The organism is Ensifer sp. KUDG1, from assembly GCF_050434285.1.
In the GTDB taxonomy this organism is placed as follows: Bacteria; Pseudomonadota; Alphaproteobacteria; order Rhizobiales; family Rhizobiaceae; genus Ensifer.
Window position 1 is genome coordinate 56297 of the sequence record NZ_JBNDIG010000003.1, and the last position, 55043, is coordinate 111339.

Annotated in this window: 54 protein-coding genes, 1 tRNA gene and 1 pseudogene (1 of these 56 cut by a window edge); 30 read left to right on the forward strand and 26 right to left on the reverse strand. The window is 63.5% G+C overall.

Going from position 1 to position 55043, the window contains the following annotated elements; genetic code table 11:
• On the reverse strand, window positions 1-494 hold the 5' portion of the coding sequence (locus M2267_RS10900; RefSeq protein WP_429114601.1) for a hypothetical protein. 175 nt of this gene lie to the left of the window's left edge; 494 of the gene's 669 nt are visible here — the first part of the coding sequence; it begins with the start codon at window positions 492-494; its stop codon lies beyond the left edge, outside the window.
• A gap of 307 nt (window positions 495-801) precedes the next feature.
• On the opposite strand from M2267_RS10900, the gene ftsE reads away from it, so the two are divergent.
• The 4 genes from ftsE to M2267_RS10920 all read left to right on the forward strand — a co-directional run bounded on the left by ftsE (window position 802) and on the right by M2267_RS10920 (window position 4197).
• Window positions 802-1461, forward strand: coding sequence for a cell division ATP-binding protein FtsE (gene ftsE, locus M2267_RS10905; protein WP_043623069.1), 660 nt, complete (start codon window positions 802-804; stop codon window positions 1459-1461).
• A 7-nt stretch (window positions 1462-1468) separates the two neighbouring features.
• Window positions 1469-2476 (forward strand): cell division protein FtsX, encoded by a 1008-nt coding sequence (locus M2267_RS10910; protein ID WP_429114603.1) that lies wholly within the window; start codon window positions 1469-1471, stop codon window positions 2474-2476.
• A 97-nt stretch (window positions 2477-2573) separates the two neighbouring features.
• A complete protein-coding gene (locus tag M2267_RS10915; protein ID WP_429114605.1) occupies window positions 2574-3272 on the forward strand; it encodes a YdcF family protein in 699 nt (232 codons plus the stop codon).
• A 133-nt stretch (window positions 3273-3405) separates the two neighbouring features.
• The gene (locus M2267_RS10920; protein ID WP_429114606.1) at window positions 3406-4197 is read left to right on the forward strand and encodes a lysophospholipid acyltransferase family protein; all 792 of its coding nucleotides are present in this window, start codon (window positions 3406-3408) and stop codon (window positions 4195-4197) included.
• 4 nt (window positions 4198-4201) lie between these two features.
• Here the strand turns inward: M2267_RS10920 and M2267_RS10925 are convergent, their stop codons facing one another.
• A complete protein-coding gene (locus M2267_RS10925) occupies window positions 4202-4753 on the reverse strand; it encodes a gamma-glutamylcyclotransferase (protein ID WP_429114608.1) in 552 nt (183 codons plus the stop codon).
• A gap of 201 nt (window positions 4754-4954) precedes the next feature.
• Here M2267_RS10925 and M2267_RS10930 point away from each other — a divergent pair, with 201 nt between their 5' ends.
• The gene (locus M2267_RS10930) at window positions 4955-5965 is read left to right on the forward strand and encodes a DUF2125 domain-containing protein (RefSeq protein WP_043623079.1); all 1011 of its coding nucleotides are present in this window, start codon (window positions 4955-4957) and stop codon (window positions 5963-5965) included.
• Window positions 5966-6028: 63 nt separating this feature from the next.
• Here the strand turns inward: M2267_RS10930 and M2267_RS10935 are convergent, their stop codons facing one another.
• From M2267_RS10935 to M2267_RS10945, 3 genes are all read right to left on the reverse strand, one after another.
• On the reverse strand, window positions 6029-6952 hold the full coding sequence (locus M2267_RS10935) for a prephenate/arogenate dehydrogenase family protein (RefSeq protein ID WP_043623081.1): 924 nt from the start codon (window positions 6950-6952) through the stop codon (window positions 6029-6031).
• A complete protein-coding gene (hisC, locus tag M2267_RS10940; RefSeq protein ID WP_043623083.1) occupies window positions 6952-8058 on the reverse strand; it encodes a histidinol-phosphate transaminase in 1107 nt (368 codons plus the stop codon). The genes M2267_RS10935 and hisC overlap by 1 nt, the downstream gene beginning before the upstream one ends.
• 144 nt (window positions 8059-8202) lie before the next feature.
• Complete coding sequence (locus M2267_RS10945) at window positions 8203-8967, reverse strand: class I SAM-dependent methyltransferase (RefSeq protein WP_192450648.1); 765 nt, start codon at window positions 8965-8967, stop codon at window positions 8203-8205.
• A gap of 81 nt (window positions 8968-9048) precedes the next feature.
• Here M2267_RS10945 and gloB point away from each other — a divergent pair, with 81 nt between their 5' ends.
• Together gloB and M2267_RS10955 are read left to right on the forward strand one after the other, a co-directional pair.
• Window positions 9049-9819, forward strand: a complete 771-nt coding sequence (gene gloB / locus M2267_RS10950; RefSeq protein WP_429114611.1) for a hydroxyacylglutathione hydrolase — start codon at window positions 9049-9051, stop codon at window positions 9817-9819.
• A complete protein-coding gene (locus M2267_RS10955; RefSeq protein WP_429114613.1) occupies window positions 9819-10256 on the forward strand; it encodes a cupin domain-containing protein in 438 nt (145 codons plus the stop codon). The genes gloB and M2267_RS10955 overlap by 1 nt, the downstream gene beginning before the upstream one ends.
• Window positions 10257-10268: 12 nt before the next feature.
• On the opposite strand, the gene yddG is transcribed toward M2267_RS10955, so the two are convergent.
• On the reverse strand, window positions 10269-11159 hold the full coding sequence (gene yddG / locus M2267_RS10960; RefSeq protein ID WP_429114615.1) for an aromatic amino acid exporter YddG: 891 nt from the start codon (window positions 11157-11159) through the stop codon (window positions 10269-10271).
• 96 nt (window positions 11160-11255) lie between these two features.
• Complete coding sequence (locus M2267_RS10965) at window positions 11256-12032, reverse strand: DUF3108 domain-containing protein (protein WP_429114616.1); 777 nt, start codon at window positions 12030-12032, stop codon at window positions 11256-11258.
• 391 nt (window positions 12033-12423) lie between these two features.
• Between M2267_RS10965 and rpmB the strand changes: the two genes are divergently transcribed.
• Both rpmB and M2267_RS10975 read left to right on the forward strand, forming a co-directional pair.
• Window positions 12424-12714, forward strand: a complete 291-nt coding sequence (rpmB, locus tag M2267_RS10970) for a 50S ribosomal protein L28 (RefSeq protein WP_034806568.1) — start codon at window positions 12424-12426, stop codon at window positions 12712-12714.
• 171 nt (window positions 12715-12885) lie between these two features.
• The gene (locus tag M2267_RS10975) at window positions 12886-13527 is read left to right on the forward strand and encodes a queuosine precursor transporter (RefSeq protein ID WP_043623100.1); all 642 of its coding nucleotides are present in this window, start codon (window positions 12886-12888) and stop codon (window positions 13525-13527) included.
• A 103-nt stretch (window positions 13528-13630) separates the two neighbouring features.
• On the opposite strand, the gene M2267_RS10980 is transcribed toward M2267_RS10975, so the two are convergent.
• The 5 genes from M2267_RS10980 to M2267_RS11000 form a co-directional block, all read right to left on the reverse strand.
• Window positions 13631-14083, reverse strand: a complete 453-nt coding sequence (locus M2267_RS10980) for a GNAT family N-acetyltransferase (protein WP_043623103.1) — start codon at window positions 14081-14083, stop codon at window positions 13631-13633.
• A 258-nt stretch (window positions 14084-14341) separates the two neighbouring features.
• The gene (locus M2267_RS10985) at window positions 14342-15346 is read right to left on the reverse strand and encodes an esterase-like activity of phytase family protein (protein WP_043623153.1); all 1005 of its coding nucleotides are present in this window, start codon (window positions 15344-15346) and stop codon (window positions 14342-14344) included.
• A 184-nt stretch (window positions 15347-15530) separates the two neighbouring features.
• A complete protein-coding gene (gene cobT, locus M2267_RS10990; protein WP_043623106.1) occupies window positions 15531-17426 on the reverse strand; it encodes a cobaltochelatase subunit CobT in 1896 nt (631 codons plus the stop codon).
• 105 nt (window positions 17427-17531) lie between these two features.
• Complete coding sequence (gene cobS, locus M2267_RS10995; RefSeq protein WP_043623109.1) at window positions 17532-18527, reverse strand: cobaltochelatase subunit CobS; 996 nt, start codon at window positions 18525-18527, stop codon at window positions 17532-17534.
• 74 nt (window positions 18528-18601) lie between these two features.
• Window positions 18602-19237 carry a J domain-containing protein gene (locus tag M2267_RS11000; RefSeq protein ID WP_043623112.1) on the reverse strand — a complete coding sequence of 212 codons (636 nt, stop codon included), beginning with the start codon at window positions 19235-19237 and terminating at the stop codon, window positions 18602-18604.
• A 148-nt stretch (window positions 19238-19385) separates the two neighbouring features.
• Here M2267_RS11000 and M2267_RS11005 point away from each other — a divergent pair, with 148 nt between their 5' ends.
• On the forward strand, window positions 19386-19667 hold the full coding sequence (locus tag M2267_RS11005) for a BolA family protein (RefSeq protein ID WP_043623114.1): 282 nt from the start codon (window positions 19386-19388) through the stop codon (window positions 19665-19667).
• Window positions 19668-19682: 15 nt separating this feature from the next.
• Here the strand turns inward: M2267_RS11005 and M2267_RS11010 are convergent, their stop codons facing one another.
• The 3 genes from M2267_RS11010 to M2267_RS11020 are packed head-to-tail and all read right to left on the reverse strand — an operon-like array spanning window position 19683 to window position 22703.
• Window positions 19683-20990 carry an HlyC/CorC family transporter gene (locus tag M2267_RS11010; protein ID WP_429114621.1) on the reverse strand — a complete coding sequence of 436 codons (1308 nt, stop codon included), beginning with the start codon at window positions 20988-20990 and terminating at the stop codon, window positions 19683-19685.
• Window positions 20987-22120 carry a 3-dehydroquinate synthase gene (gene aroB, locus M2267_RS11015; RefSeq protein ID WP_429114623.1) on the reverse strand — a complete coding sequence of 378 codons (1134 nt, stop codon included), beginning with the start codon at window positions 22118-22120 and terminating at the stop codon, window positions 20987-20989. Before aroB ends, M2267_RS11010 begins: the two co-directional genes overlap by 4 nt.
• Window positions 22113-22703: a shikimate kinase gene (locus M2267_RS11020; protein WP_043623123.1), complete on the reverse strand. Its 591-nt coding sequence runs from the start codon at window positions 22701-22703 to the stop codon at window positions 22113-22115. Before M2267_RS11020 ends, aroB begins: the two co-directional genes overlap by 8 nt.
• Before the next feature lie 234 nt (window positions 22704-22937).
• On the opposite strand from M2267_RS11020, the gene M2267_RS11025 reads away from it, so the two are divergent.
• From M2267_RS11025 to M2267_RS11045, 5 genes are all read left to right on the forward strand, one after another.
• Window positions 22938-23087 (forward strand): hypothetical protein, encoded by a 150-nt coding sequence (locus M2267_RS11025; protein ID WP_034806731.1) that lies wholly within the window; start codon window positions 22938-22940, stop codon window positions 23085-23087.
• Entirely contained in the window at window positions 23084-24040 is a 957-nt protein-coding gene (gene xerD / locus M2267_RS11030) for a site-specific tyrosine recombinase XerD (protein WP_429114625.1), read from the forward strand. The genes M2267_RS11025 and xerD overlap by 4 nt, the downstream gene beginning before the upstream one ends.
• Before the next feature lie 64 nt (window positions 24041-24104).
• A complete protein-coding gene (locus M2267_RS11035; RefSeq protein WP_034806530.1) occupies window positions 24105-25058 on the forward strand; it encodes an acetyl-CoA carboxylase carboxyltransferase subunit alpha in 954 nt (317 codons plus the stop codon).
• A gap of 280 nt (window positions 25059-25338) precedes the next feature.
• Window positions 25339-26781, forward strand: coding sequence for a L,D-transpeptidase family protein (locus M2267_RS11040; RefSeq protein ID WP_402325281.1), 1443 nt, complete (start codon window positions 25339-25341; stop codon window positions 26779-26781).
• Window positions 26781-27017, forward strand: coding sequence for a sulfurtransferase TusA family protein (locus M2267_RS11045; RefSeq protein ID WP_429114627.1), 237 nt, complete (start codon window positions 26781-26783; stop codon window positions 27015-27017). The genes M2267_RS11040 and M2267_RS11045 overlap by 1 nt, the downstream gene beginning before the upstream one ends.
• Window positions 27018-27160: 143 nt before the next feature.
• Here the strand turns inward: M2267_RS11045 and M2267_RS11050 are convergent, their stop codons facing one another.
• Window positions 27161-28321, reverse strand: a complete 1161-nt coding sequence (locus M2267_RS11050) for a CobW family GTP-binding protein (RefSeq protein ID WP_429114629.1) — start codon at window positions 28319-28321, stop codon at window positions 27161-27163.
• 12 nt (window positions 28322-28333) lie between these two features.
• Entirely contained in the window at window positions 28334-29404 is a 1071-nt protein-coding gene (locus tag M2267_RS11055; RefSeq protein WP_043617470.1) for a D-alanyl-D-alanine carboxypeptidase family protein, read from the reverse strand.
• A gap of 201 nt (window positions 29405-29605) precedes the next feature.
• Between M2267_RS11055 and M2267_RS11060 the strand changes: the two genes are divergently transcribed.
• Together M2267_RS11060 and M2267_RS11065 are read left to right on the forward strand one after the other, a co-directional pair.
• The gene (locus tag M2267_RS11060) at window positions 29606-30769 is read left to right on the forward strand and encodes a M20 aminoacylase family protein (protein ID WP_043617464.1); all 1164 of its coding nucleotides are present in this window, start codon (window positions 29606-29608) and stop codon (window positions 30767-30769) included.
• A gap of 19 nt (window positions 30770-30788) precedes the next feature.
• Complete coding sequence (locus M2267_RS11065) at window positions 30789-31253, forward strand: Lrp/AsnC ligand binding domain-containing protein (protein ID WP_043617461.1); 465 nt, start codon at window positions 30789-30791, stop codon at window positions 31251-31253.
• A 65-nt stretch (window positions 31254-31318) separates the two neighbouring features.
• Here the strand turns inward: M2267_RS11065 and M2267_RS11070 are convergent, their stop codons facing one another.
• On the reverse strand, window positions 31319-32371 hold the full coding sequence (locus tag M2267_RS11070) for an NAD(P)-dependent alcohol dehydrogenase (RefSeq protein WP_429114632.1): 1053 nt from the start codon (window positions 32369-32371) through the stop codon (window positions 31319-31321).
• A gap of 217 nt (window positions 32372-32588) precedes the next feature.
• Here M2267_RS11070 and M2267_RS11075 point away from each other — a divergent pair, with 217 nt between their 5' ends.
• On the forward strand, window positions 32589-33527 hold the full coding sequence (locus tag M2267_RS11075) for an AraC family transcriptional regulator (RefSeq protein WP_429114634.1): 939 nt from the start codon (window positions 32589-32591) through the stop codon (window positions 33525-33527).
• Window positions 33528-33556: 29 nt separating this feature from the next.
• On the opposite strand, the gene M2267_RS11080 is transcribed toward M2267_RS11075, so the two are convergent.
• Window positions 33557-33991 (reverse strand): Lrp/AsnC family transcriptional regulator, encoded by a 435-nt coding sequence (locus M2267_RS11080; RefSeq protein ID WP_043617453.1) that lies wholly within the window; start codon window positions 33989-33991, stop codon window positions 33557-33559.
• Between the two features lie 126 nt (window positions 33992-34117).
• Here M2267_RS11080 and M2267_RS11085 point away from each other — a divergent pair, with 126 nt between their 5' ends.
• Both M2267_RS11085 and M2267_RS11090 read left to right on the forward strand, forming a co-directional pair.
• The gene (locus M2267_RS11085) at window positions 34118-37174 is read left to right on the forward strand and encodes an aminotransferase class III-fold pyridoxal phosphate-dependent enzyme (RefSeq protein WP_429114636.1); all 3057 of its coding nucleotides are present in this window, start codon (window positions 34118-34120) and stop codon (window positions 37172-37174) included.
• Window positions 37175-37280: 106 nt separating this feature from the next.
• On the forward strand, window positions 37281-38303 hold the full coding sequence (locus M2267_RS11090; RefSeq protein ID WP_205237891.1) for an amino acid ABC transporter substrate-binding protein: 1023 nt from the start codon (window positions 37281-37283) through the stop codon (window positions 38301-38303).
• 99 nt (window positions 38304-38402) lie between these two features.
• Here the strand turns inward: M2267_RS11090 and M2267_RS11095 are convergent, their stop codons facing one another.
• Window positions 38403-41327, reverse strand: coding sequence for an aminotransferase (locus tag M2267_RS11095; protein ID WP_429114638.1), 2925 nt, complete (start codon window positions 41325-41327; stop codon window positions 38403-38405).
• Between the two features lie 115 nt (window positions 41328-41442).
• Window positions 41443-42186 (reverse strand): histidine utilization repressor, encoded by a 744-nt coding sequence (gene hutC / locus M2267_RS11100; protein ID WP_429114640.1) that lies wholly within the window; start codon window positions 42184-42186, stop codon window positions 41443-41445.
• A gap of 136 nt (window positions 42187-42322) precedes the next feature.
• Between hutC and hutF the strand changes: the two genes are divergently transcribed.
• From hutF to M2267_RS11130, 6 genes are all read left to right on the forward strand, one after another.
• Complete coding sequence (gene hutF / locus M2267_RS11105; protein WP_429114642.1) at window positions 42323-43699, forward strand: formimidoylglutamate deiminase; 1377 nt, start codon at window positions 42323-42325, stop codon at window positions 43697-43699.
• 36 nt (window positions 43700-43735) lie between these two features.
• Entirely contained in the window at window positions 43736-44770 is a 1035-nt protein-coding gene (locus M2267_RS11110; RefSeq protein ID WP_429114644.1) for an ABC transporter substrate-binding protein, read from the forward strand.
• A gap of 136 nt (window positions 44771-44906) precedes the next feature.
• Window positions 44907-45764: an ABC transporter permease gene (locus M2267_RS11115; protein ID WP_034806492.1), complete on the forward strand. Its 858-nt coding sequence runs from the start codon at window positions 44907-44909 to the stop codon at window positions 45762-45764.
• Complete coding sequence (locus tag M2267_RS11120) at window positions 45757-46584, forward strand: quaternary amine ABC transporter ATP-binding protein (RefSeq protein ID WP_429114646.1); 828 nt, start codon at window positions 45757-45759, stop codon at window positions 46582-46584. The genes M2267_RS11115 and M2267_RS11120 overlap by 8 nt, the downstream gene beginning before the upstream one ends.
• The gene (locus M2267_RS11125) at window positions 46577-48058 is read left to right on the forward strand and encodes an HAL/PAL/TAL family ammonia-lyase (protein WP_429114647.1); all 1482 of its coding nucleotides are present in this window, start codon (window positions 46577-46579) and stop codon (window positions 48056-48058) included. Before M2267_RS11120 ends, M2267_RS11125 begins: the two co-directional genes overlap by 8 nt.
• A complete protein-coding gene (locus tag M2267_RS11130) occupies window positions 48055-48636 on the forward strand; it encodes a HutD/Ves family protein (protein ID WP_429114648.1) in 582 nt (193 codons plus the stop codon). The genes M2267_RS11125 and M2267_RS11130 overlap by 4 nt, the downstream gene beginning before the upstream one ends.
• 21 nt (window positions 48637-48657) lie before the next feature.
• Here M2267_RS11130 and M2267_RS11135 read toward each other — a convergent pair whose 3' ends face one another.
• Window positions 48658-49098, reverse strand: coding sequence for an acetyltransferase (locus M2267_RS11135; protein WP_429114649.1), 441 nt, complete (start codon window positions 49096-49098; stop codon window positions 48658-48660).
• Window positions 49099-49414: 316 nt separating this feature from the next.
• Here M2267_RS11135 and M2267_RS11140 point away from each other — a divergent pair, with 316 nt between their 5' ends.
• Together M2267_RS11140 and M2267_RS11145 are read left to right on the forward strand one after the other, a co-directional pair.
• Window positions 49415-49573 (forward strand): hypothetical protein, encoded by a 159-nt coding sequence (locus M2267_RS11140; protein WP_156133954.1) that lies wholly within the window; start codon window positions 49415-49417, stop codon window positions 49571-49573.
• Between the two features lie 220 nt (window positions 49574-49793).
• The gene (locus M2267_RS11145) at window positions 49794-50159 is read left to right on the forward strand and encodes a hypothetical protein (RefSeq protein ID WP_429114650.1); all 366 of its coding nucleotides are present in this window, start codon (window positions 49794-49796) and stop codon (window positions 50157-50159) included.
• Between the two features lie 93 nt (window positions 50160-50252).
• Here M2267_RS11145 and M2267_RS11150 read toward each other — a convergent pair whose 3' ends face one another.
• The gene (locus M2267_RS11150; RefSeq protein WP_429114651.1) at window positions 50253-51020 is read right to left on the reverse strand and encodes a hypothetical protein; all 768 of its coding nucleotides are present in this window, start codon (window positions 51018-51020) and stop codon (window positions 50253-50255) included.
• A 95-nt stretch (window positions 51021-51115) separates the two neighbouring features.
• Between M2267_RS11150 and M2267_RS11155 the strand changes: the two are divergent.
• A pseudogene (locus tag M2267_RS11155) lies at window positions 51116-51450 on the forward strand (phage protein GemA/Gp16 family protein); the annotation flags it as partial.
• Window positions 51451-51722: 272 nt separating this feature from the next.
• Here M2267_RS11155 and M2267_RS11160 read toward each other — a convergent pair.
• From M2267_RS11160 to M2267_RS11170, 3 genes are all read right to left on the reverse strand, one after another.
• Window positions 51723-51799: transfer RNA gene (locus M2267_RS11160), tRNA-Met, on the reverse strand.
• 135 nt (window positions 51800-51934) lie between these two features.
• On the reverse strand, window positions 51935-53188 hold the full coding sequence (gene mnmA, locus M2267_RS11165) for a tRNA 2-thiouridine(34) synthase MnmA (RefSeq protein WP_429114652.1): 1254 nt from the start codon (window positions 53186-53188) through the stop codon (window positions 51935-51937).
• A gap of 178 nt (window positions 53189-53366) precedes the next feature.
• Entirely contained in the window at window positions 53367-54116 is a 750-nt protein-coding gene (locus tag M2267_RS11170; protein ID WP_034806462.1) for a helix-turn-helix transcriptional regulator, read from the reverse strand.
• Between the two features lie 478 nt (window positions 54117-54594).
• Here M2267_RS11170 and M2267_RS11175 point away from each other — a divergent pair, with 478 nt between their 5' ends.
• Window positions 54595-54870 carry a DUF1153 domain-containing protein gene (locus M2267_RS11175; RefSeq protein WP_003527546.1) on the forward strand — a complete coding sequence of 92 codons (276 nt, stop codon included), beginning with the start codon at window positions 54595-54597 and terminating at the stop codon, window positions 54868-54870.
• Window positions 54871-55043: the final 173 nt, after the last annotated feature.

The following is a 55043-nucleotide window of genomic DNA, read 5'->3' on the forward strand; positions in this document are numbered from 1 at the left end:
ACCTGCGGCAAACGCTGCTCGACATCGGAGCGATTGTCGATCGAGCCATAGACGGACAGCACGCGCATGCCACCGGAATAGTCGAGCCCGCTCTTGATGCCGGAAATCGCCAGCGGCTGGACGTCGGCCTGCCCGTCGCCGGCAAAGCCGACGATCGCCAGGAAGGACGCGAGCGCAACCCCCGCGACCATCCCGGCAAAGCGGCGTGCCGGCATATCGCGAAGCCGCGTTTCGGCAAGACGAAGCAATCGGCCGCCGAGCGACGGCTCCTGCTCCACGACCGTCAGCGTCGGCCGCCGCCGGCTGCCGGTCTGCGCATTGTCGTTGAACACCGGATAGGGCGTGCGACGCGACGAGGCGGAGATCACCTCGAATTCCGCATCGACGACGTCGGCGCGCCGCGGCGCTGTAGCCCCGTCGCGTCCGCCGCGCTCCGGCGGCAGGAAGTCGGTATAGGCGCTGCTGCTGGCGGACTTGGTCCGGAATGCCTGCATGATCATTTCCTCCTGTCCCGCAAGAGAACACAGCCGCAGGCGGCCGGCTTGTCTGCGAAACCCTCGGGCAATGGCGAGCCCCTTGCTGTGCAAGAACTAGGCATTGCATCAAATCTTTCCGACACGTAAACCGGAATGGTTAATGTTTCGGAAAGACGTCGCGAAAGCGGCGCGTTTTCATGAAAAATTAACCGTCACTTAACCATGATTCCGCTGGCGGTTTTGCCTTTCCTGGCTGGTCGTCCTATGCGCGGAGGACCGGAACCGGCCATCGGTTGCAGGGCCGTAAGAGAGACTGGGCTGCCGCTTGATTCACTTTGAGAACGTCGGACTGCGCTATGGCATGGGACCGGAAATCCTCCGGGACCTGACCTTCGACATTCCACGCCGTTCGTTCCAGTTCCTGACGGGCCCGTCGGGTGCCGGCAAGACGACACTGCTGCGGCTTCTTTTCCTCTCGCTGCAGCCGACACGCGGCCTGATCCGGATGTTCGACCGCAACATTTCGTCGATCCCGCGCGAGGAATTCCCGATGCTGCGCCGGCGCGTCGGCATCGTCTTCCAGGATTTCCGCCTGCTCGAACATCTCACGACCTACGAGAACGTTGCGTTGCCTTTGCGCGTGCGTGGCAAGGAAGAAGCGAGCTACCGGGCCGACGTGATAGAACTCTTGAAATGGGTGGGCCTTGGCGAACGCATCAACGTGCTGCCGCCGGTGCTTTCCGGTGGCGAAAAACAGCGCGCGGCCATCGCCCGGGCACTGATCGACCGGCCGGAGATCCTGCTTGCCGACGAGCCGACCGGCAACGTCGATCCGCCGATGGCAAGGCGCCTGCTCAATCTCTTCCTTGAGCTCAACCGGCTCGGCACGGCGGTCGTCATCGCCACCCACGATCTGTCGCTGATGGACCAGGTGGAGGCGCGGCGCATGATCCTTTCGCAAGGGCGGCTCGACATCTATGAGTGACAGCCGCATGGAACGCCAGAAGGACGTGCCCGAACAGGCACCGGAGGCGCAACAGCGCCGGACCGAAATGCGCGTGCGCCCGACCGGCCCGATCGTGCCGTCGAGCAATGTATCCGGCAATGCGCTGATGTGCGTCATCGCCATCATGTCGTTCCTCGCCTGCCTCACGCTCGGCGGCGTCAGCATGGTGCGAGCCACGGCCCAGAGCTGGCAATCGCAGATCTCCCGCGAGATCACCATCCAGATCAAGCCCGACGACAGCCTCGACATGGAAAAGGCGCTCGCGGATGCGCGCGACCTGGCGCTGACCTTCAGCGGCACGACGGACGGCAAGATCGTCGACCGTGCCGCAACCGCCCGCCTGCTCGAACCCTGGCTCGGCGAAGGCCTCGATCTCGACGAGTTGCCCGTTCCTCGCCTCGTCATCATCACCATCGACGAAAACAACCCGCCCGACTTTGCGGCCATGCGCAAGGCGCTGACCGAAATCATCCCGCAGGCCTTCCTCGACGACCACCGCACCTGGGTCGACCGGCTGGTCGCAATGGCCAACACCACGGCGATGATCGGCACCGGCGTCTTGACGCTGGTCTTCTCCGCCATGGTGCTGACGGTGGTCTTCGCCACGCGCGGCGCGCTGTCAGGCAACCGCCACATCGTCGAGGTGTTGCATTTCGTCGGTGCCGAAGCCGGCTTCGTCGCGTCGGAATTCCAGAAACATTTTTTGAGGATCAGCCTCAAGGGCGCCGGCGCCGGCGGCCTGCTCGCGGCACTTTTCTTTGCGCTGGCGGGGTTCTGGCAGTCGCGGACCCTGGCGACCCCCGAGACGGATCAGGCCACCGCCCTCTTCGGAACCTTCACCATCGGCTACGGCGGCTATCTCGGCATCGCCGCGATCATCGTCGTCATCGCCATCCTGACGACGGTTACGGCGCGGCTGACGGTGACCCGCACGATCTACGAAATCGACCTCATCCGTTCGGACCCCGGCCGTACCGACCTCTACCAAAGCTGAGCCGCCTGATGTTTCGCCGCCACTCGATCTATTCCTTGCCGCAATCTGCGGCTATGTGAAGAGAATCATGATGGCGCGAGAACTACGCGGGAACGGAATGGCCGGAGGAGACAAATGGCACGGGAAAGCCGACGATCGCCGGCGGTCCCGCAGTCTCCTGCGCAAAATCCTCCGCCGAACTTTCTTCGTCCTGCTCCTGCCGCTGGCAATCCTGATCGCCGCCTTCCTGAATTTTGCCGACACGGTGGCGTCGCTGCAGCCGCCCGGCCATCCCAAGGCCGATGCGATCGTGGTCCTGACCGGCGGCTTCCAGCGGATCGACCAGGCGGTCGATCTTTTGAAAGGCGGCGCCGGCAAGCGCCTGCTGATCTCCGGGGTTCACCCGACGACGACAGGCAGCCAGATCCGCCGCAACACCCAGAGTTCGGCCGACCTTTTCAAGTGCTGCGTCGACATCGGCCATGAGGCGATCGACACCATCGGCAATGCGACCGAAGCGGCGCAGTGGATCCGCGATCGTGGCTACGCGACCGTGCTTGTCGTCACCAACAATTATCACATGCCGCGAAGCCTGCTGGAGCTTCGCCGCGCCCGGCCGGAAACGGAGTTCATCCCCTACCCGGTCGTCAACTCCGATCTGAAGACGACAAACTGGCTACGCAATCCGATGGTGCTGAAGTCGATCCTTCTGGAATTCGGCAAGTATACGGTGGCGTCGATACGCGACCTCGCCGGCGCCCGCCCGACCAACGGCCTGCGCACCGATGCCTCGCGCGCGACACCCGCCGAAGAATAGGCTGGCAGGAACGCCCTTCCCCGCTGCAAAGTGAAACAGAGCAGTTTTCCTTCAGCACTTAATCGTGTAGGCAGCGATCAACCGGCTCAAAGACGCCGGTCCCCTTGAGACCTCGCCTACGAGAGCGTGCCTGATGATCGTCTTGCGTTCGATCCTTTTCAACGTGGTGTTCTACGCCAATCTGATCGTGCAGATGATCGTGCTGACCCCGATCTACTTCCTGCTGCCGCGCAAGAAGGCGTGGTTTGTGCCGAAGAACTGGGTTCGCAGCAACCACTGGCTCCTGGAAAAGATGGTCGGCACGACCTTCGAAATCGAAGGCCTGGAGAACATTCCGAACGGGCCCTACATCTTCGCGCCCAAGCACCAGTCCTTCTGGGACGCCTACGCGCTGCTGCCGTGGCTGAACGACCCCTTCTACATCCTGAAGCGCGAACTGACCTGGATCCCGCTCTTCGGCTGGTACATCCTCAAGCAGCGCATGGTGCCGGTGAACCGCGCGGCGCGCGGCAAGGCGATGACCAGCGTCATGGACCGCACCAAGCAGGAAATGGCGACGGGCCGCGAGCTCATCATCTACCCGGAAGGCACCCGTCGTCCGCCGGGCGCGCCTCCGGAATACAAATACGGCATCGCCCGCCTCTATCGCGATCTGAACGTGCCGGTCGTACCGGTCGCCATGCATCCGGGCCTGTTCTGGCCGCGCCGCAAGTTCCTGCGCTTCCCCGGCCACTTCAAGGTCCGCATCCTGCCGCCGGTCGAGGCCGGCATGGACCCTGACGCTTTCCTCAAGAAGCTTGTCGAGGTAACGGAAAGGGCCAGTGACGAACTGCTGGTGGAAACGGTGAAGGCCAATCCGCACGTACCGCTGCCACCGACCGCCGAGCAGCGGATGAAGGAACTGAAGGCCGAAGGCCGGGCCTGATCCTTCAGGGCCCTGCCGGATGCGGCGCCTGCCGCAGCAATCCGACCACCTCTTCCAGCCAATGATCGCGGATGCCCAGTTCCTTGAGATGGGCGAGCGTGTTGAACACGTATTCGCTGTTCGGCCCGGATTTTCCGGTCGAGACCGAGACGATGCCGGCCGCCTCCGCAGTCGTCAGCGCGCCCGCATACTGGACATGGCCGCGATCGATGACATAGGCGAGCGCAGGCACACGGCGGCCGTCGGCAAGCAGCACCGGCATGGTGCGCTCCTTGTAGACGTGGGTCACCAGTTCGCGCTCGCGCAGATAGTCGACGACACCGGCCTGCTGTCCGCGTTGGACGCGAAACGCCGTCCCGATGCAGGAGCCGCCACGGTCGAGCCCGAGCACCAGTCCTGGCCGCTGCTCGGTGCCGCGGTGAACCCAGGACCGCACGCAGAGCGAGCGGCGAAATCCAAAGGCGCGCGCCGTCAGCTTCTCCTCGAACGCAAAGCCCGGGTTCCACATCAGCGAGCCGTAGCCAAAGACCCAAAATTCGTCCATATCCACTGTCATTCAACCCGCGCTGCTGTTCTCACTGCCGAATCACGATCGGTCGCGTGGGACGGTGAGCCATTTCGGTTTCTACGGCACAGCATCCCGGCACGAAAGAGACAAGCTCGTCCTCCTGCGGCCGAAGGAAAGAATAGTTTTGCGGATCGACGGCGCCACCCGAAAGGCAGCCTCCATCCTGTTTTGAGTGAGGTACCCGCGCCCATGTCGGCCACCGCAGTCTCCAACCCATCGCCGGTCAGCCGGAAATTCCGCTGGCTCATGGCAGGCATCGTGCTTGTCACCGGCGTTTATTCGGCCGGCTGGTTCTTTGCCGCCGACCAGATCGAGAAGCGGCTAACGACCCGCCTCGCCGAAGGACAGGCGGCCGGCCTCGGCGGCGAATGCACCAACATGGACGTGCGTGGCTTCCCGTTCCGCATCGGCCTCTTCTGCGACAAGGTGCATCTCGACGACACCCGCAACGGCACCTCTGCTTCCTTCGGAGCACTGAGGACCGCCGCCCAGGTCTACCAGCCCGGCCATGCGGTGATCGAGCTCGACGGCCCGGCCGAGATCCGGGCTTCCCCCGGCCTCAACGTGTTTGCCGACTGGACGCTGCTGCATGCGAGCGTGCGCGCGACCCTGTCCGGTGTCGACCAAACGTCACTCACCTATGACAACCTCACCGGCCGCGTGCGCCTGCCACTTTCGGGCGACGGCCTCGGCTTCGGCGCCAGCCACGGCGAAGTGCACCTGCGCCAGAACGGCGCGGACCTCGACGCCGCCTTGAGCGTCGACAAGCTCGACGTTCGGCCAGAAGAAGGCCCGAGCCTCGCACCGCCGGCGACCGTCGCCGCCGACCTGACCTTCACCGACCGGGCCGGGTGGATGACGGCACCGCCGACGCCTGAGATGTTTCGCGGCAGCAAGGGCGAACTGCGCCAGCTTACCCTCGACCTCGGCTCCGGCATGAACGCCAAGCTTTCCGGGCCGTTCTCGGTCAACGATCAGGGGCTGATTTCCGGCGAGTTCTCGCTGACGATGACCAACATCGAAGCCTGGCGCGCCAATCTGGTCACCCTGATCCCGGATGACGCCAACCTCGTCGACAACACCGCCAACATGCTGAAGGCGCTCGCCAACGGCAAGAACGAGGCGACCGTGAAGCTCAACGTGCGCGACGGCACGGCGTTCCTCGCCTTCATCCCGATCGGCGTCCTGCCGACCCTCTAGGCCACGGGTATAAACCGCACAGGAAGGAAGACCGCTCCACGGTCTTCCCCGGCCTGCTCACGGCTATTTCTGGTCCATCGCATGGCGGCCGAAGTCCGGCATCGCCGTGTCCTGGCCTGCCTGGATGATCGAGCGGCGAATGGCCCGGGTGCGGGTAAAGAGATCGAACAGCTTGTCGCCGTCGCCCCAGCGGATCGCCCGCTGCAGATAGGCAAGATCTTCCGAAAACCGCGCCAGCATCTCCAGGATCGCATCCTTGTTGTGCAGGCAGACGTCGCGCCACATGGTGGGGTCGGATGCCGCCAGGCGCGTGAAATCGCGGAAGCCCGAAGCCGAATATTTGATGACTTCGGATTCGGTGACGGTCTCGAGATCGTCCGCCGTGCCGACGATGTTGTAGGCGATGATATGCGGCAGGTGCGAAACGATCGCCAGCACCTTGTCGTGGTGTTCGGCGTCCATCTCCTCGACCATCGAGCCGAGCGTTTCCCAGAAAAGCCTGAGCCGCGCCACCGCTTCGCCGTCAGCGCCTTCCGGCGGCGTCAGGATGCACCAGCGGCCGCGGAAGAGCCCGACGAAGCCCGCATCCGGGCCGGAATGCTCGGTACCGGCGATCGGGTGCCCCGGCACGAAATGCACATTCTCGGGCAAATGCGGCGCCATCTGCGCGATCACAGAGCCCTTGGTCGAGCCGACGTCGGTAACGATGGCGCCCGGCTTCAGATGCGCTGCGATCTCGGCGGCAACCGCGCCGGACGCGCCGACCGGGACCGAGACGATGACGAGGTCCGCATCGCGAACGGCGTCGGCGGCCGACAGCGTATAGCGATCGCCGAGCCCGAGTTCCTGCGTCCGCTTCAGCGTCGCCTCGCTGCGCGTCGAGACGACGAGCGTGCCGGCAAGCTGCTTCTCGCGGATTTCGCGCGCGATCGACGAACCGATGAGACCAATGCCGATAAGGGCGATCGTTTCAAACTGCTGAGCCATTATTTCCGTCCCATGAATTCGGTCAGCGCCGCGATGACGCCTTCGTTGGCTTCTTCAGAGCCGATGGTCATGCGCAAGGCATTGGGAAAGCCGTAGCTGCGGACCGCCCTCAGGATAAAGCCGCGGTGGGTTAGGAACGCGTCGGCCTCCTCCGCGCGCTTGCCGGGCTCGTCGGGGAAATGGATCAGCACGAAATTCGTGACCGAGGGCGTGATGCGAAGACCGATCGCGGCGAGCGCTTCGGCAACGCGGGCAAGCCAGGTGAGGTTGTGATCAACAGCCGTTGCGACAAAGGCCTGGTCACGGATCGCCGCAGCGCCCGCCGCGATGGAGGGCGCGCTGAGATTGAAGGGGCCCCGGACCCGGTTGACGGCGTCGATCACCTCCGCCGGCGCATACATCCAGCCGATCCTGAGGCCCGCGAGACCATAGATCTTCGAGAAGGTGCGCGTCATCACCACGTTGCGGCTGGCCGAAACCAGCTCAAGCCCGGCGGCGTAGTCGTTGCGGCGCACATATTCGGCATAGGCCGCATCGAGAACCAGGAGCACGCCGTCCGGCAGGCCCGCATGCAGCCGGCGCACCTCGTCGACGGGGATATAGGTGCCGGTCGGATTGGCGGGATTGGCGAGAAAGACCATCTTGGTCCGCTCGGTCACGGCCGCCAGAATGGCATCGACGTCGACGCGCGCATCCCTTTCCTTGACGGTCACGGGCGTGGCGCCCGACGCCAGGATCTCGATCTTGTAGACCAGGAACCCGTGCTCCGTGATGATGCCCTCGTCACCGGGACCAAGATAGGTGCGGCAGACAAGAGCGAGCAATTCGTCGGAACCGTTGCCGCACATGATGTTTGCCGGGTTGAGCCCGTGAACCGCGCCGATCGCTTCACGCAGCGCCTTGGCCTGGCCATCCGGATAACGCTCCAGATTGAAGGCGGCCGCCTGGAAGGCCTCGATCGCCTTCGGGCTGGCACCGAGCGGCGTCTCGTTCGACGACAGCTTATGCACCTTGGCGACACCCGGCGCATGCTCCTTGCCCGGTACATAGGCGTCGATATCGAGGATGCCGGAACGCGGCTCAGGGCTCTTCGAAGCAAGGCTCATCGGGTCAGCTTTCTATGGCCATCAGGGTGCCACAGCGGCCTTTGGTGCGCCTTGGGAGGCGCGGGGCGCTATGGCAGGAAAAGAGGTCAAGCCATTACCGGCGCAAGCGGCTTTTGTCGAGGGTCCGCCGCCTGGACGTAAGCCTTATCGGGTGAGGCGTGGCTGTTCGCGCGTGCTCGGCACGCCCTGTGGCGCCAGCACCGGCACGAAGACGCGGCGGGACGCGCGGGCGGCGACCGGCAGCCCCTGGTAAAGCCGCTTCTGCGCCTCGACGACGATGACGCCGGAAAAGACCGGCCAGAGCCAGCGGCCGAGCCGCTCGAAGCCCCGCCGCAGCCGCAGGATCGCCCGGAGCTTCGACGGCGGGAAGAACAGCGCGTCCGCCGTGGCGCCCGGCGTGAAATTGGTCTCGCGCAACAGCGCCGTCAGCTGCCCACGCGAATAGGGCCGGCCCGAACCGAAGGGCGTATGCTCCATGCGCGCCCAGACGCCGCGCCGGTTGGGCACGACGATCACAAGTCGCCCGCCCGGCGCCAGCACCCGCCAGATCTCCTTCATCGTCTCGCGCGGACTTTCGGCGAATTCCAGCGAATGCACCATCAGCACCCGGTCGATCGACGCGTCCGGCAGCGGCAACTCCTCATCGAACACCAGCGCCGTCGAGGAAAGCTCGGCAACCGGCCAGTTCACCGCACCTTGACCCGCGGGCATGAAGGCGAAGGTGCGCTCCGTGTCCTTGCGGAACCGTTCGAGATAGGGAACGGCATAACCGAGGCCGACCAGCCGCTCGTCCGGCAGGCGCGCCCAGACGGACGAAAGCGCCATGGTGACGGATTGCTCCGCCATCCGGCCAAGCTCGGAGTGATAGAATTCGCGAAGGTCGACAATATCGGTATGCATTCGCAACATGTTAGCTTCGAAGCGGTAGACTTCAAGGTAAGGCTCGCTACATTCGGCAGCATCTCCCCTCTCGTGACCGGAGGACCTGCCATGGCCGCGCTCGAACTCGATCTTTTCCTCTGCCGCACCGACAATTTCGGCGTGCTCATCCACGACCCCGAAAGCGGCCTCACCGCCTCGATCGACGCGCCCGAGGAGGCACCGATCCTGGAGGCGCTGGAACGCCGTGGCTGGACGCTCACCCATATCCTCACGACGCATCATCACGGAGACCACGTCGCGGCCAATGACGCGTTGAAAGCCCGCTTCGGCGCAACCATCGTGGGTCCGTTCAACGAGGCCGCAAAAATTCCGGGCCTCGACAAGACCGTGCGTCATGGCGAACGCTTCGACTTTGCAGGCCGCGCCATCGAGGTGATCGAGACGCCGGGCCATACGGCCGGCCATATCTGTTTCCATTTCCCAGAGGACAAGCTTCTCTTTGCCGCCGACACGCTGTTTGCGCTCGGCTGCGGTCGGCTGTTCGAGGGGACGCCGGCGACCATGTGGCAGTCTCTCAGCCGGCTGATGGCGTTGCCTGACGACACGACCGTCTATTTCGGCCACGAATACACGCTCTCCAATGCCCGCTTCGCGGTCACGGTCGACCCTGAGAATGCCGAACTCAAGGCGCGCGCTGCCGAGATCGAGGAAATCCGCTGCGACGGCGGCTTCACCGCACCGACGACGATCGGCCTGGAAAAACGCACGAACCCGTTCCTGCGCGCTAGCGACCCCGGCATTCGCGCCCATCTCGGCATGCGAGACGCCGACGATGCCGCGGTCTTTGCGGAAATCCGCAAGCGGAAGGATAATTTCTGATGGCTGCGGTGCAGACGGCGGCAGAGGTCATCGCGGCGCTCGGCCTTGCGCGCCATCCGGAGGGCGGCTGGTACATCGAGACCTTCCGCGATACGGCCGGCGGCCCGCGGGGCCATTCGACGGCGATCTATTATCTGCTTGAGCGTGGCGACCGTTCACACTGGCACCGCGTCCGCGACGCCGTCGAGATCTGGCACTACCACGCCGGTGCGCCGCTCGAACTCAGCATCGCGGAGGACGGAAAGCCCGCCGAGACGTTGCGGCTTGGGCCTGATATCCGGGAGGGCGAGCGGCCGCAGGGCGTGGTGCCGGCCAACTGGTGGCAGTCCGCCGCGTCGGTAGGTGATTGGACGCTGGTCGGCTGCACGGTCGCGCCGGGCTTCGATTTTGCCGCCTTCGAGATGGCAACCCCCGGCTGGCAGCCGCCAACCCGATAGCGATCTTCGGGACTACTCCGCCGGCTGGGTGGCCGCGGCATTCTTGCGCAAGATCAGATCCTGGGCGGCGAGCACCGCGCCGCCGGTGACGAACAGGCAGGCGAGCGCAATACGCCAGGACGGCTCGGCAAAGCCGAAGAGGATCAGGATCAGCGTCGAGAGCACCGGTGCCGCATAGCTCGAAACGCCGAGAAGCTGGATGTTGCCGTTCTTCACCCCGAAGTCCCAGGCATAGAAGGCCGCCCCGACCGGCAGGAGGCCGAGGCCGGCGACCGCCAGCCATTCGAAGGTCGTTTCCGGCCAGACCGTCGTTTCGAGCGCCAGGTGGCAGACGAAGGACAGGATCGAGGTCGCAAGGCAAAAACCGGTGACCACATCGGTGGAGACCGCCTCGAAGCGGCGGGTGATCAGCGAATAGCCGGACCAGGTAAAGGCGCAGAGGAAGGCCGCGCCATAGCCGATGAGATAGGCATCGTCGAAGGCGACGCCATTGCGCGCGACGATCAGGATCGTGCCGGCAAGGCCCGCCAGCGCGCCGGCGATATGATACCAGCGCAGCCGCTCACCCGGCAGCAGTGCCGAACCGACGACGATCAAGAGCGGCCAGAGATAGGCGATCAGACCCGCCTCCACCGCCGGTGCATTGCGCAGCGCCGTGAAGTAGAGGAAGTGATAGCCGAACAGGCCGGCAATGCCGGTGATCCAGACCTTCGCCGGCTGCTTGAGCAGCGCCAGGCGCTCCGGTTTGGCCACCAGCACCGCAAGGCCGGGCAGACTGCCGATCAGGAAACAGATTGCCGAAAGCTGGAACGGCGGCATCTTGCCCGATGCGGCCGTGAACAGCGCGAGCAGCGACCACATCAGGATGGCCGAAAAACCGATCAGAGTTGCCTTGAGTTTCATAGTCGTCCCCTGGCGCAATTTCTCTAACGGAAACCTGCGCCGTCAAAATCACGGTGCTTTCTGGTATTTAACCTTTTAGTTGCACGCGATCGCGCGTCAACCACCAAATCGCGTCGCCGAGACCGTGACCGGTCCGAGCTTGGTGGGGATGCGGACATAGACGGGAGCATAGACGTTCACGGTCGGCGCCTTTGCAAACCAGATCTCCATCGTCTGCAGACGCCGCAGATACTCGACGTCTTCACGGCCCTTCTTGTAGCCGGCCTTCGGCACGAAGCGGATGCCGCAGACGATCACCTCGCCTTCGAAGCCTTTCGTCTTGAAAGGCCTGGTGCCCTTCGGCGAAAGCTTGATGTCGAGCCGCGACTCGCCGTCGAAGATCGGCAGCGTGTTGGGGCAGACGCGCGCCTCCGCGGGAATGATCAGGCCCGAAAGCGGGTCGAGCACGTTGCGCATGTCGCGCGAGGTGACCGGCACCCAGTTCTTCGGCAAAGGCGTGCGCTTCGGCGTCATGCTCGCATGCACGACATTGCCGTTACGGTAGGTAACGCTGATCGCCCGGCTCTTGGAACCGCTGCGATAGGACATCGAATACTGCGAGGCGCGCAGGTAATCCTTGTCGACGACGCCGGAAACCTGCGTCTGGCCCGACGTGCGGCTGAGGATATCGAGCAGGCCCGCCGATTTCAGCGTCCCCGATATCGTGTAACGATTCTTCTGAACCTCGGTGTGGAATGAGGCGCGCGCCACCGGCAGACCGGCCAGCGAGATGCTGTAATCCGTCAGATGTTCGACATCGGCGGCCGATGATGCTGTGGAAAACATGACCGCGGAAAGCAGCATTGCCCCGCGAAAACCATTTCGCAACTTCATGCCTGAAGAAATCCATCACTTGAATATTGCCGCAATACCCTGAAATGCAGGGTGTTTACGGCTTTTCTGCGCCCATTTCGCTGCCGCCGGCTACGCGGTCGGTCCGATCACGGAACCAAACCGTCATGTGTCCTCGATTAAGAAATAGCGCATAGCAAAACCGCTTGGAATGGGTCTCGTGAGGCATTATTCTTACCCAGACAGCGCTTCGGATGTGAAGAACTGCCGGGAAAATCCGCGGTTTTCCGAGAATGCAAGAGGTTTGGCTTGACGGACGAGCCGTCTCTGACTATAGAACCGCGACTTTCCAATAATGGCCAATAGGAACGCGGCCTGGGCTCTGGGCCCGCTACCGCATTGTCCGCCGGCGATAAAAGAGAATAGGTGTACTATGTCCCGTAGTTGCGAATTGACCGGCAAGGGCGTCCAGTCGGGCAACAATGTAAGCCACGCCAACAACAAGACCAAGCGCCGGTTCCTCCCGAACCTGTGCAACGTCACGCTGATTTCCGATGCTCTCGGTCAGCGCTACCGCCTGCGCGTTTCCGCAGCAGCTCTCCGCTCGGTTGAACACCGTGGCGGCCTCGACGCCTTCCTGCTGAAGTCGGACGAGAACGAGCTGAGCATGCGCGCTCGCCTGCTGCGTCGCCAGATCGTCAAGAAGGTTGCTGAAGCCGCCTAATCGGCGCCAGCGCACCGTCTTTGACACGCGTTTAAAAGGCTTGCGGGTTCATCCGGCAAGCCTTTTTCTCGTGCGCGCGTTTCTTAACCGATACGCGCTTTTGCCTTCATCGGCCGGGTGCACTACCCTGCTTCCATCCCTCTAGCTGGTGGCATACCCCAGGATAAAAAAATGCTGATCAACCGCACGTTCTTCGTCTATGTCGCGCTGATGACCCTCGTGGTCGTCGCCTCGAACATCCTCGTTCAGTTTCCGCTGCCGGGCTCGATTGCCGGCATGCAGCTCGGCGATCTCCTGACCTGGGGCGCCTTCAGCTACCCCTTCGCCTTCCTGGTGACCGACCTTACCAACCGCCAGTTCGGGCCGCGCATCGCGCGCCGTGTGGTGGTCGCAGGCTTTATCGTCGCCATCCTGCTCTCCTTCGTCGCCGCCACGCCGCGCATCGCGATCGCCTCAGGCTCGGCCTTCCTGTTCGGTCAGCTGCTGGACATCTCGGTATTCAATCGGCTCCGCCGTCAGAGCTGGTGGCATGCGCCGCTGGCAGGTTCGTTGATCGGCTCGGCGCTCGATACCGCAATGTTCTTCTCCTTTGCGTTCGCACCGTTCTTCGTGTTCTTCGGCCCGAACGACAGCTTTGCGCTGGAAACCGCGCCGCTGCTCGGCGTGCTCGCGGCTGAAGCACCGCGCTGGATCTCCTGGGCGATCGGCGACCTGAGCGTGAAGATCCTCTGCGGCCTCGTCATGCTGCTCCCCTATGGCGCGTTGATGAGCATCGTGAAGCCCATGCCAGCTGCGGATAAGCAGGCGGCCTGAAGGCCGCTTGCCGGCAAGCCTCGGCCTGCGCCCAAGCGGTGACCGGGCATCGATTGCTAGGCGCGGGGAAGAGCGGCAGCCGCCCTTCCCCGCGCCGCGCCTGCTAGCGCTGCCTCAGGAGCATCTGGGCGTTTTCGAATGGCAGCCCCTCGTCGTCTTCCGACCGCCGGGACTGTTCTTCAAAGCCGAGCTTCTCATAAAAGGCATAGGCCTGTGCGTTGGCCGTATAGACCTCCAGGCGGAGCTGCCCCTTCAACTGCAGGGCATGCGAAACCAGCAAGCGGCCGATGCCGGCACCCTGGTGTCGCGGCGACACGAACAGCCCGCCGATGAAATCGTCGAGCAGGCTGACGAACCCGGCCGGTTCGCCGCCGCGGGTGGCGACCCATGTCTCTGCGTTCGGCAGATAGACGGTCTCGATCAATACGCGCTGTTCGCGCAACCGCGCTTCGCCGACAAATGCGTGCGCCGTGATCGAGGCCTCGAACCAGATGGCCGACAGTTCTTCCATATCCGCAGCCCGGTAGGCGCGGATCATCACATCCATATTTTTCATGGTTTTTCCGTTCAATAGATATGCGTCAAGAGGGACGCCTGTTGGGCGCCTTGAACAACCGCAAATGCGGGTAAATTTTCAGCCTCTGCGCATAAATCTCCTTCAACGGACAATCGGCCAATAGGCCTTTGCCGGGACGCGGTCAAGCATCGTGCCGGTCCATCCTCGGCTTAGCCACGCGAGACGGCCCGACCCTTCGCCGGTTCTTGACCGGATCTCCGCACGATCGGGCGGAGATCGCGGCTTTCAGGCGTTAGCCTATTGCGTCAGCGCAGTGTTGAGCCGGAATTCCAGCATCAGGTTGCGCTCGAGGATCGAATGGTTGTCGTCGGAGACGACGATGACCCGCACTTCGCCGTCGGGGCGCACGACGACGTCGAGGCCTTCCATGTTGTCGATCTGGTAGCGCATGTCGGCCTCGAAGACGACGTCGCCGTCGACGACCGCACCGGGCTTGATCCTGTCGCCAGGGATGCGGCGGATCTGCATGCCGAGCCCCGAGCCGAAGGAGAAACGCCGCTCCAGGAGAAGCAGGTCGCCGTTCGGCAGGAAGGCGCCGTCGGTCGCCGCATAGGGATCCTTGCGCACGACGCTGAATGCGCCGCGTTGCGGTCCGTCCAGGATACCAGCGAGAAGATTGTCCGCCTTATCGACACTGCGCTCGGCAATGGCGATCATCGCGCCGCCGAGCGGGCTGTCTTTCGGCGAGACGGCAATCGTTTCGATGCCGGCATTGCTGCGCAGCTCGCTGATCGGGAACGGCAATGCCAGGCTTCCGATCGGCTTCGAGCCGGCAAAGCCCGGATCCGGATAGATGTCGATGCGATGGGCCTGTTCGTAGCTGACGATCGCCTGGCCGTCACGAAGGGCAAGCCCTTCCGAATCCACCTTCCATTTCGCAAGGCCCACATCGCCGTTGCGATCCGCCATCGGTGTGGCGGTCAGGTTGGTGATCCCGGAAAGCCTCCCCTGCTCGTCACGGGTCACGGCCCCTTCCAGCCAGTGGCCGGTGTCCATGACGGCGACGAAAGAGCTGCCGTCAGGACGAAAACGGATCGCGGAGACGGCGCCGAACAAAGGATTTGACGAGGTCATCTCCAGGCCACCGAGAAACTCCAGGGCGCCGAACCGGGTGGCGCTGGAGCCGACCTCGAAATTGCTGATCTGACGGCTGCGGATCGGCAAGTCTTCGCTATCGGAAGCGGACCATGCCGGGCAGGCCGAGGCCAAGAGGAAAAGGGCAAGGAGACCGCGGCCAAGCATCAAGAGAAGTACCTTCAGGGGAGCATCGGGAATGAAGCGGCGTGCGAACATGCAACGCCACCAGGCATTGTCGCTTGGTAGACTGTAAAACTATGTCCGTAAATTGACTTCGGCCACCAGCGATGCGTGCAGGCGCCGATTGGCAGCTCGGAGGCGATGTTCCACCGCCCCCAAACGGGAAGGATCACCCGGCGCGGCGAAGACGCGAGGGACCGCGGCGCTGGCTTTCGTCCTCGAAGAGTGCGGCCAGCTGCTCGGTCATCGCGCCGGCGAGCTCATCGGCATCAACGATGGTGACGGCGCGGCGATAGTACCGCGTCACGTCGTGGCCGATACCGATCGCCAGGAGCTCCACCGGCGAGCGCGTTTCGATCTGCTCGATGACCGCGCGCAGGTGCCGCTCCAGATAGTTGCCGGGATTGACCGACAACGTCGAGTCGTCGACCGGCGCACCGTCGGAAATCATCATCAGGATGCGGCGCTGCTCGCGCCGCGCCATCAGCCGCTCATGCGCCCAAATCAGCGCCTCGCCGTCGATGTTTTCCTTGAGCAGGCCTTCCCGCATCATCAGGCCGAGATTGCGGCGTGCCCGGCGCCACGGAGCGTCGGCAGACTTGTAGACGATGTGGCGCAGGTCGTTGAGGCGACCCGGAGCCTGTGGCTTGCCGCCGGCCAGCCACTTCTCGCGTGACTGCCCGCCCTTCCATGCCTTGGTGGTGAAGCCGAGGATCTCGACCTTGACGCCGCAACGCTCGAGCGTGCGCGCCAGGATATCGGCGCAAGTGGCGGCAACCGTGATCGGGCGGCCGCGCATCGAACCGGAATTGTCGATCAGCAGCGTCACCACCGTATCGCGGAAGTTGGTGTCCTTCTCGCGCTTGAAGGAGAGCGGCTGCATCGGGTCGATAATGATGCGCTGAAGCCGTGCGCTGTCGAGGTAGCCCTCTTCGAGATCGAACTCCCAGGAGCGGTTCTGCTGCGCCATCAGGCGGCGCTGCAGCCGGTTGGCGAGCCGACCGACAGCACCCTGCAAGTGGGCAAGCTGCTTGTCGAGGAAGGCGCGCAGCCGGTCGAGTTCGGCTTCGTCGCACAGTTCTTCGGACGCGATGGTCTCGTCGAACTCACGGGTAAAGACGGCGTAGTCGACCTTCTCGTTGAAGTCGGCAAACGGCTGGTTCGGACGCTTGACCTCGCCGGGCGTTTCGCTGTCCTCGTCACCTTCGTCCTGGAGATCGTCGTCGGAGATCTCCGCGCCGTCCATCTCGCCTTCTTCCATCTGCTCTTCGGCAGCCTGGTTCTCGTCGGCGGGTGCGGCATCGTCGCCGGCTTCCTCGTCGCTGGCGTTCTCGTCCTGCTCCTGGCTGCGCGGCTGGTCTTCGTCGGTCTCGCTTTCCTGTTCGTCCGGCTCGTTGTCATCGTCGCCGTATTTCTCGGCGACGTCCATCGAGGTCAGTATGTCGCGAACGACGCGGGCGAAAGCCTGCTGGTCGTTGATCGTCGAGGACAGGTTCTGGATATCGCCGGACGCCTTGCCTTCGATGAACTCGCGCCACAGGTCGAGCACCTTGCCGGCGGACGCCGGCGGCTTCTGGCCGGTCAGCTTCTCGCGCACCAGCAGCGCCACGGCCTCGCCGAGAGGGGCGTCGGCCTGGCGCTCGATCGTCGCGAAATTCGCCTTGGCGTATTTCTCTTCGAGCATGACGTTGAGGTTCTTGGCGACACCCGCCATGCGCAGCGAACCGATCGCCTCGACACGAGCCTGCTCCACAGCATCGAAGATCGCGCGGGCGTCTGCCCCTTGCGGCGACATGGTCGCGTGGATGCGCGCATCATGACAGGCCTTGCGCAGCGCCATGCTGTCGCCGAGGCCACGCGTGACGCTGAGTTCCTGCAGGGTCGGGCGCTTGGAAAGTTCCGGCAGACGGATGCGTTCGCCGGTCATGCCCGGCCGCTCGTTGGCGAAGGCGACTTCCACCTCGGCATCGCCCGCGATCGATCGGATGCAGCCGGAAAGCGCCCGTTTGAACGGTTCCGCAGCATTCTCGCGCGTGGTTGGCTTTGCCTTCGAATTCGAGCTCACGACAGTTCCTTCTTCAGCCAGAGGCGATAACGCCCCAGCGGGGCGTCATCTGGTTTGCCACAGCGTCATGGCCCGCCCTCTCCAAGGAGACGGCAGGCCGTGGGATCAGGCGGTGGCTTCGAGCACGATGTTGGCAGCGCTTTCCTTCAGCTCGATGCCGAAGGCGCGCTGGTAGTGCTCGGCGACCAGCGCCCGCTCCAGCTCGTCGCACTTGTTGAGGAAGGTCACGCGGAAGGCGAAGGCGATGTCGCCGAAGATGTGGGCGTTCTCGGCCCAGGTGATGACCGTACGCGGGCTCATGACGGTCGACAGATCGCCGTTGATGAAGGCAGCGCGCGTAAGGTCGGCGACGCGCACCATCTTGGAGACGGTCTCGCGGCCCTTGTCGGCCGTGAAGCCCTTGACCTTGGCGGCGACGATATCGACTTCCTTGTCGTGCGGCAGGTAGTTCAGCGTGGTGACGATCGACCAGCGGTCCATCTGCGCCTGGTTGATCTGCTGCGTGCCGTGATAGAGGCCGGTCGTGTCGCCGAGGCCGACCGTGTTGGCGGTGGCGAACAGGCGGAAGGCCGGGTGCGGACGGATGACACGGCTCTGGTCGAGCAGCGTCAGGCGGCCGGAGGATTCCAGTACGCGCTGGATGACGAACATGACGTCCGGGCGGCCGGCATCGTATTCGTCGAAGACGAGCGCGACATTGTGCTGGTAGGCCCAGGGAAGAATGCCGTCCTTGAATTCGGTGACCTGCATGCCGTCCTTGACGACGATCGCGTCCTTGCCGACGAGGTCGATACGGCTGACATGGCTGTCGAGGTTGACGCGCACGCACGGCCAGTTGAGGCGGGCGGCGACCTGCTCGATATGGGTCGACTTACCGGTGCCGTGATAGCCCGAGACCATCACGCGTCGGTTGTGGGCGAAGCCTGCGAGAATGGCGAGCGTCGTTTCGCGGTCGAAGAGGTAGTCCGGATCGAGGTCCGGCACATAGGCGTCACCCTTCGAATAGGCAGGAACGCGCAAATCCGTATCAATGCCGAAAACCTCCCGGACGGAAATCGTGGTGTCGGGGAGGTTGGAAATGTCGAGGTCAATCTTGCTCATCATGTCTCCAGAGCGGCCACCGGACGGCACCCGCGCATTCGCCTGCAAAAGTGCTTCTGTAATAATCCGCGTTGTTAGCAGAAGCCAGCCTGTTTTAACAATTGGTAGGCTTGAATAACCGCGCGAAAACGCTCTTCCGACCCTCTATCTCCGCCATTGGCATCAGGGTGATGCTTTTTGACGAGATCCTTGTAGGCAGCCTTGATGTCGGCGGTCGTCGCCGAGGCGGTCAGGCCGAGCGTGTCGAAGGCCTTGGCCTCGAGCGTCTTCAGTTTGCGCTGGCGCGGCTCCGGGCGGCCGGAACGCGCGCGCGCCTCGCTGACAAAGCCGAAGGGATCGCGCATGCGCGCCTGGGCGCCGGCGGAGCCGGACCGCGTCTGCGACTGGGTCGGGCCGTTCTTGGCGTTCTTGTTGACGCCGACGGTCCAGGTGGGCCGATGACCGGTTATCGCTTCCTTCTGGTAGCGGGCGACCTCGCCGTCGGAGAGGCCGGAGAAGAAGTTGTAGCCCTTGTTGTATTCCTTCACGTGCTCGAAGCAGAACATGAAGTACTGCCCCTCGGCGTTGCGGCCGACAGGCGCCCGGTGCACCCCCTTCTGATCGCAGCCGTCCCACTGACAGACGGGAGCCGCCGGCTCCGCCTGCGGCTCGACCTTGCGCCGGGTTCGAATGCGATCGAAGTATTTTGAATCGAGTCTCATGGCGCTCATTATGGGGTTTGGCGGGAGTCACAACAAGAATTGACAAAGCGGAATGTTGCTGGCTTTGTGCGGGCATTTTGCGCCGCCGTGCCAGCGATTGCCGGGTTCTTAGGAACTGCGAGGGGGCGACAAGCAAACAGCAAAATGGGACGGAAGAATGTCGCTCACCGAGACCATCGAAAAGAAGCTGATCGAGGCCTTCCACCCTGAACGGCTCGAGGTCATCAACGAGAGCCATCAGCATGCCGGCCATCAGCCGGGCTTCGATGGCAGCGGCGAGTCCCACATGCGCGTGCGCATCGTTTCAAGCGCCTTTACAGGCATGAGCCGTGTCGCCCGCCACCGCGCCATCAACGATCTCCTGAAGCCTGAACTCGACGCCGGTCTGCACGCGCTCGCGGTCGAGCCAGCCGCCCCCGGCGAGCCGACCCGCTGGTAGAGGCAATCGCGGCGATCAGGTCGGCGGAGCGCCCTCTTCCGCCGGGCGGATGCGCAGCTTGGTGATGCGGTTCTTCACCCGCTTCATCACGATGAAGCGCTTGCCGTGGAAGGTGAAGGCCTGGCGCTCCTCGGGAATGCTCTTGGATTCGTGGATGACCAGACCGGCAACCGTCGTCGCCTCCTCGTCCGGAAGCGACCAGTCGAGCGCGCGGTTGAGATCGCGGATCGGCACCGAGCCGTCGACGACGATCGAGCCATCAGCCTCCTGGCGCACGCCCTGGATATCGAGATCGTGCTCATCGGCGATATCGCCGACGATCTCCTCCAGAATGTCCTCCAGCGTCACCAGGCCCTGAACCTGGCCATATTCGTCGACGACGATCGCCAGATGCAGCTTGCGACGCAGGAACGCGTTGAGTTGATCCTTGAGGTTGGTCGTGTCCGGCACGAACCAGGGCTTCTGCGCAATCTTGACGATATCGAGGTTTTCCGGCTCGACATTGGGTTCGGCCAGCGCCCTCAGCAAATCCTTGGAATGCACGACGCCGATGATGTTGTCGGTCGATCCGCGCCAGAGCGGCAGCCGCGTGAACGGGCTTTCCAGAATATCACGGACGCAGGTCTCCGGCGGCTCGTCGGCGTTTATCGCCCGCATGCTGGTGCGGTGAATCATGATGTCGGAGATTTCGAGCTCGCCGAGGTCGAGAACGCCGCCGAGCCGATCGCGGTCGGCCTTGATCACCGAGCCCTCACGGTGCAGCAGGTCCACCGCGCCACGCAGTTCCTCATGCGCCGAAAGCATCGACATGTCGGCGGCGAGATTGACTCCGAAGAGGTTCAGAATCCGGCGAACGATGCCGTTGACGAGGCTGGAGAGAGGTCCGACGACCGCGACGAAGGGACGAACGAGAGGAGCCACGGCGATCGCGAAACGATCCGGCGAGGCAATCGCCCAACTCTTCGGCAGCACTTCCGAGAAGATGACGAGCAGTACGGTCATCGCGAGCGTGGCGATCGCCACGCCGCTGTCGCCGAGCAGGCCGATCAGCAGGCTCGTCGTCAGCGACGACGCCAGAATGTTGACGAGGTTGTTGCCGATCAAAAGCGTGCCGATCAGCCGGTCGCGCCGTTCGATCAGCCGGTTGACGATGCCGGCCCGCTCCTCGCCGTTGTTTTCAAGCGTATGCATGCGCGAGCGCGAGGCGGCCGTCAGCGCCGTTTCCGAGCCCGAAAAGAAAGCCGACAGCAACAGCAGGCAGAAGACCGACAGGATCGACAGCCAATACTCCGCCAGGAAGTCAATGAAGGCTTCGCCGGTCATTGCGGGTGCTTTTCCCTCAGGAAGTTCAGGACCTCGGACGACGGAACGTCGTCAGCAACGAAGGACTGGCCGACGCCCCTGGTCAGGATGAAGGTGAGCTTGCCGCCCTTGACCTTCTTGTCCTGGGCGATCGCATCCATCAGCCGTTCGGCCGGCGGCAGCGTGCCCGGGATTTCCGCCATGCGCGTCGGCAGGCCGACCGCCCTCAGATGCGCCTCGACACGGGACGCATCGTCGGGGCTTGCAAGGTTCATGCGCGCCGAAAACTGATGCGCCAGCACCATGCCGATCGAAACGCCCTCGCCGTGCACCAGACGGGCGCTGTCGTATTCGGTTGCCGCCTCCAGCGCATGGCCGAAGGTGTGGCCGAGGTTGAGCAGTGCCCGCAAGCCGTTCTCGCGCTCGTCTGCGGCGACGACATCCGCCTTGGCCTGGCAGCTGACCGCGATCGCCTCGATGCGGGCGCTGCCGCCGGCAAAGACCGCCTGCCAATTGTTTTCGAGCCACGCAAAGAAGTCCGGCTTGTCGATCAGCCCGTATTTCGCCACTTCGGCATAGCCGGCGCGGAACTCGCGCTCACTCAGCGTGTCGAGCACGTCGGTATCGGCCAGCACCAGGTCCGGCTGGTGGAACACGCCGATGAGATTCTTGCCATGCGGCGAGTTGATGCCGGTCTTGCCGCCGACGGAGGAATCCACCTGTGCCAGGAGCGAAGTCGGGATCTGGATGAAGCGCGAGCCGCGGCGCACGATGCCGGCGGCAAAGCCGGTGAGGTCGCCTATGACGCCGCCGCCAAGCGCGATCACCGCATCGTTGCGCTCGATCCGGGCGCCGAGAACGGTTTCGCAGACGGGGATCAGATGTTCGAAGCTCTTGGTCTTCTCCCCGGCCGGAAGCACCAGCGACACGGCGTCGATGTCGTGTCCCTTGAAGCTCGCCATCAGCGGTTCGAGATAGAGCGGCGCAACGTTCTCGTCGGTGATAACAGCCATCTTGCGCCCCTTGAGGCGAGCCGCGATCTCGTGGCCGGCGGCGGCGATCAGCCCGGGACCGATCAGGATATCGTAGGAACGGTCACCGAGGTCGACACGGACCTTGCGTTCGGCGGCAGGCATCGCATGGCTATTCATGGGTCTTCTTGTCCTGGTACTCGATGACGGCGTTGAGGACGTCCTCGACCATCGTCTCTTTCTTCACATCGCGCGACAGCACCGTCAGGTCCGCTTCCGCATAGATCGGGTAACGCGCATTCATCAGGTTTTCGAGCGTCTGCCTGGGGTTCTCGGTCTTCAGCAGCGGCCGGGTGTCGCGCTTGTTGACCCGCTCCCAGAGCACGTCGAGTTCGGCATTGAGCCAAACCGTCAGGCCGCCCTTCTTGATCTGGCGGCGCGAACGCTCGTTGATATAGGCGCCGCCACCGGTCGAGACCACGCGCGGCCCGCTGCGTAAGAGCCGCTTCAGCACCCGCGTTTCGAGTGCCCGGAACTCGTCTTCGCCATAGCGGGCGAAGAGATCGCTGATCGTCATGCGCGAGACGCGCTCGATCTCATGGTCGGAATCGACGAAGGGAATGCCGAGCGCCTGGGCCGTCAAGCGACCGATCGCCGATTTGCCGGCGCCCATCAGGCCGATGAACACGAGATTGCGTTTACCGAGTACAAGCTTCGCCCGCTCGGCAAGCGTTGCGGAAACCGGTTCGATCACGTCGTTCATTGGACTTCTTATTCCCCATTCCCTTTCGGTATCGACAAATCAGGGTGTAGCGTCAAGTCGTCGCGCGCGTCCGCTCACGGTTCTTGAACTCGGCGGAAGCGGCGTTCATATAGGTCTGGCACCCGCCACGGCGTCGCGCGCTCATTCCGGGCGCTGAAACGCACTGGCCGTTTGAACGCCTGCATGTATCCTTGCGTCCGCTTCGATCGAAAGGCACATGCAGAGGAGATTGAAATGCCGACCCTCTTCCGGTTCCTGTTCTTCTGCGCCGTTATCGCCGGGATAGTGTACGGCACGATGATCTCTCTCGTCACCTTCGTCGAGCCGACGGAGCGCGACGTCACCGTGAAGATCCCGTCCGAACGGGTGAACAAGACCCAATGAGCGATCTTTCCGCCGCCCACGTCGAGGCTTTCCTCGAAATGATGAGCGCCGAGCGGGGTGCTGCGGTCAACACGCTGCAATCCTACGAGCGTGATCTCGAAGATGCCTCTTCGCACTTGCGCACACTTGGAACCGGGCTGACGGCAGCGACACCGGACGATCTTCGCGGGTATCTCGCCCATCTCGCCGGCCAGGGCTTCAAGGCGTCCTCGCAGGCGCGGCGGCTTTCGGCACTCAGGCAGTTCTACAAGTTCCTCTACGCCGAAGGCATGCGCGGCGACGACCCGACCGGGATCCTCGACGCACCGAAGAAGGGACGCAGCCTGCCGAAGACGCTAAGCGTCGATGACGTCTCGCGGCTGATCGGCCAGGCGGAGACCGAGGCGGCAGCCGGCGGCGCCGACCACCTCGGCAGATTGCGCATGCATGCGCTGATCGAACTGCTCTATGCGACCGGCATGCGCGTCAGCGAACTGGTGTCGCTGCCGGCAAGCGTGCTGGCGCAGAACGGCCGCTTCCTCGTCATCCGCGGCAAGGGCAACAAGGACCGCCTCGTGCCGCTGTCGCAGGCGGCGATCCGGGCCATGCGGGCCTATGGCGAGGCGCTCGCCGACGAGATGGCGCGCGACGAAACTGGCAACTGCGAGAGCCCGTGGCTCTTTCCCTCCTCGGGCAAGCAGGGCTTCCTGCCGCGCCAGGTTTTTGCGCGCGACCTGAAATCGCTTGCGGCCCGCGCCGGCATAAGGGTCGCAACGATCTCTCCGCACGTGCTCAGGCATGCCTTCGCCAGCCACCTGCTCGCCAATGGCGCCGACCTTCGCGCGGTGCAGGAACTGCTGGGGCATTCGGACATTTCCACGACACAAATCTATACGCATGTGCTGGAAGAACGGCTGCACAACCTCGTGCAAAACCATCACCCTCTTGCCAAACAGGCGAAAAAACAGGATTAGGACCGCCGGGCAGGCTGGTTTCGGCCCGCAGACCCTTGTCGCAAAATGATCGGAAACGCATCTCATGCACAACTATCTCGATTTCGAAAAACCCATCTCCGACCTCGAAGGCAAGATTCTCGAATTGAAGAAGCTCGCCGGCGAAGACGAGAGCGTGAACACTTCGGATGAGATCGAACGCCTGGAGACGCGCGTCCGCGACGCGATGGTCGAGATCTATTCCAAGCTGACGCCGTGGCAGAAGACCCAGGTCGCCCGCCACCCCTCGCGTCCGCACTTCCTGGATTATGCAGCAGAACTCTTCACCGAGTTCACGCCACTTGCCGGCGACCGCAACTTCGCCAATGACGACGCCATCCAGGCCGGCCTTGCGCGTTTCCGCGGCATGCCGGTCGCCGTTCTCGGCCAGGAAAAGGGCAACGATACGAAGTCGCGCATCAAGCACAATTTCGGCAGCCCCCGTCCGGAAGGCTACCGCAAGGCGATCCGCGTCATGGAAATGGCCGATCGCTTCGGCCTGCCGCTGATCACGCTGGTCGATACCGCCGGCGCCTATCCTGGCGTTAACGCCGAAGAGCGCGGCCAGGCGGAAGCGATTGCCCGCTCCACCGAGATGTGCCTCAACGTTCGCGTGCCGATCGTCACCGTCGTCATCGGCGAAGGCGGCTCCGGCGGCGCGATTGCGATCGCCACCGGCAACCGCGTCTACATGCTGGAGCATGCGATCTACAGCGTCATCTCGCCGGAAGGCGCTGCCTCGATCCTGTGGCGCGATTCCACCCGCGCCAAGGAAGCGGCCAGCAACATGAAGATCACGTCCGAGGATCTGAAGGCGCTCGGCGTCATCGACGGCATCATCCAGGAGCCCGTCGGCGGCGCACACCGCGACCCGAATGCGGTCATCGGTCGCACCGGAACCGTGATCGCCGACGCGCTCAAGGAACTTTCCGGACGCGATGGCGACCAGTTGCGCACCGATCGCCGGCAGAAATACCTGAATATCGGCCGTAATCTCTAAGCCTCAATCGGCAGTCCTTAGGCGGGAACGGGGCGAAAATCCCACGCCTTTCCCCTCGCCGGTCTCCATGGTCCGCGATTGCGGCAGCGTGTTTCGCAACTGCAAAGCGGAGTGTGGCCAAATCTTGGCCATATTCATGAGGTCATGAACAGCGCATCGGCAGGGCCACCCTGCAGGGTTAAGAATTCGTGAAGTATAATCGCTTAGTGATTCTCTAAAGGGCCCACCCTCGCGGACTGGGCTATCCTAGTCGAGTTTGGGTTTGAACGGGCCTCTGCTGATGCGTTTCTGGAACCTTTTAGCTTCCGCCGCCATTGTCGCCACACTTGCCGGCTGCACCAACGAAGCGCTGGATGCGACGACGTCGGTCGATATCAAGTCCGTCAAGAACAAGACCGAGTACCAGGTCTCTGCGCCGATGGTCAGAAAGATGACCGAACTCGGCATGCAGAAGCAGGCGCCGATCGCGCTGCGCATCTTCAAGGAAGAAGGCACGCTCGAGGTCTGGAAGGCCAACACGGCCAACCGTTTCCAGCTCTTGAAGACCTACAAGATCTGCGCCTGGTCCGGCAAGCTCGGCCCCAAGGTGAAGGAAGGCGACCGGCAGGCGCCGGAAGGTTTCTACCCGCTCTTCCCCCGCCAGATGAACCCCAACTCCAACTATTATCTGGCGATCAACACCGGCTATCCCAACGCCTACGACAAGGCGAACGGTCGCCAGGGCACGCACCTGATGATCCACGGCGCCTGCTCGTCGTCGGGCTGCTACTCGATGACCGACGAGCAGATGATCGAGATTTTCGCGCTCGCCCGCGACAGCTTCAAGGGCGGCCAGGAAAGCGTACAACTGCAAGCCTTCCCCTTCCGCATGACCGCGGAAAACATGGCGCGTCACCGCGACAACCCGAATATCGACTTCTGGAAGATGCTGAAGGTCGGTTACGACCAGTTCGAAGTCACCAAGCGTCCGCCGGAAGTCAACGTCTGCGAAAAGAAGTACGTCTTCAACCAGCAGGCCTCCGGCCCGTTCAATCCGGGTGGACAGTGCCCGGCCATGTCGACGCCGCCGGCCTTGCAGGTCGCCATGTCGACCTTCGAGAAGAGCTATCAGACCGACTACGACAAGGCCATGAAGAAGTATGACGGCATGGTCTGGTACGAGCCGAGCGAGGCCGAGCGCAAGGCGATCGTCGCCAAGCAGCGCGTCGGCCGCGAGCTCGCCTATGCTCCGACCGGCAACTCGCTTGACGCCGGCAAGATGATGAAGGCGAGCGATCTCGAAAAGAAGCTCGCCGATCAGAAGGAAGCGGAAGAAACCAAGGTGGCTGTCGAGCTCCAGAAGAAGGAACTCGAAAAGGCGACCGATGGCGGCAAGCACGTGCCCGTCCCCGCCGCCAATCCCATTCCGCAGCCGGTGATGCAGGCAGCCGTCGAAGAGCCGAAGAAATCCTTCTGGAGCCTGTTCTCGAAGAGCGAACCGGAATTGCAGATGCCGGCTCCCGTCGTCGTGACGCCGGACCAGCAGGCAACCGCCGCGCCGCAGGCGCAGCCGGCTCCGGCAACGACCGCAAAGCAGGCGAAAGCAGCGGCTCCCGCCGCCCAGCAGCAGGCCGCTGCCGTGACCACGGCAACGACGCCTGCAGCCGATGCGACCGCCGAGGCGCCGGTTCTGACGGAAGAGCCGCCGAAGAAGCGCCCGTTCTGGAAGATCTGGGGCAATTGATGCCGGACGAACAAAAGATCGTCTACGACCTGAGGGGGCTTAAATGCCCCCTTCCCGTTTTGAAGACGCGCAAACGCATGACTTCGGTGGCGCCAGGCGCTTTGCTTGAGATTACGACCACCGACCCGCTGGCCGTGATCGACATTCCGCATTTCTGCAACGAGGACGGCCACAAGCTCGAAGAGACCGCACCCGCCGACGGTGGCCACCGGTTCCTCATCCGCAAAGGCGTCTGAGACGCAGCCAGCCGCAACGCGGCTTGGCATGATTTGTATTCGGATTGCCTGCAGCCAGAATCCGGTCCGCACTTTTCCCGGAGCCTACCTCAAGGGCGCAACTCCGGACGGAAAACCGCTTCACACTTTTCCTGGAGCTTGCTTTAGAACCGCATGCCGGGAACGGCGAGCGGATTGTCGGACAACGCTTGGGCGTCTGGCCGGTCGATTCGCGGCTTGCCGGTAAAGGCATCGAAGAGATCGCGAACGAAGTCTTCCGTCAGCCCCTTGGTGATCAGCACCATGCGCGTGCGCCGGTCGTTCGGGTCCGGCCAGGCGGCAAGCCGCTCCGGCGTGTGGAAGACGTTCTGCACGCCGTGCAGCACAAGCGGCCGGTCCGGCCTGTCGGCAACCGCAACGATCGCCTTCATCCTCAAAAGCTTCTCACCATGCGCCGAGCGCAGCAGGTCGATGAACATGTCAAGCGCCATCGGCTCGATCGGCCGGTCGTGCACGATGCTGAAGGAACGGATGTCGCCGCCATGCCGCGTCACATCGTGATGGTGGTGATGACCGTGCCCATGATCATGGTGGTGATCGTGATCATGGTCGTGATGCTCGTGGCCATGGTCATGATGGTGGTCGTGGTGCGCCTCGTCCTGCAGCCAACGGCCGACATCGGCGATCTTCGACGACGGGTCGTAAAGGCCGCAATCGAACAGCTCCGCACGCCCTGCCTCGGCACTGTCGCCATCGATCAGCGGCGCGCGCGGATTGAGCGCGCGGATCCGCGCCGTCAGTGCATCACGCTCGGACGCTTCGGCAAGGCCGGTCTTGCTGATGACGATGCGGTCGGCAACGGCAACCTGCTTCAGCGCTTCCTCATGGTTGGCGATCGTCTGCAGGCCGTTGACGGCGTCGACGACGGTGACGACGCCATCCAGCCGGAAGTTCTGCGCGATGATCGGGTTGCCGATCACCGACTGCAGCACCGGCGCCGGGTCAGCAAGGCCCGTGGTCTCGATGACGACGCGCTTCAGCGGCTTGATCTTGCCGGTCTGCATGCGGTCCATGAGATCTGCAAGCGTATCGACCAGTTCTCCGCGCACGGTGCAGCAGAGGCAGCCGTCGGAAAGCTCGATGACCCCGTCGCTGGAAGCTTCCACCAGCAGGTGGTCGATCGAGACGTCGCCGAACTCGTTGATGATCACGGCCGTATCCGAGAGATCGGGATCCTTCAGCAGCCGGTTGAGCAGCGTCGTCTTGCCCGCACCGAGAAAGCCGGTGAGGATCGAGACCGGCACCGCCGACAAGGGACTAACCATCATGCACTCCGATCAGAAGGTCGGCCGCGGCACCGGGATCGGCACATTGGCGACATCGCCCTGGCCGGCCGGGTCGCCGGCAAGCTTCGGTGCCTTTTCGCCGCTGCCGGCGATGAGCCCGGCGAAGGCGAGCTTCAGCGGCCGGTTGATTTCGTGGATATAGGGCGAAAGCAGCTTCTGGCGGCCGGCCTCGTCGCGGCCTTCGCTGCGGACCTTCGCGGCCGCTTTCGAGCAGATCTGCTTGCTGACGTCGGCGACCATGTCGCGCGTCTCGCCATAGGGCGGGATCTGCACCAGCGACGGTTTGCCGTTGCCGTTGGTCGTCAGTGCCATCTGCAGGAGCCTTGCCGACTCGTCCGCACGCGCACCGAGGCTGTCCTCACCGAGCACGACCGAAACGACGCTGCGCCCCTCGCGGGTGGCGGAGGAAACCTGGTTGAAGCCCGAGGCGCAGATGAAGCCGGTCTTCATGCCGTCAGCCCCTTCGAAGCGGCCGATCAGCATGTTGTAGTTCGGATAGTCCTTCTTGCCGGTGGTAAAGCCTTCCAGCGAGAAATAGGAGGCGTACTGCGGAAACTCGCGCTTGAGCGTGATCGCCAGCACCGCAAGGTCGCGGGCCGTCGTGTACTGGCCGGGACCGGGCAGACCGTTGGGGTTGACGAAGTTCGAGGACGTCATGCCGATGCGGCGGGCCTCGGCGTTCATCCGCTCGATGAAGGCGGGCTCCGAACCGGCGACCGTTTCGGCGATCGCGACGGCGACGTCGTTTGCCGACTTCACCAGCATCATCTTCAGCGCGCTGTCGAGCGTCATCGCCTGGCCGGGCTTGTAGAACATCTTGCTCGGCGGCTCGGCGGCGGCGTTCTTGGTCATGACGACCGGGCTCTCGAGCGTAAGCTGGCCGGACTTGATGGCGCGGAAGGCCGTATAGGCCGTCATCAGCTTGGTCAGCGACGCCGGATACCATTTCTGGAAGATATCCTGGTGCTCGTAAACCTTCAGCGAATTGACGTCGACGACCAGCCTCGGATTGGCCGCAGCCGGCAGCGCCGCAAGAAGCGTGGCGCATGTCGCCGCCGTCACTCCGAGCGCCTTCATCTTGCCACGCGTGAAAAATCCTGCTGTCACCACGATAGGACCTCGAAAATCCGCTGTTGCCTCGTCTCGTCCGGCTATTTAGCCTATATGGCGAGGAGATGGCAAAGCCCATTCACGGGCAGTGATGCCAATCCACACCGATACGCAGATACAATTAGTGATCGAACAGACCGACAGGACGAAACGATGCCGATACTCAACCGTGCCGCCGAGCTCCAGAATGAAGTCACCGAATGGCGGCGCCACCTGCACAGGAATCCGGAGCTCCTGTTCGCGGTCGAAAATACGGCAGCCTTCGTCGAAAAGAAACTGAAGGAGTTCGGGGTTGACGAAATCGTGACGGGGCTTGGCCGCACCGGCGTCGTCGGCCTCATCCGCGGCAATCTCGGCGCGGGCCGCACCATCGGCCTGCGCGCCGACATGGACGCGCTGCCGATCACCGAGACGAGCGGCAAGGACTGGGCGTCCGAGACGTCCGGCAAGATGCATGCCTGCGGCCACGACGGCCACACGGCCATGCTTCTCGGCGCGGCGAAGTATCTCGCCGAGACCCGCAACTTCGCCGGCCAGGTCGCCGTGATCTTCCAACCCGCCGAAGAAGGCGGCGGCGGCGGTAACGAGATGGTCAAGGACGGCATGATGGAGCGCTTCGCCATCGCCGAAGTCTACGGCATGCACAACATGCCGGGCATGCCCGTCGGCCAGTTCGGCAGCCGCGTCGGCCCGATCATGGCTTCGACCGACGAGTTCACCATCACCATCAAGGGCCGTGGCGGCCATGCCGCCCAACCGCACAAGACGATCGACCCGATCGTCGTCGGCACCCAGATCGTGACCGCCCTGCAGACGATCGCGTCCCGCACCGTCGACCCGCTCGCCTCCGTCGTCGTCTCCGTCACCAAGTTCAATGCCGGTTTCGCCCACAACGTCATTCCGGAGGAAGCCGTGCTCGGCGGCACCGTGCGCACCCTCATGCCCGAGGTGCGCGAGATCGGCGAAAGCCGCATCCGCACGATTGCCGAGGGCGTTGCCCAGATCTACGGCGCGACCGTACAGGTCGCCTACAACCGCAACTACCCGGTGACGGTGAACCATGCCGACGAGACCGGCTATGCCTTGCAGGCAGCAGCCGAAATTGCCGGCGCCGGCAATATCCAGCCGTCGCTCGATCCGATGATGGGCGGCGAGGACTTCTCCTACATGCTGCTTGCCCGCCCCGGCGCCTTTATTTTCATGGGCAATGGCGACACGGCCGGGCTGCATCACCCCGCCTACGATTTCAACGACGACGCGATCCCGCACGGCATTTCCTACTGGGTGAAGCTCGCGGAAACGCGACTTGCCGCCTGAAGCACGGGTGGGAGGCTCCATGCATCAGATCGACAAGATTGACCGACGAATTCTCAACATCCTCCAGGCGGACGGCCGCATCACCAATCTGGAGCTGGCCGATCGCATCGGCCTGTCGCCGACCGCAACCAGCGAGAGGCTGCGCCGGCTGTTGAAGGAAGGTTACGTCTCGGGCTTCGGCGCGAGACTGGACCCGCAGAAGCTCGGCTTCGGCCTGCTGGTGTTCATCGAGGTCATGCTCGACAAGACGACACCCGACGTCTTCGACCAGTTCGCCGCCGCCGTCAAACAGGCGCCGTCCGTGCTCGAATGTCACATGGTGGCCGGCGGCTTCGACTATCTCGTCAAGACGCGGTTCGAGGACATGGCCGCCTACCGCAACTTCCTCGGCCAGGTGCTCTGGACGCTGCCGGGCGTCAAGGAAACCCGGACCTATGCGGTCATGGAAGAGATCAAGAACGACGGGCCCCTACCGCTGGTGTGAGCCTCTGCCGCAAACAAAAAAACGGCCCGGGATCTGCTAGGATCCCGGGCCGTCTGTTTTCCAACTTAGGCCGCGTCCGCCAAAGACGCCATGTCGATGACAAACCGATAGCGCACGTCGCTCTTGACGACGCGTTCATAGGCCTCGTTGATCTCTTGGATCCGGATCGTCTCGATTTCCGAGACGATGCCGTGCTCGCCACAGAAGTCGAGCATTTCCTGGGTTTCCTTGATCGAACCGATCATCGATCCGGAAATGCTGCGGCGCGCCGGCACCAGCGAGAAGGCGTGCACCGGCACGGCGTTCTCAGGAATCCCGACCAGCACGAAATCGCCATCGACCTTCAGCAGGCTGACATAGGCGTTCCAGTCGATCTCGGCCGCAACCGTGCAGATGATCAGGTCGAAGGTGCCTGCCAGCGCCTTGAAGGTCTCGGGGTCGTTGGTGGCGTAGTAGTGGTCGGCGCCGAGCTTCAGCCCGTCTTCCTTCTTGGAAAGCGTCTGGCTGAGAACGGTGACATCCGCGCCCATGGCATGCGCCAGCTTGACGCCCATATGGCCGAGACCGCCCATACCGACGATCGCGACCTTCTTGCCGGGACCGGCCTTCCAGTGGCGCAGCGGCGAATAGAGCGTGATGCCGGCGCACAAAAGCGGTGCCGCGGCGTCGAGCGGCAGGTTCTCCGGGATCGACAGAACGTAGCCTTCCTTGACGACGATGCTGTCGGAATAGCCGCCCTGCGTCGGCGTCTTGCCGTCGGCTTCGACGCCGTTATAGGTCACGACCAGACCCGGCATGTAGTGTTCCAGGTCGAGGTCGCGGGTGGCGCAGGTGGTGCAGGAATCGACAAAGCAGCCGACGCCGGCACGGTCGCCGACCTTGAACTTGGTAACCTTGGAGCCGACCGCCGTGACGATGCCGACGATCTCGTGTCCTGGGACCATCGGGAAAGCCGAGTTGCCCCATTCGTTGCGGGCCTGGTGGATGTCGGAGTGGCAGACGCCGCAATACTTGATCTCGATCACCACGTCGTCGTCGCGCGGTTCGCGGCGTTCGAAGGTGAAGGGCGTCAGCGGCTTCGACGCATCGGTCGCCGCATATCCTCTTGCAATGGCCATCAGTCTGTCCTCATTTTGGGAAAGGGTGCAGGTCCGGAGGGAGCCCGGCCTGACGCATCAGGACTATGAGGGTGCGCACGCTGCAAGCGTTAGAGCGATCCTGCAAAGTTTTTGCACGATCCTACAAGATTGACGGCGGCATCCTGGAGATGGCACGTCGAGACCCTATCTGAGCGTTGCCTCACACGACGCTAAGCCGCTGGAAAGACCTGAGATTATGACAGCCACGCGACAGACTGCCCGCCCCGACATGATCGGCGTCATTGCCCGGTTTGCCAAAACCGACGGCGATCACATGACGCAGATTGCCGGCCTGAGCCTTCATCGCCACGGCGGCGATGCCCCGGTCAATTGCTCCGCCTACCGGCCGAGCCTGGCGATCATCGTGCAAGGGGCCAAGCGCGTGGTGCTCGGCGAAGAGACGTTGATCTACGGCGCCTCGGATTATCTGCTGACGTCGATCGACCTGCCGGTTCTGTCCCAGGTCTGCCAGGCCTCCGCAGAGGAGCCCTATCTCAGCATGGCCTTCACGCTCGACCCGGGCAAGATCCAGGCGCTGCTTGCGTCCCTGTCGCAACTGCCGGCACCCGCCACCTCCGTGCGCGGCATGAGCGTCAGCAAGATCACTGTCGAACTCGAAGACGCGGCCCTTCGGCTCTTGCGCCTGCTCGAACGGCCGGACGATATCCCGGCACTCCTGCCCCTGATCGAACAGGAGATCCTCTATCGGCTTTTGACCGGCCCGCATGGCCACCGGCTCAGGCAGATGGCGACGACCGACAGTCAGCCGCATCAGGTCGGCCGCGCCGTCGCCTGGCTGAAGGAACACTACTCGCGACCGCTCAGGATCGACGATCTCGCCAACCGTGTTTCCATGAGCGTCTCGTCGCTGCACCATCACTTCAAGGCGATCACCGCCATGAGCCCGCTGCAGTACCAGAAGCAGCTGCGCCTACAGGAAGCGCGGCGGCTGATGCTGGAAGAGAGCCTTGACGCCGGCGATGCCGGCCATCAGGTGGGCTATGAAAGCCAGTCGCAGTTCAGCCGCGAATATGCCCGCCATTTTGGCGAGCCACCGATGCGCGACATCGGCCGGGTCCGCCGCTCGCTGCTCGAACGGCTTGCGCCGCAGGCGGAGATGCTGAGCGAAGGCTGACGAGGCCCCCCAGTTCCGCTCGCTGCGGATCAACTCCGCTCGATATCTCTTCTCAGCACGATGGAGGTCGTCAGGTCCTCGACATTGTCCATCGTCGCCACTTCATTGCGAAGCTCATTGAGCGCATTGATCGAGCCAACCTCGACCTCGACGACCAAATCCAGCTGGCCGCTGACGGAGGATACCTTGCGTACGGTGGAGAAACCGGCAAGCCGGTCGAGCACGCCGATCGATGGCGTGCGCTTCAGGGTCACCAGCAGGAAGGCCTGGATGGTGCCCTCGTCCAGCTGGCCGATATCGGCGCGATAGCCGCGGATGACGCCCGCCTTTTCCAGTCGCGTGACCCTCTCGGTCGTCGCACTCCGGGAGAGCCCGATCCGGCCTGCCAGCGACTTCATCGGGATCCGTGCCTCCTGCGACAGGATGCTGAGGATGGTGCGGTCGATCGCGTCGATGTCCTGCATGTCCCCTCCTCCGTGCTCGCCGACAAGATGACGGTTATTATAAACATAGTGCCGGTGCAACCGGCATATTGCCGGATGCATCCCCTCGCCGCTCATGCAAATCTTCTCATCGAGATGAGGATCCCCATGAACGATATGCTGAAGACCACGCCCGACTTTTCGACCGAAGCGGCAGCCGCCCTGCTGAAGGAGCATTATGGCCTCTCCGGCACGCTCTCGCTGCTGGCCAGCGAACGCGACCAGAACTTCAAGGTCGAGGCTGAGGACGGCAGCATCTCCATTCTGAAGATCGTCAATGGCGCCGAGCCCGAAGTCGAAAGCGATTTCCAGACCGCACTGCTCAGCCACGTCGGCACCCATGCCGCCGACCTGCCGGTGCCGCATATCCGGCCGACGCTGTCGGGAGGGAGCCTAGCTTCGACCACGAGCGCACGCGGCGTCACCCACCGCATACGGCTCGTCAGCTGGGTCGAGGGCCTGCCGCTTGCCGAAACCGGGCGCAGCGATGCGGCGCTCCAGTCGCTCGGGCAGATGCTCGGCCGCTTCGACGCATCGCTGAAAGGTTTCATGCATCCGGGCGCGCTGCGCGATCTCGACTGGGACATCCGCCACGCCGGCCGTTCGGCTGACCGGCTGCATCACGTCGCTTCCGCCGAAGAACGCGCGCTGCTCGAGCGCTTCCTTGTCCGCTTCGAAAAGTCCGTGGCGCCGCGCCTTGCGACCCTTCGTGCCGCCGTCATTCACAACGACGCCAACGACTGGAATGTGCTGGTCGATAAAGTCGACCACGACACCATTTCCGGCCTGATCGATTTCGGCGACGCGCTGCATGCGCCTGTTATCGCCGAGGTGGCGATCGCTGCTGCCTATGCCGGGCTCGACCATCCCGATCCGATCGGCGCTGCCGCTGCCATCGCCCGCGGCTTCCATGGCGAATATCCGCTGGCGGAAGAAGAGATCGACCTGCTCTTCGATCTCATCGCCATGCGCCTCGTCACGTCGGTGACGATCTCGGCGTCCCGCCGCGCCCACACCGAGGACAATCCCTATCTGGCGATCAGCGAACGCCCGGCCTGGACGCTGCTGCGCAAGCTCGACCGGATGAACCCGCGTTTCGCGACCGCCATCCTGCGGCATGCGTGCGGCTTCGAGGCAACCCCGGGCGCCCGTGCCGTCGCCGCCTGGATCCGCGAGAACCGCAAGACGCTGAAGCCGCTGCTCGCACGCCCGGCCGCCACCTACCCGGCAGCGCTCGTTCCCTATGGCGACCCGCAGCATCCGATGACCGTGAAGTCGGCAGCCGAACAACCGAATGAAGCCCAGGCGATCTGGGAAGACTATTGCCGCACGCACGGCGTCGAACTCGGCATCGGCCCCTTTGGCGAAGAACGCACAGTCTATGCCGGCGAGATGTTCGTCTCGCGCTTCATCGACCACACCCGCCGCACCCGTCATCTCGGCCTCGACCTGTTCATGGCCGCCGGCACCAGGCTCTACACCCCGCTTGCCGCCACCGTTGTCAGCGTCGAGATCGAGAAAGACCCGCTCGGCTACGGCTGCCTGATAGCCCTTCGCCACGAGCCCGAGGGCTGCCCGCCCTTCGTCACGCTCTGGGGTCATATGGCGCACGAAGCGATGGGACGCATCAAGGCCGGCGACCGGCTGGAGGCCGGCGCGCTGGTCGGCGAGATGGGCGCTCCGAAGGAAAACGGCGGCTGGGCGCCGCACCTGCATCTGCAGCTTTCGACCGACACCAGCCTGACGGCGACCGAAATCCTCGGCGTCGGCGAACCGCAGTTTCTCGACGTCTGGGCTGAACTCTTCCCGGATGCGCGCACCTTTGCCGGCATTGCCGAGGAATTCTACGAGAAGAAGGGCCGCTCGCACGAGGAGATCGTCAGAAGACGCAAGGAACTGCTCCTGCCGAACCTCTCGATCTCCTACGACAAGCCGATCAAGTTCGTGCGCGGCGAAGGCGTCTGGCTGATCGACGACAGCGGCCGCGCCTATCTCGATTGCTTCAACAATGTCTGCCACATCGGTCACGCCCATCCGGCTGTCGTCGAGGCGATGGCCAAACAGGCGGCGATCCTCAACACCAACACCCGCTACCTGCACGACAACATCGTCGCCTATGCCGAGCGGCTGACGGCAACGCTGCCGAAGGAATTGACGGTCGCCGGTTTCGTCAACAGCGGCTCGGAAGCCAACAGCCTGGCGCTCAGGCTGATGCGTGCTCATACCGGCCGGGAAAATGCCATCACGCTCGACTGGTCCTACCACGGCACAACCCAGGAACTGATCGACATCAGCCCCTACAAGTTCCGCCGCAAGGGCGGCAAGGGTCCGAAACCGCATGTGCATGTGGCGACCATTCCCGACAGCTACCATGCGCCGGCGGAGTGGCCGGCCGAGGAACACGGCAAGCGCTTCGCCGAAAGCGTCGCGGAGCTGATCGCGGCGATGAAGGCCAAGGGCGAAGGTCCGGGCTTCTTCATCGCGGAATCGATCCCGAGCGTCGCCGGCCAGGTGTTCCTGCCGGAGGGGTACCTCAAGGAAGTCTATCGTCTCGTGCGCGAAGCCGGCGGCGTCTGCATCGCCGACGAGGTGCAGGTCGGTTTTGGCCGCGTCGGCAGCCATTGGTGGGCCTTCGAGGCCCAAGGCGTCGTGCCTGACATCGTCACCATGGGTAAGCCGATCGGCGACGGCCATCCGCTCGCAGCCGTCGTCACCACCCGCGAAGTCACCGACAGCTTCAACAACGGCATGGAGTACTTCAACACCTTCGGCGGCAACCCGGTCTCCTGCGCCGTCGGCCTCGCCGTGCTCGACGTGATCGAGGGACAGGATCTGCGCGGCAACGCGCTTTCGGTCGGCAACTATCTGATGGATGCCTTCCGCGCCATGCAGGCGCGTTACGAGGTCATCGGCGACGTGCGCGGCATGGGTCTCTTCCTCGGCATTGAACTCGTGACCGATCGCAAGACCAAGGCGCCAGCAACCGAATTCGCCCGCGCCGTCTCCAACGGCGCCCGCCGCCGCGGCGTGCTGATGGGCACCGAAGGTCCGCATGACAACATCTTGAAAATGCGCCCGCCGATGATCTTCTCGAAACGCGATGCCGATCACCTGCTCGCCGTGCTCGAAGAGACCTTCGCGGACGTCGCAAGGACGCTCGGCTAAGGCCGGGTCGAACAGCAGAACAACCAGATGCAATGACCGAGGTGCACGACACGCATCCCGGCAACGAAGACGCATGTCCTAAAACAAGAGAAGAGGAGAACAGGAAATGAAACTCGGAGTGAAACTTGGAGTTCTGGCATTGGCGAGCGCGGCGTTTCTTGCCGGCACCGCCGCCAACGCCGGCATGCTCGACGTCATCAAGGAACGCGGCGAGCTTCGCTGCGGCGTCAGCCAGGGCGTGCTCGGCTTTTCCGCGCCCAACGACAAGGGCGAATGGACCGGCTTCGACATCGATTTCTGCCGCGCAGTGGCCGCTGCAGCGCTCGGCAATCCCGACAAGGTGAAATACGTGCCGCTCTCGACCAAGGAGCGCTTCACCGCTTTGCAGTCCGGCGAGGCGGACCTGCTTTCGCGCCAGACCACCTGGACGCTGTCGCGCGACACCGATCTCGGCATGAGCTTCGTCGGCGTCAACTACTATGACGGCCAGGCCTTCATGGTGCGCAACGACCTCGGCGTGAAGAGCGTCAAGGAACTCTCCGGCGCATCCGTCTGCACCGAGACCGGCACGACGACCGAGCAGAACATGGCCGACTATTTCGGCGCCAACAACATCCAGTACCAGGTGGTCGCCTTTGAAAAGGCCGACCAGACGATCCAGGCTTTCAACACCGCGCGCTGCGACGTCTACTCGACCGACGCTTCGGCGCTTTATGCCCAGCGCCTGACGCTGAACGACCCCGATCGTTTCGTCGTTCTGCCGGAAGTCATCTCCAAGGAGCCGCTTGGCCCGGCTGTCCGCCAGGGCGACGATCAGTGGTTCAAGATCGTGCGCTGGACGCTGTTCGCACTGACCGAGGCGGAAGAACTCGGCATCACCAAGGACAATGCCGCCAAGCTCATCGAAAGCGGCACGACCGCCCAGAAGCGCTTCCTCGGCATTGAGAACGAAGCGGGCAAGTCGCTCGGCCTCGATCCGAAGTGGGCCTATCAGGTGGTTTCTGCCGTCGGCAACTATGGCGAAGTCTTCGAACGCCACCTCGGCAAGGACAGCCCGCTGAAGATCGATCGCGGTCTCAATAAACTCTGGAGCCAGGGCGGCCTGATGTACGCCCCGCCGGCACGCTGATCCGCAAGGGGCAATTCCGGCAAGTCTCCGTTCGGAATTGCTAGACCCAAGGAAAAGCGCCAACGAGACGCCGCGGCCCTCCCCGCGGCGTTTTCGCTTTTACCAGCCTTCTTCCAGCACGCGGCCCAGCATGTCGGCGAAGAAGTCGGCGCTCTCGCGCGACAAGCAGAGCGGCGGCTTGATTTTCAGCACGTTGAGATGATCGCCGGTCGGCTGCATGATGACGCCGAGATCGAGCAGGCGGTCGCAGATCGCCGCCGTCTCTTCGGTTGCCGGCGACAGGGTCTCCCTATCGCGCACGAATTCGACGCCGAGATAGAGCCCCATGCCGTGCACCGCGCCGATCAGCGGGAAACGCTGCCCGAGCGCTTCGAGCCGCGCTTTCAGATAGCCGCCGACCACCTGTGCGTTTTCCGGCAGCCGTTCCTCAGTCAGGATATCGAGCACCACCTGCCCGACGACCGAGCTCACCGGGCTGCCGCCCGAGGACGAGAAGAAGTATCCCTCCTTCTCCAGCGCATCGGCGATCTCGCGGCGGGTGATAACGGCGCCGAGCGGATGTCCGTTGCCCATGCCCTTGGCGACCGTAATGATATCGGGCACGACACCCTGCTCCTCGAAGCCCCAGAAATAATCGCCGAGCCGGCCATAGCCGACCTGCACCTCGTCGGCGATGCAAACGCCACCACGCGCCCGCACCATCGCATAAACAGCGTCGAGATAGCCCTTCGGCAAGGGAATGCCGCCGGCATTGCCGTAGACCGGCTCGCATATGAAGCCCGCGAGCTTCTCGTCCGCCGCGTCCAGTTCGGTCAGCTTCTTGACGACGGAGCGCACATAGCTGTCGGTCGTGTCGGCGCCGCGGAATTCGCCGCGATAAGTGTTGGGCGCGGTGACCGGATGCACCCAGGCCGGGCGGGTTTCGAGCGCCTGCGGATTGTCGGCGATCGAGGTCGACACCGCATCGCTCGCGACCGTCCAGCCGTGATAGGCCTCGAGCAGGCTCACGACATTGCGCGCGCCGGAATAGGCCCAGGCAAGCCGCAGTGCCAGGTCGTTCGCCTCCGAGCCGCTGTTGACGAGGAACACCGTGTCGAGCCCATCCGGCGCGAGGGCGGCAAGCCGCGTCGAGAATTCGGCGACGGAGGCATAGTGGAAGCGCGAATTGGTGTTGAGCAGCGACCATTGCCGCCCGACCGCGGCGGCAAGCCGGGGATGCCCGTGGCCGAGAATGGTGACATTGTTGACCATGTCGAGATAGCTGCGGCCCTCGATGTCGAACAAATGGTCCTTCCAGCCGCGCTCGATCTGCGGCGGTTGCCGGTAATAGTTCTTCTGCGGCCTGGCGAAGTGCTGCTGGCGGCGGGCGAGCAGTGTATCGCTGTGCGGCTCGGGCCCATCGCATTCGAAGCCGAGGATGCCGGCCGGTGACGGGCACAGGTACTTCCACGCCGCCGCCTGATGCGGCATGGCGAAAAGGGGCGGCACGACACCATGCTCGCGGCAAAGCTGGACACGGATCAAGCCGTAGGACTTCTGTTCGCCGGAGACGACGCCGAGCACAGCGCCGGCAACAATAGTCTCCTCAAAATCGCCGCCGGCCTGCACGCCCTCGAGAAACAGGCTCACTTCGGCCCCTTCGAGCACCAGCAATCCATCCTGCCGGACGATACGAGCGGCAAAGGGAGCGACAATCTCGCGCCCGGCCTCCAGGCAGATATCGACATGCAATGCGAAGGTGGCATCGGGCTTCGGTGACCGCAGCTGGGTCTCCGTCATCCGGTATTCGCCGTAGCGCGTCGTCGCGATGCCGATTGCGTGCGCGGCGTGCTGCAGCAGCGAGATCGGCAATCCCTGGTGCTGCCAGCGCTCCTCCGGCAAAAGCGGGCTCAGGATCGAGAGGTCGATCTGGCGCACGTCCGTGGGGCCGAGCCCCGGGATCAGGCTCTCACCGGTCACCCGGGCCGAGACCGGCGCGAAGCCGACGGCCGAAAGAATGGCGTGCTCCATCAACGCCGAAGGCACCGACGAGGCGACCTCGAAGATCTCCCGCTCATGCGCGGCATTGCCTTCGACGTAAGCGTTGTCGGGCTCGCGAGAGAGCTGGTGCTCGGAGCTTGCGACCAGCACCGCAGCGCGCGCGACGATAAGCGGCCAGAGAGCCTTCAGTTCCACCTCGGTCAACGGGCATGCCGTATGAAACGCCTTGACCGCGGGCAGGATGAACCAGGGGTCGCCATCCGCATGATGCAGCAGCGAGGCGCAGGTGACGGCGAGTTCGGCGACCAGCCAGCCATTGAGGATGTCGCCGAAATCGATGACGCCGTCTGGCATCGCCCTGCCGGCCGCGTCGGGCCGGCTGACGACGTTGTCATCGGTGACGTCATGGTGGATCGCCTGGGTCCTGAGGCCAGGGGTGAGTGGCTGCAGCCGCCGCATGGCGCCGACCATGACTTCCGCGATGCGCTTCTTGCGCTGCTGGTCCGCCATATCGGTAAGCAGATGCAGGACGACGGGGCCGGCGCGCCTGAGATCCCATTGCAGTTCCCGCTCGAGCCCCGGATGCTCGAAGTCCTCCAGTGCCGACGCGAGCTGGCCCGCCAGGCCGCCGAGGGCAGCCACGGCTTCGCGCGACAGATGTTTGCGCCGGGTGAGCGGTTCGCCTTCGAGATAGCTGAGCAGGCGAATGCGATAATCCGCGCCGCGGACGGTGACGCTCTCGATCGCCTCGCCCTTGAGAGAGGGCACGACTTCCGCAACGCGTGCGGTCGGCAGACGGTCGCCGAGATGCCGCAAGGCCGCATTCTGCGCTTCCAGTTCCAGCGGCTCGTATTCCGCCCGGCAGATTTTCAGAACATAACGCCGCTCACCCGTGTCGAGGCGGTAGTTGCGGTCCTGCTGGCTGCCGAGTTCGCTGATCGTGCCCGACAGGCCATAGTGTTCGGCGAGTAGCGAACGCGCCTCCTCGGCTCCGACATCGGGTCTCGGGAGCTCGGTGCGAAGCTTCAGCGCGTCCTCAACCATGGTCTCGTCATCCTCCCCTTCGGCGGTCGATCCTCCGAATCGACCGGAATGTTGTCGAGATTAGAGCGGGATCAAGGAAAAGATGTGCGGTTTCCCGTTTACACCCACCCGCAGCCTACTGCGACATGCCTTCCAGCCGATAGCGCGTGCCGGGATAGAGCAGCCGCGCCGTCGTCACATTGCCGGCGTCCGACCAGGTGCGGCGCCGGATCATCAGGCACGGTTCGTTGCGGTCGATGCCGAGCAGCTTGCATTCCCAGAGCTGCGGCGCCACCGCCTCGACGATCTGCTCGGTGCGGGTGATCGGCGCCATTGCGGTGAGATAGGCGTTCGGCGTCATCGCCTGGAAATCCTGTTCCAGATAGCGCGGGCAGATCGCCGGATTGACGAAACGATCCTCGATCTGGATCGGCAGGCCGTTTTCCGAATGCACCATGATCGAATGGAAGACGCGGGCGCCGGTGGCAAGGCCGAGCGCATAGCCGATGTCAGGCGTCGCGACCTCTTCCTTGAGCAGCGTCATCAACGACGTATGGGCGTGGCCACGTTCGTGGATCTCGTCGGCAATGTTGCGCACTTCAAGCAGCGCGGTGCTGCCCTTGTGCGCCGCCACGAAAGAGCCGACGCCCTGCACCCGCGTGATCGCGCCTTCGGTTGCCAGTTCCCTCAGCGCCCGGTTGGCGGTCATGCGGCTGACGCCGAGGTCGGCGACGATTTCGTTTTCCGAGGGGATGCGATGATGGGCGGGCCACTCGCCGCTCTCGATGCGGCTGCGGATGAACTGCTTGACCGCCTCGTAGCGCGGCACCGGGCCGTCTTCGAAAGCGATCGTCTCGTTCCGTTTTCCCAGTGCCGTCATCAACTCAATTCCCGCCTTTCCGCGCCGCCGAACAAATCGTGCGCATTCGCTCTCGAATCTTTTCGTTCATTTCACGCTTGCGCGCCAGCGTAAAATATCTATAGTTCCATATACAACTACGTACAGGAAAATGCACATGGCTAGTTTTCCCGTCAACCGGATCTTTGCAGAGCGGGCTCTCCTGCCCGGCGGCTGGGCCGAAAACGTCGCGATTTCGCTCGACGCTGCCGGTCGCATTGCGGCGATCGAAACCGGCGGCGCCGCCGCTGGTAGCGACGAGCGCACGGCAGGCCCGCTGATCCCGGCGATCGCCAACCTTCACTCCCACGCCTTCCAGCGCGCCATGGCCGGCCTTGCCGAAGTGGCGGGCAGCGGCGACGACAGCTTCTGGACCTGGCGCGAGGAAATGTATCGCACCGTCGGGCTGGTAAACCCTGACGATGTCGAGGCGATCGCCGCCAAGCTCTACATGGAAATGCTGAAGGGCGGTTTCGGCCATGTTGCCGAATTCCACTACCTGCACCACCAGGCCGATGGCACCCCCTATGCCGACCCGGCCGAGATGTCGCTGCGCATTCTCGCTGCCGCCCGCACCACCGGCATTGGCCTCACGCATCTGCCTGTCTTCTACGCCCACGCCAATTTCGGCGGTGTCGAGCCCAATCCCGGCCAGCGCCCGTTCCTGCACGATCCCGATCGCTTCCTGGCGCTCCTGCAGCGTCTTCAGCCGCTATGCCGTGACGCCGGCCATACGCTCGGATATGCCATCCACTCGCTCCGTGCGGCGACGCCCGAGGAAATGCGTATCATCCTTGATGCCGCACCCGTTGCCGGTCCGATCCACATCCATGTGGCCGAGCAGACCAAGGAAGTCGACGACAGCCTCGCCTGGAGCGGCCGCCGCCCGGTCGAATGGCTGCTCGATGAAATGCCGGTCAATGAGCGCTGGTGCGCGATCCACGCAACGCATCTGACCGAAAGCGAACGCCAGCGCCTGGCACGCTCCGGCGCGGTTGCCGGCCTCTGCCCGGCGACCGAGGCCAATCTCGGGGACGGCATCTTCCCGGCGGTCGATTTCATGGCCGAAGGCGGCGTCATCGGCGTCGGCACCGACAGCCATGTGGCGACCAGCGTTGCCGAAGAACTGCGGCTGCTCGAATACGGCCAGCGGCTGCGCGACCGCCGCCGCAACCGGCTCGCGACCGGCCCCGGCGCCTCGATCGGCCGGACGATTTTCGACGCTGCCCATAAGGGCGGCGCCCAGGCGGCCGGCCAGAAGACGGCCGGCATCACCGTCGGCGCGCGCGCCGATTTCGTCGTGCTCGACGGTAGCAATCCCTACATCGCCGCCGCCACCGACAACCAGATCCTCGACCGCTGGCTCTTTGCGCTCGGCGGCGAGACTGTCCGCGACGTCATGGTCGCCGGCGCGTGGAAGATCCGGAACGGACGCCACGACCGGGAGGACGATATCGACCGCGCCTTCGCGCGGGTGCTGATGAAACTGAAGTAATCGTCAAAGCCAAAAATCAAATCAGGGAACAGCTTAATGTCGATCAACAAATTGAAACTCACCCTCGCCGCAACCGGCCTCGTGCTTGCGGCCTCCACCGGCAGCGCCAGCGCGTCCTATTGCGGCGACGGCAAGACCGTCATGTTCGCCGGCATCGACTGGGAAAGCGGCGCTTTCATCACCGAAGTGATGAAGACCATTCTTTCCAAGGGCTACGATTGCCAGGTGGATTCGATCCCCGGCAACTCGGTGACGCTGGAACAGGCAACCGCCAACAACGACGTACAGATTTTCGCCGAGGAGTGGCTCGGCCGCTCCGATATCTGGAACAAGGCTGTCGAGGAAAAGAAGGTCGTCGCCGTCGGCAAGACCTTTGTCGGCGCAAGCGAAGGCTGGTTCGTGCCGGAATACGTCATCAAGGGCGACGCCTCGCGCAGCCTCGAAGCCAAGGCGCCGGACCTGAAGAGCGTCTCGCAGCTTTCCGACCCGAAGATCGTCGAACTCTTCGCCGATCCGGAAGAGCCGACCAAGGGCCGCTTCCTCAACTGCCCGTCGGGCTGGACCTGCGAGGGCGTCAGCTCCGCCAAGCTCGAAGCCTACAAGCTCGGTGAGACCTATGTGAACTTCCGTCCGGGCACCGGCACGGCGCTCGATTCCGCCATCACGTCCGCCTATCTCCAGGGCGAGCCGATCCTCTTCTACTACTGGTCGCCGACCGCGATCATGGGCAAGTTCAAGCTCGTACAGCTTGAGGAGCCGGCCTATAGCGAAGAGTGCTGGAAGGAGCTTTCGAGCGCCAACGGCAAGCGTGACCAGGGCTGCGCCTTCCCGTCGGTGGACGTCTCCTACGGCGTCAACAGCACCTTCGCTCAGGAAGCCCCTGAGATCATCGCCATCCTCGAAAAGGCGACCTTCCCGCTCGAAGCCGTCAACGGCAGCCTCGCCTACATGGCCGACAACAAGGTCGACGCGACGGCAGCCGCCGCCGAGTTCCTGAAGACCAAGGCCGACGTCTGGGGCAAGTGGGTTTCCGATGAAGCCCGTGGCAAGATCGAAGCCAGCCTGAAGTAATCGCAACCCATCGCCGGCTCGGGTTTATCGCCGCGTTTGACGCGGCACGCCTGAGCCGACGATTGGCCACAATACCCGAGGCAAGCGCCGTCGGCCGCCTTTGCGCGCCCGCCGGTCCGAGCAAGGAACGTGTCCGATGTTTCCGGATTCTCTCAATCTCTCCATTCGCGGGCCGGTGAACGATTTCATCCAGGCGCTGGTCAGCGGCTATGGCTGGGTCTTCAAGGCGATCAGCGCCGTCATTCTGAAGGCCGTTCTGTTCATCGAATGGATCCTGCGCGGCCTGCCCTGGTGGGTCGTCATCCTCATCTTCATGGCGCTTGCCTGGCAAAGCTCGAAGCGCTGGACCCTGACGGTTGCCGTCGGCGTGCTTCTGTTCTTCGTCGGCGTGCTCGGCCTCTGGGACCTGACGATGCAGACGCTGGCGCTGATGCTGATGGCAACGATCGTCTCGGTCGTCATCGGCGTTCCCATGGGCATCTTCGTCGCCAAGAGCCGAACCGTGCGCAGCATCACCCTGCCGGTGCTCGACGTCATGCAGACGATGCCGAGCTTCGTCTACCTGATCCCGGCTCTGATGCTCTTCGGCCTCGGCAAGGTGCCGGCGATCCTTGCGACCATCATCTACGCCGTACCACCGCTCATCCGCCTCACCGATCTCGGCATCCGCCAGGTCGACCATGAGGTCGTGGAAGCGGCGACCGCCTTTGGCGGCAGCCCCAACCAGATCCTCTTCGGCGTCGAGCTGCCGCTCGCCACGCCGACGATCATGGCCGGCCTCAACCAGACGATCATGATGGCTCTGTCGATGGTGGTCGTCGCCTCGATGATCGGCGCCCGCGGCCTCGGCGAGCAGGTGTTGAACGGCATCCAGACGCTCGACGTCGGCAAGGGCCTGGAAGCCGGCATCGGCATCGTCATTCTCGCGATCGTTCTCGATCGCATCACGCAAGGTTTTGGCAAGAGCCGGACGGAGGATCCCCGCAATGGCTGATATCGAGATCCGCAACGTCTACAAGATCTTCGGGCAGGACGCCAAGGCGGCGCTCGCCATGGCCAAGGAAGGGCTGAACAAGTCCGAGATCCTCGCCCGCTCCGGCTGCAGCGTCGGCCTCAACAATGTCAGCCTGACGATCGGCGCCGGCAAGATCTTCGTGATCATGGGGCTTTCCGGCTCCGGCAAGTCGACCCTGGTGCGCCACATCAACCGGTTGATCGAGCCAACCAGCGGCGAAGTGGCCTTCGACGGCAGCAACATCCTGGATCTTGATGCAAAAGCGCTGCGCACCTTCCGCATGCACCGCGTCAGCATGGTGTTCCAGAGCTTTGCCTTGATGCCGCACCGCACGGTGCTGCAGAACGTCGTCTACGGCCAGCGCGTCCGCGGCCTGCCCAAGGCCGAGGCCCGCGACATCGGCATGAAATGGATCGAGACCGTCGGCCTTGCCGGCTACGACGCCAAGTTTCCGCACCAGCTTTCGGGCGGCATGAAGCAGCGCGTCGGGCTCGCCCGGGCGCTTGCCGCCGATACCGACGTGATCCTGATGGACGAGGCCTTCTCGGCGCTCGACCCGTTGATCCGCGCCGACATGCAGGACCAGCTGCTGCAGTTGCAGCAGAACCTTTCAAAGACCATCGTCTTCATCACCCACGATCTCGACGAGGCGCTGCGCATCGGTTCGGAAATCGCCATCCTCAAGGACGGCCAGGTGGTGCAGGTCGGCACGCCGGACGATATTCTGCAACGGCCGGCCAACGATTATGTTGCCCGCTTCGTGCAACGCAGACAGGGACGCCCGGAAGCCCATGACTGAGACTGTTACCCTCGACGCGCCGCTGACCTGGCAACAGGTTGCGGCCGTCGCCAACGGCGCCCGGCTGACGCTGTCGGACGCCGCGCGGCAACGCATCGTCAACGCGCGCCGGATCGTCGACGCACTGGTCGAGCGCGGCATCCGCGGCTACGGCATCAACACCGGCGTCGGCGCGCTCTGCGACGTCATCATCGACCGAGAGAACCAGCAGGCGCTGTCGCGCAACATCATCCTCAGCCACGCCTGCGGCGTCGGCGACCCGCTTGCCCGGCCGGAAGCCCGCGCGGTGATGGCAGCCCAGATCGCCAACTTCGCCCACGGCTATTCCGGCGTGCGCATCGAGACGGTCGAGGCGCTGCTGGCGCTGCTCAATGCCAATCTCATCCCCGACATTCCGTCGCGCGGCTCCGTCGGTTATCTCACCCATGCAGCGGCGATCGGCCTCGTCTTGATCGGCCACGGCACCGTCAATGACGGCACGGGCAAGATTGGCGGCGCCGAGGCGCTCGCGCGGATCGGGCTAAAACCGCTCAGGCTCGAAGCCAAGGAGGGTCTCAGCCTCGTCAACGGCACACCCTGCGCCACCGGCCTTGCAGCCTTGGCGCTGTCGCGTGCCGCGCACCTCTTCGACTGGGCAGATGCCGCCGCCGCCATGACCTACGAAAACCTCGGCAGCCAGGCCAATGCCTTCGCCGCCGGCCCGCTGGCGCTTCGCCGCTCGGACGGATTGGATGCGGTCGGAGCAACGCTGCGCATCTACCTCGCTGGCAGCCCGATGCTCGCCGAGACCGCCGGCACCCGCACGCAGGATCCCTTGAGCCTGCGCGCCGTGCCGCATGTCCACGGCGCCGCGCGCGATGCGCTCGCCCAGGTCGCCGAAGTCGTCGACCGCGAGCTTGCAAGCCTCACCGACAACCCGGCCGTGTCGGGCGCGCCTGAGGCGCCGGAGGTGCATTCGCAGGCCCATGCGGTCGGGGCTGCCCTCGGCCTTGCCATGGACAGCCTGGCGGTCGCGGTTGCCGAAGTCGCCGCCATTTCCGAGCGCCGTATCGACCGGCTGGTCAATCCGCTGGTGAGCAGCCTGCCGGCCTTCCTTGCCGGCGACAGCGGTGTTGCCTCCGGCTTCATGATCGCGCAGTACACCGCCGCTTCGCTTGCCGCCGAAAACCGGCGTCTGGCAGCCCCCGCCAGCCTCGACGGCGGCATCACCTCGGCGCTGCAGGAAGACATCCTCACCCACGCGACGCCGGCCGCCTGGAAGGCACTTGCGATCGCCGATAATCTCGAAACGATCCTTTCGATCGAGCTGCTCGCGGCAGCCCAGGCCTATGACCTGCAGCCGCGCGGCCGTGCCGCCCGCACCGGCGCGCTCTACCGGCGCATCCGTGCGGAAATTCCCACCTATGCCGACGACCGGCCGCTCAACGGCGACTTCGCCCGCATGCGCACGCTGATCGAAGGAGGCAAGCCATGAAGGTCCTGCGCGCGAAAGACTACAAGCGCATGCCGTGGAAGAACGGCGGCGGCGAGACAGTGGAGATCGCCGTATTTCCGGAAAAAGCATCGCTCGGCGATTTCGACTGGCGTGTGAGCATGGCGACGGTCGCCAGCGACGGCCCCTTCTCCAGCTTCCCCGGCATCGACCGCACGCTGTCGATCCTTCAGGGCAAGGGTATGCGGCTGATGATCGAGGGGCGCGCACCCGCCTTGATGACCGGCGAGACGGCGCCGCTCCCCTTCCCGGCCGACGCCGCAACCTCGGCGACGCTCGTCGATGGTCCGATCGTCGACCTCAATGTCATGACACGGCGCGGCAAGCTCGCGCACTCTGTTCAGCGCCTGGCGATAGACCACCCGCACAGGACGGAAAGCCTGGGAGGCACGACCCTCCTGCTTTGCCACGGCGGCGCCGTGCGGCTGGCCGCAGGCGAGACCACTGCCGACCTCGCAGCGGGCGACACGGCGGTGCTCACGGGCGCAACCGCCGTCACCATCGAACCGGCGGCCTCTGCCGTCCTCTTCCTGATCACCATCGACAAGCCGGCCGCCTGATCGGGCGCCGGCTCGCATCGTTCAACCGCGCTTGAGATGCAGCAGCGGATAGGGCCGGCCCGCATTGTCGACAGGCGAACGCCCGACCACCTCAAAGCCCATCCGCTGGTAGAAACCGGCGCCCGATACATTCTGCTCGTTGACGTCGACCGTCAGCACCGAATGAAGGCTCATCGCATGCTCGACGAGCCGCCGGCCGACACCTGCGCCGCGCGCGTCGGCGTGGACGAAGAGCGAGTCGATCTGCGCCCCGCTCATGCCCATGAAACCGAGCGCCTGGTCATTTTCGTCCACGGCAATCCAGAACTCGGCGGCCGGCAGATACTGGTCGCGCACCAGCACTTCGATGGCAGCAAAATCCTCCGGTGTCAGGAAATCATGGGTGGCGACAACGGCGCTGCGCCAGATCTCGAAGGTGCGCGGAAAGTCGGATGGGCGGGAGGGGCGGATGGAGATGGTCATGATGCAATCGCTTCTGAAAATGCGGCGGCGGCGAGGCGTTGCCGCGCGTCCGGATGAGGCCAACGCCGTTTTGCGCGGGCGCCAGCCTGTGAAGATGTCCGGTCCTGATCCGGTACGGCCGAGCCGCGCACCTTATCCGCAGCCCCGACGTTCGCAAGCAATCTCTGCACCTGCGGTTTTCAGGCCACGCCGGTTAAGAATTCAGCAACCATATTTCATGTTCCCCGGGGAACAGCACAATTGACGCCACACGATAGTCTCCATGTCACGGTTTTTAACCACACATCAACAAGCGCAGGACATGGGGGACAAGGACATGATCAAAACCGCTTTCGGCGTCAACGTCACCGTACTGGTCTTCTCGATCACCGTGATCGCGATCATGCACTTTGCCCTGTCCCAATATCGCGCAGCCGAAATCGCCAACATCGACCTGCCGGACTACACGACGATCACCTCGTCGATCCACCGCTGAGGCGACCGCCCCGGCCGCGGCATCCGGGCAGCATGCCCGGCTGGTTTCTACGCACACCCTCTCAAGCGCAATCCTCTGCAGGCGCTGCCATCGATGATGGCGGCGCCTTTTTGCATCGATCATCTGCTCCATGTCTGGCCATAGGGAATATGATAGGGAACGCTGACTGAACGAATCGCCGCTCAAGACAGCGTTGGCAGCATATCCAGGAAGGCCCGACATGACGGATCCGCAAAACGAACTGAAACTCAGCGCCTTCACCTTCCACGAACAGGCCGTCCGCGCCTCGGTCGGCGGAAAAGCATTGGCACTTGATGCACTCGAGCTAGGCGGCGAAATCCTGGTGGTCCTCACTTGGCTCGGCAATACCGAGCGCGGCCTGCGCAAGCCGGAATATGTCCTGCCCTTGAGCGCCGTGGCGCATCAGGCGCTGAGCAGCGATGCCGAAGCGAAATACAAATGGGCGATCGGCGCGCCACTGCCGCAATCGCTGTTCGACGGCAGCGCGTCGCGGCAGTTCAGAAGGCAATTCGGGGTCAAGAGCGGACCGGCGCTGACCTTACCCTTGAAGCCGCTGCACCATTGACCTGAAGCAGACTGCCTCCTGCGCGACCAGCGGGTCGCGCAATGGGGCTGTTCGGGTTCCGGGACGGTGCACAGCGGTATGCCGATCCATCGTTCAGTGACGGTTCGTCAAATGAGGGAAGGCAGCATCAACCGGCACCGTCTGGCTGGGCCTTGGCGGGTCCTTCCTCTTTGGCAGATGGAACTGCTTTGCCCATGCATCAATATCGTTTGCGAACGAGGCCGACGAACGGTTCGTAACCTCCATGAACATATAGAGTGCGCGGTTGTACCATTCAGGCGGCTCTACAACATCGTCATCGTCAAACATCGACGTCGCGAAACCCTCTGGCAAACGGGATATGAGCTCGCCACTCCAGGTGCGAAACTCCTCAAGGTTTTGCATAACGTCGTTGTCAAAAAGATGCTGACAGGAGGTGACACGGTCACTCAAAACTTCTCGATGCAGGTTCCTTGCATTGACACAAACCCTGATGGCGAGCGTCAAACTTTGCTTGTCCCAACTTGGCTGGAACGTGTTTTTATCTACAAGTTCGTCGAACAATCGAAACTGTTCGCTGTAGTGCCTGAGTCTACCAGGCAAAAAGTCAGCGACCCGAGCCACGGCTAGTTTGGACGGGAGCATGGAAATCTCGATTGTTTCTCTGTGGCGCTGCTCTTGTTTGGCATCGCTCTTGATCATTTCACTGATCGTGTAGGCCGCCGCGCCTACTGCGAGCAGGCCCGTCAGCAGCGTCTGAAATTCTTTGAGAAACTCGAAGTACCCGTCGCCAGGTTTCCCAAACATTGCCGCGGGCAGCGTAGCGGCAAGTATTATCACCACCACATGCGACACCATTCTCGATCCGCGACCGTCGCTCATCTTATCTCCCCTCCCCGTAGAAGAACCCCTAGTTGCAAAAATAGGGCATGCGGCAGTGCAAGTCACGATCGCTGCGCTCTGGTGGGAGGAGTCCGATGACCAGCTCCCTTGCTGCCATTCATGTCGCCAAGAAGAAGCTCGGCCTGGACGATGACAGCTACCGTGCCAAGCTCACCCACATCACCGGCAAGTCTTCGACCAAAGACATGACCGAGCAAGAACGTCAGAGAGTGCTCGCGGTCTTCCGCAACGAAGGTTTTCAACCGGTGCCGAGCGCGCCCAGGCCGAACGGTCGCGCCAGCTCTCCGGCCGCTTTGCCGGCAAGCTGCGGTTCAACCTGACGCGCCTGGCGCCGATGCTCGAGGACGTCCGCGAGCGCCTAGCGGGCGTGATCCTGGAGAACCTCGACTGGTCGGAGTTCTTCGATCGAAGCGGAGTTGACCTATTCGGTCGGCGGCGGCAAAGGGACGCCGGCATGTGAACTGATCATCTCGAAAGGCACTCAGTGACAGACAACCCGCGACCCTCGGTGAAGCCGACACAGCATTGACTGAGGCGAAACCGGGCTCGACATGAACTTGGTGATGTGACGGCAATAAGCTCTTTGCCGTCGTCCCGCCGTCTCAGGACACAAGACGGATCAAATCACCCGTGTCTTGCGGACGTTTCTTGATCGACGCTATCGGGATGGATGTGGAAAAATGGTAGCGGAGGAGGGATTCGAACCCCCGACACAAGGATTATGATTCCTCTGCTCTAACCTACTGAGCTACTCCGCCGGGTACCGCGTCAGGGCTTCGAAGTGGAAGCCGTCTTGACTGGACGGGCGGCTTATACGGCCCGCTTCCGCCCACTGTCAACCCAAGTCTCCGGGAAAATGTGAAGTTTTCACAACAGCCCGGAAATCAAGGGCTTCAGGCGGCTGCCTGCGCCGAAAGCAGGGCCTTCAGCGCGGCTTCCGCGCCGGCTTCGCGTTCCGATTTGCGAATAAATCCGCCGCCATAGACGCGCGCGTCCTCGCCGACGCCGGAATAGAGCGCGCAGGCCTGGCCGGGCGCGATGCCGGCTTCGCCTTCGGCAAGCTCCACATAGATGCCCTCGTCGTCCATCGCGAGCACAGCCGGCGCCGGCTGGCGGGTGGAGCGCACCTTGGCGAAACACTCAAAGCCACGGGCGGCTGCCGCCTCGACGTCCTCGTCGCCCAGCCAGTTGACGTCGCGCAGGTAGACGCGGCGCGTCTCCAGCGCTTCCTTGGGGCCGACGATGACGCGGCGCGAGCGGGCGTCGAGATAGACGACGTAGAGCGGCTCACCGGTCGCAACACCAATGCCGCGGCGCTGGCCGATCGTGTAGTGCAGGATGCCCTCATGCGTGCCGAGCACGCGGCCGTCGAGATGCACGATGTCGCCGGAGAGTGCTGCATTCGGCTTCAGCTTCGAGACAATGTCGCTGTACTTGCCCTGCGGCACGAAACAGATGTCCTGGCTGTCGGCCTTCTGGGCGACGACAAGGCCCATCTCTTCGGCGAGCTTGCGGGTTTCGGCCTTGGAGAGGTGTCCCAACGGGAAGCGCAGGTAGTCGATCTGCTCCTGCGTCGTCGCAAAGAGGAAATAGCTCTGGTCACGGTCGGCATCCGTCGGCCGGTAGAGTGCCCGCTGGCCGGCATAGCGCGGGTTCGGGCTCGGGCGCGAGCGGATATAGTGGCCGGTCGCCAGCGCATCGGCACCGAGTTCCTTGGCCGTCAAAAGCAGGTCGGCAAACTTGACCGTCTGGTTGCAGGCGACGCATGGGATCGGCGTCTCGCCGGCGATATAGCTTTCGGCGAAGGGATTGATCACCGTTTCGCGGAAGCGCGCTTCGTAGTCGAGCACGTAATGGGGAATGCCGAGCGTTTCGCAGACGCGGCGCGCATCGTCGATGTCCTGGCCGGCACAGCAGGAACCGGCCCGGTGCACAGCAGCGCCGTGATCGTAGAGCTGCAGCGTGATGCCGAGAACATCGTAGCCCCCCCGTTTGAGCAGGCCGGCAACGACGGAACTGTCGACGCCGCCGGACATGGCAACGACGACACGCGTATCTTCGGGCTTGCGGTCAAAATCGAGACTGTTCACGGGATCCAATCCGGCCTTCGGGCGGTAACCTTGCGCCTGCCCTGTTTCACGCTTCATGCGATGCTTTGCCGAGCAACTCTCGGCCCACGGCATCTTCGGCTCCGCGGCGGCCGGCATCAATCGGATGCATAGAGCGCGTCGCGGTACTTTCAGTTCCGCGACATATAGAAACTTGTCCGTCCGGCGGCAAGGCCGGCCGCTGCGGATGACATGCGCGTGCCTGGCCCTAAAGGCGTCAGATCAGCTTCAGCCGCATGGCGCGGGCAATCGCCTGCATGCGGTTGACGGCATCGAGCTTGCGGGTCGCGCTCTTGAAGTAGCTGCTGACCGTATAGGTCGAGATCCCCAGGATGATGCCGATCTCGTCGCTGCTCTTGCCGGCAGCCGCCCAGCGCAGACATTCCAACTCGCGGCTCGACAGCTTTTCGCGTGCGGTATTGCCGGTGTCGAAGGTGCGCTCCAGGCATTCGAAAAGCTGGACCAAAGTGAGATAGAGCGTGGCGCGCTCGACGCCGGCAGGCGCCTCGCGGCGGCCCGAAAGCATGGCGATGAAGGGATCGCCGCCGCTTGTGTGCAGCAGCACCGCGAAATGGCGCGCCATCTCCGGATGCGCCAGCAGCCGGTGCACCATCGCCTCGTCCGCAGGCTTGGCCGCGACATCGAGCAACTCGGCCCCGCCGGTTACCGGCAGCTTGGTGAAACGCAACTTTTCGACCAGCCCGCTCGACTGGAACGTCTCGCAGGCGTCGTATTGGCGCACCAGTTCGGACGGCCAGTTGCTGAGCACCAGCCGCTCGGAAAAGCGCTGCTGTTCGGCAAGCGGCATGCGCGCAATCATGAAATGGCCGAAGCCATAGCGCGCGATCAACCGCCGCATGAGATGCAGAAGTTCGTACTCGGTGCGCACCGTGGCCGTATCGATGTCCGAAAACATCTCCACCGTTTCAGCCTCGCGCAGCAAGGCCGGTTCATGCGATTCCTTCATCTGCGATCACCACATCCCCGGCGCCACCGCACCGGTCGAGAGAAATACAAACAACGCCCCACATCGTCAGGAGCATGAAATTCACCCGGCAGACGAAATAAAACTGCCGCTACCGGCCTGCCCGCGAAAGAAACGCGTCCGGTTGTGAAAAATATGACGATGCACCAAGAATGAATGCGGGAGCGTACATACGACGCTCATCCTTATTTCGGGGCTTCGTTACCAAAAATTTTAGTTAAAGTGAAATGTGGTATTTGCATGGCTCCCATGTCAATTCCGGGAGAATCCGGATTGTTCTCAAGCGTTTCCACAAGTCGGGGAAATATTGCCGCAAGTTTTGGGGGACGCCGCACATGGGCAAAGGCCCATCGGAAGTGTCTCAAATTATGAGCAAATTGTTACTTGACGCTTAGGCAAATGTTAAATGTGGCAGGCTAAGGTCACGGTCATATGGTCTTGAGTTTGTGTAGAGAGTCCCATGACCGAAATGATGCGACCACGCGTGAAATATGTCATCGGCCCCGATGGCAGCCCTCTGACGATTGCGGATCTGCCGCCGGCGAATACCCGGCGCTGGGTAATCCGCAGGAAGGCTGAGGTTGTTGCCGCCGTGCGCGGTGGCCTGTTGAGCCTGGAAGAAGCGTGCGAACGCTATACCCTTACTGTCGAGGAGTTCCTGTCCTGGCAGTCCTCGATCAACGATCACGGTCTCGCCGGCCTGCGCACCACTCGCATCCAGCAGTATCGCCACTAATTTCGCCCATCACAGGGCCATAGGTCGCGCGGCGGCTCCGGGTTCCCCGGGGCCGCCGCCGTCGTTTTCAAAGGTCCCGTGCGGACCGGCATTGGGTGCGTTTCGCGAACGCACTGTGCACCGGCGATGGCCGAGCGGACGATTCCGATTTGCGAAAAACTGCGCTAGCTTCG

What these genes read in the sequence shown, in the direction of transcription:
- M2267_RS10965 (WP_429114616.1), bottom strand. Translation starts at nt 12,032, where the DNA reads ATGAAGTTGCGAAATGGTTTTCGCGGGGCAATGCTGCTTTCCGCGGTC.
- M2267_RS11010 (WP_429114621.1), bottom strand. Translation starts at nt 20,990, where the DNA reads ATGACCGGCGAAGCCTTCATTGACTTCCTGGCGGAGTATTGGCTGTCG.
- hutC (WP_429114640.1), bottom strand. Translation starts at nt 42,186, where the DNA reads ATGACGGCACTGGGAAAACGGAACGAGACGATCGCTTTCGAAGACGGC.
- M2267_RS10935 (WP_043623081.1), bottom strand. Translation starts at nt 6,952, where the DNA reads ATGGCTCAGCAGTTTGAAACGATCGCCCTTATCGGCATTGGTCTCATC.
- M2267_RS11000 (WP_043623112.1), bottom strand. Translation starts at nt 19,237, where the DNA reads ATGAGCGCCATGAGACTCGATTCAAAATACTTCGATCGCATTCGAACC.
- M2267_RS11145 (WP_429114650.1), top strand. Translation starts at nt 49,794, where the DNA reads ATGACGGATCCGCAAAACGAACTGAAACTCAGCGCCTTCACCTTCCAC.
- M2267_RS10985 (WP_043623153.1), bottom strand. Translation starts at nt 15,346, where the DNA reads ATGCTTGGCCGCGGTCTCCTTGCCCTTTTCCTCTTGGCCTCGGCCTGC.
- gloB (WP_429114611.1), top strand. Translation starts at nt 9,049, where the DNA reads ATGGCCGCGCTCGAACTCGATCTTTTCCTCTGCCGCACCGACAATTTC.
- aroB (WP_429114623.1), bottom strand. Translation starts at nt 22,120, where the DNA reads ATGAATAGCCATGCGATGCCTGCCGCCGAACGCAAGGTCCGTGTCGAC.
- M2267_RS11045 (WP_429114627.1), top strand. Translation starts at nt 26,781, where the DNA reads ATGCCGGACGAACAAAAGATCGTCTACGACCTGAGGGGGCTTAAATGC.
- cobS (WP_043623109.1), bottom strand. Translation starts at nt 18,527, where the DNA reads ATGAGCAAGATTGACCTCGACATTTCCAACCTCCCCGACACCACGATT.
- M2267_RS10925 (WP_429114608.1), bottom strand. Translation starts at nt 4,753, where the DNA reads ATGACAGTGGATATGGACGAATTTTGGGTCTTTGGCTACGGCTCGCTG.
- M2267_RS11070 (WP_429114632.1), bottom strand. Translation starts at nt 32,371, where the DNA reads ATGGCCATTGCAAGAGGATATGCGGCGACCGATGCGTCGAAGCCGCTG.
- M2267_RS11090 (WP_205237891.1), top strand. Translation starts at nt 37,281, where the DNA reads ATGAAACTCGGAGTGAAACTTGGAGTTCTGGCATTGGCGAGCGCGGCG.
- M2267_RS11095 (WP_429114638.1), bottom strand. Translation starts at nt 41,327, where the DNA reads ATGGTTGAGGACGCGCTGAAGCTTCGCACCGAGCTCCCGAGACCCGAT.
- M2267_RS11130 (WP_429114648.1), top strand. Translation starts at nt 48,055, where the DNA reads ATGAAGGTCCTGCGCGCGAAAGACTACAAGCGCATGCCGTGGAAGAAC.
- M2267_RS10915 (WP_429114605.1), top strand. Translation starts at nt 2,574, where the DNA reads ATGGCCGGAGGAGACAAATGGCACGGGAAAGCCGACGATCGCCGGCGG.
- M2267_RS10910 (WP_429114603.1), top strand. Translation starts at nt 1,469, where the DNA reads ATGGAACGCCAGAAGGACGTGCCCGAACAGGCACCGGAGGCGCAACAG.
- M2267_RS11050 (WP_429114629.1), bottom strand. Translation starts at nt 28,321, where the DNA reads ATGGTTAGTCCCTTGTCGGCGGTGCCGGTCTCGATCCTCACCGGCTTT.
- M2267_RS11175 (WP_003527546.1), top strand. Translation starts at nt 54,595, where the DNA reads ATGACCGAAATGATGCGACCACGCGTGAAATATGTCATCGGCCCCGAT.
- M2267_RS11020 (WP_043623123.1), bottom strand. Translation starts at nt 22,703, where the DNA reads ATGAACGACGTGATCGAACCGGTTTCCGCAACGCTTGCCGAGCGGGCG.
- M2267_RS10975 (WP_043623100.1), top strand. Translation starts at nt 12,886, where the DNA reads ATGCTGATCAACCGCACGTTCTTCGTCTATGTCGCGCTGATGACCCTC.
- M2267_RS11040 (WP_402325281.1), top strand. Translation starts at nt 25,339, where the DNA reads ATGCGTTTCTGGAACCTTTTAGCTTCCGCCGCCATTGTCGCCACACTT.
- hutF (WP_429114642.1), top strand. Translation starts at nt 42,323, where the DNA reads ATGGCTAGTTTTCCCGTCAACCGGATCTTTGCAGAGCGGGCTCTCCTG.
- M2267_RS11060 (WP_043617464.1), top strand. Translation starts at nt 29,606, where the DNA reads ATGCCGATACTCAACCGTGCCGCCGAGCTCCAGAATGAAGTCACCGAA.
- M2267_RS11005 (WP_043623114.1), top strand. Translation starts at nt 19,386, where the DNA reads ATGTCGCTCACCGAGACCATCGAAAAGAAGCTGATCGAGGCCTTCCAC.
- M2267_RS11140 (WP_156133954.1), top strand. Translation starts at nt 49,415, where the DNA reads ATGATCAAAACCGCTTTCGGCGTCAACGTCACCGTACTGGTCTTCTCG.
- M2267_RS11115 (WP_034806492.1), top strand. Translation starts at nt 44,907, where the DNA reads ATGTTTCCGGATTCTCTCAATCTCTCCATTCGCGGGCCGGTGAACGAT.
- xerD (WP_429114625.1), top strand. Translation starts at nt 23,084, where the DNA reads ATGAGCGATCTTTCCGCCGCCCACGTCGAGGCTTTCCTCGAAATGATG.
- M2267_RS11035 (WP_034806530.1), top strand. Translation starts at nt 24,105, where the DNA reads ATGCACAACTATCTCGATTTCGAAAAACCCATCTCCGACCTCGAAGGC.
- yddG (WP_429114615.1), bottom strand. Translation starts at nt 11,159, where the DNA reads ATGAAACTCAAGGCAACTCTGATCGGTTTTTCGGCCATCCTGATGTGG.
- M2267_RS11170 (WP_034806462.1), bottom strand. Translation starts at nt 54,116, where the DNA reads ATGAAGGAATCGCATGAACCGGCCTTGCTGCGCGAGGCTGAAACGGTG.
- M2267_RS10980 (WP_043623103.1), bottom strand. Translation starts at nt 14,083, where the DNA reads ATGAAAAATATGGATGTGATGATCCGCGCCTACCGGGCTGCGGATATG.
- M2267_RS11080 (WP_043617453.1), bottom strand. Translation starts at nt 33,991, where the DNA reads ATGCAGGACATCGACGCGATCGACCGCACCATCCTCAGCATCCTGTCG.
- mnmA (WP_429114652.1), bottom strand. Translation starts at nt 53,188, where the DNA reads ATGAAGCGTGAAACAGGGCAGGCGCAAGGTTACCGCCCGAAGGCCGGA.
- M2267_RS11150 (WP_429114651.1), bottom strand. Translation starts at nt 51,020, where the DNA reads ATGAGCGACGGTCGCGGATCGAGAATGGTGTCGCATGTGGTGGTGATA.
- M2267_RS10930 (WP_043623079.1), top strand. Translation starts at nt 4,955, where the DNA reads ATGTCGGCCACCGCAGTCTCCAACCCATCGCCGGTCAGCCGGAAATTC.
- M2267_RS11025 (WP_034806731.1), top strand. Translation starts at nt 22,938, where the DNA reads ATGCCGACCCTCTTCCGGTTCCTGTTCTTCTGCGCCGTTATCGCCGGG.
- M2267_RS11110 (WP_429114644.1), top strand. Translation starts at nt 43,736, where the DNA reads ATGTCGATCAACAAATTGAAACTCACCCTCGCCGCAACCGGCCTCGTG.
- rpmB (WP_034806568.1), top strand. Translation starts at nt 12,424, where the DNA reads ATGTCCCGTAGTTGCGAATTGACCGGCAAGGGCGTCCAGTCGGGCAAC.
- M2267_RS11085 (WP_429114636.1), top strand. Translation starts at nt 34,118, where the DNA reads ATGAACGATATGCTGAAGACCACGCCCGACTTTTCGACCGAAGCGGCA.
- M2267_RS11120 (WP_429114646.1), top strand. Translation starts at nt 45,757, where the DNA reads ATGGCTGATATCGAGATCCGCAACGTCTACAAGATCTTCGGGCAGGAC.
- M2267_RS11135 (WP_429114649.1), bottom strand. Translation starts at nt 49,098, where the DNA reads ATGACCATCTCCATCCGCCCCTCCCGCCCATCCGACTTTCCGCGCACC.
- M2267_RS10945 (WP_192450648.1), bottom strand. Translation starts at nt 8,967, where the DNA reads ATGTTGCGAATGCATACCGATATTGTCGACCTTCGCGAATTCTATCAC.
- M2267_RS11125 (WP_429114647.1), top strand. Translation starts at nt 46,577, where the DNA reads ATGACTGAGACTGTTACCCTCGACGCGCCGCTGACCTGGCAACAGGTT.
- M2267_RS11075 (WP_429114634.1), top strand. Translation starts at nt 32,589, where the DNA reads ATGACAGCCACGCGACAGACTGCCCGCCCCGACATGATCGGCGTCATT.
- M2267_RS10955 (WP_429114613.1), top strand. Translation starts at nt 9,819, where the DNA reads ATGGCTGCGGTGCAGACGGCGGCAGAGGTCATCGCGGCGCTCGGCCTT.
- M2267_RS11065 (WP_043617461.1), top strand. Translation starts at nt 30,789, where the DNA reads ATGCATCAGATCGACAAGATTGACCGACGAATTCTCAACATCCTCCAG.
- hisC (WP_043623083.1), bottom strand. Translation starts at nt 8,058, where the DNA reads ATGAGCCTTGCTTCGAAGAGCCCTGAGCCGCGTTCCGGCATCCTCGAT.
- M2267_RS10920 (WP_429114606.1), top strand. Translation starts at nt 3,406, where the DNA reads ATGATCGTCTTGCGTTCGATCCTTTTCAACGTGGTGTTCTACGCCAAT.